The following is a 56,799-nucleotide window of genomic DNA, read 5'->3' as shown; positions in this document are numbered from 1 at the left end:
ACCCATTCGTCGTGATTCTCTCTTGCTCCGGGATTCCAATTTCCGGACCGTGCAGCGGCTTCCCGTCTGCAATGTACAGCTGGGTTTGAACAATATCCACCCCGGTAACCATTTCTGTAATGGTGTGCTCCACTTGGATACGCGGGTTCACTTCAATAAAATAAAATTCCCCATCTGGATTCACAAGAAATTCAACCGTACCGGCATTTACATAATCGATGTTTTTAGCTAATTTAATCGCCGCCGCGCAGATTTCCTCCCGAAGCTCAAGGCTGAGAGCAACACTCGGTGCAATTTCCACTACCTTTTGATGACGGCGCTGAACAGAACAGTCCCTGTCATACAAGTGGACAATGTTTCCATCCTTATCACCAAGAATTTGAACTTCAATATGCTTAGGGTTTTCGATAAACTTTTCGACATACACTTCATCATTGCCAAATGACGATTTTGCTTCTGAGCGTGCACGATCGTAAGCATCTTCCAATGCTTCCGGGCTGCGGACAATTCTCATACCGCGTCCCCCTCCACCAAGAGACGCTTTTATAATGAAGGGAAAGCCATTCTCATCAGCAAATTGCTTGATTTCATCCAGATTCGTGACAGGTCCATCGCTTCCCGGAATAACAGGAATACCTGCGTTAATTGCAGTTTCGCGTGCACGTACTTTATCCCCGAACATTTCTAAATGCTTCGTTTCCGGACCGATAAAAATGATTCCTTCTTCTTGACAGCGCTTCGCAAATTCAAGGTTTTCTGATAAAAATCCATATCCGGGGTGAATAGCGTCAACCTCATTGCTTTTCGCTGTCTCAATAATACTTTCAATATCTAAATACGCATCTATCGGCTTTTTACCTTCTCCGATCAAATAAGCTTCGTCTGCCTTGTAACGGTGGTAAGCACCGGAATCTTCTTTTGAGTAAACTGCCACCGTCCGGATATGTAGCTCGGTACACGCACGAAAAATACGTATAGCGATTTCTCCTCGGTTTGCTACTAGAACTTTTTTTATGTTTCTTACTCCACTCATAGAGTCCCTCCTCGGTATCGTTTCTCTCCACTGATTTGCACTCAATCCTTAGAATGTTTCGTGTTGATTGATAATTTTAAATATAAGTTATCATAACACGTATTCAAAATCTGTCAAAATATTTGATAAATCACTGCCGAGAATTAGGCTCCGTAAATTACTTTTTTTGAGTAAAAAAAGAAAACCAGGCTCAATCTTTCTGCCTGGTTTTCCTTTATTTACCGACAACCGCTTCATGAAACGCCGCCAGTTTTCGCTCTAGCTCACTTAGAATATGTTTCCCCGTCTCTTCGTCAATTAACTCCAGCCGTACCGCAAAATCAATCTCACGGGAAAGGCCAAACATTTGTGTATCTAAGACCTCTTCATAAAGAGGGCACTGGGGCATTGTCAGGTTCTCCATTTGCACTTCAATTAATTTCCGGATCTTTTCCGCATCGGCTTGAAGCAGGGCGTATGCTTTTTCACTATGCTCGGTCATCGCCTTCACGCTCAAGGTGATCCCTCCTACTCATTAACTCCCTTATTCTATCTTATCCGTTACCTGCCTAAATTGCAAGACGACTTTTGTGCGTCGTTTACATCATTATAACGCTTTAACTTGAGTTATCCTTATAATTTGGGGAGAAAATAACCCACTGATTGACATTTCACTTTATGTTAGGATAGAGAAGAACTAATTATGAAGGAGGTTCCCTCTTGGAATTTATCGTATTGATTCATGGTAAGACAAAGCATCAAATTACAATTGACCCTACTGTATGGATTTTTGATGATCGTAAAATCGACCTAAAAACTTGGGAAGGCGAAGAAAAAAGGAAACAAGACGACTTAGAAGCGTATACTAAATCAATCTCCAAGCAATGGGATAAAGAAATGATTGAAGGAGCACAAATTCCGCGGTCGCAAACAAATAAAGTGCGTAATAAAAAAGAGGCACTGATCAATGGTACATTTGGTATCCCCTTTGGCTCGTTTATAGAAAATGCCGATCCCAATGAAGATGCTTCTAAAGTAGCGATAGAGACAATAAACGGAGACGAATACATAGTAGCATTAGAAGAAGCGAAAAACTTTGTAATCGGCTTCTCAAAAGATGGTGCTCCTTTGCGGGAAACAGGTCCTGTCCATGTCTATTACGGTGACGCTCGTAATAAAGAAAATCCGATAACCGGCGTAAAAGGGTTTCGCCTCCTTTAACCAACAGCAAAGCAAGGATGGATATTCCCTGCTTTGCTTCTTCTATCCCGAACAAAGCGACATTCTCTCGCAGCGCCGAAGTGTTTACGTCGTTTCCTCGTTATAACAAATCAGCAGCTAATTGCGCAAGTCCGGAACGCTCTCCTTTTTCTAATTTTACATGCCCACTGATAGCCTCTTGTTTGAACATTTCCACCACATAAGCAAGGCCGTTGTTTAACTCATCGAGGTACGGATGGTCGATTTGACCGGGATCCCCCATCAATACAATTTTACTTCCTTCCCCAACTCTTGTTAAAATAGTCTTTACTTCATGTTTCGTTAGGTTTTGGGCTTCGTCAATGATAATAAACTGATCCGGGATGCTGCGCCCACGAATGTATGTCAACGCCTCGACCTGTATCGATCCCATCCCGGCTAATATTTTGTCAATTTCTCCTGGCTTTTTCGCGTTAAACAAATACTCCAAATTATCAAATACCGGTTGCATCCACGGCCGTAATTTTTCTTCTTTTTCCCCGGGCAAAAACCCTATATCTTTTCCCATAGGTACGACGGGGCGCGCTACCAGTAATTTATTATACTTCCCCATGTCCTCCGTCTGTAATAAACCTGCCGCCAGTGATAAAAGTGTTTTTCCTGTACCTGCTTTACCTGTTAAAGTGACGACCTGTATTTCATCGCGCAAAAGCAGCTCCAGTGCCATTTTCTGTTCTACATTCCTTGGCTTGATCCCCCATACATGTTCGAGATCAACGGCAAAAGGCTTGACCATTTTCCCGGTTTCATCTACTTTTCCTACCGCAGAAGCCGGAGTCCCGAGAGCGTCCTTCAATATGACAAATTGATGGGGATTCAAACTTTCTTTCTCAAGTGCCGAAACAGGTAGGGTTTGCTTTTCGTAAAAAACATCAAGCAGGCCAACCGGTACGTCTGCATAAATTTTACCTTTGTAAACATTATCATATTCTGTCACCCGGTCACTTAAGAAATCTTCAGCTTTTATACCAAGAGCATCAGCTTTAACTCGGACAAGAGCGTCTTTACTGACAATGCAAACCTTCTTAGGGTTATCACCCGCTTCTTGTTCAGTCTGTAAATTCATCGCTACGGCTAAAATTCGGTTATCATTCGTCATATCCATAAACGTTTCTTTTAAATAATGAAACGATCGATGATTTAACTCTACCCGTACTGTCCCTCCATTTTCCAGAGGTACGCCTTCATGAAGCTTTCCTTCACAACGGAAGCTGTCTAAAATTTTGGATACGTGCCGGGCGTTACGGCCAATCTCATCCATATATCTTTTCTTCGCGTCTATTTCCTCAAGAACAACAGCTGGTATGACGACTTCATTGTCTTCAAACTGAAATAAAGCTCGTGGGTCTTGCAATAACACATTCGTATCCAATACATAAATTTTTTTCAATGGACTTCCTCCCCACTGAATAATGACTTTCTGTAATTCCTTTTCAGGAGGTAAGAAATAACTCTCGGAGGACGTTCAAAAGGCGTCATAGGTCTAATGTACTACAGGTGTCTCCCGAATGATTCTTTTTTTCTACTACTGATTCTATTTTATGCGAGAACATGGACGAAATTGACGGTAAAATTCAGACAGCGTCGTGGACAAATAAAGAGGCCAGTCCGAAAAATAGCCGAACTAAGCCTCTTTTAATGCTTTCATTACTTGATTATCTAGTTTTGCAGCCGCTTCCTTATCATATATTTTCTCGAAGCCGGGCTCATTTATCATTTTTCCCCCGTAAAACATAATATCTCGCACTTCATCAATAGCACATTCTATAAGAGCAAGATCTATAGGAATACCTTCAATTTTCTCCTTAAGAATAACACCTTGGCCGGAAATGGCAAAGGTAGTGCCACTTTCAATAACTGTGATGGCAAGTGCTTTGTTTCTTCTAAGGTTAGCGACCGTCTTTGAACTGTTGTCGACCGAGAAACAAACCGTATCTTTGTCAGTGGCATAAACCCATGAAATAGCGCTCACGTACGGAGCATTTGTCTCTTGATCAACAGTTGCAACAGCTACGTAGGTTTCTTTCCGTAAGGCTTGCAGTAAATCGTCGGTTAAGGATGGCTGTGTCTTGTTCATCATAATCCCCCTGTCTTGTTTCTTTCTGCTCACAATAAATTTTCCTTACGTAATAGTATATTACTACATTCTTTTGTTTAATCCTCTTTCCCTAGATGATTTTTCTGAAATAGATCGTTGTTGAGTATATTTCCCCCGGTGGCTCATGATACAATGAGAAAAGCTTCCTGAGATTTCGTTATTTTTCGAGCAGTTTGTGTGGAGTGTGAAAAAACAATGAAAGTCAAATGTGCAATTTGTGAAACGATTGATGATTTGAAAAGCAGTGATCCGCTTGCCAAAAAACTTCGTAACCGGCCAATTCATACGTACTTATGCGACGAATGCTATGAGCGGGTCAAGATACGAACCGAAAAAAGACGGGCAACCGGACATTTTCGGCTGTACCGTGATCCAAAGAATAACCATGAGCTGTGAAAAAGAAGAATGTAAAAAGCTAGGCACCCCAATTCTTGGGACGCCTAGCTTTTTTCAATTAAACTGTGCTTTCTTGATTGTGCTGTTCTTTTTTATGCCGGTGAAGCCGAATACGATAAATACCTAGCACGAGTGCCGCTGCAATAAGAGACTCTACTACTGGCATCCCAATTGCAAAAATCGTTAAAATAAGCGCTCCAATCAAGAGTCCGCTGTACACAATTACATTTTTAAGAATCGGAAGCTTGCGGGCAAAACCGAGATTGAAAACGATAATACTCATGATAACGATAGCTACGTATAACAGCCAAAAACCAGTGATCGGATTTTCATGAACCTGCAAAGCACCAGCTATCCAGCTCAACTGTTCTTTCGTAATCTCAACATCGCCCGGATTTACAGCAGCGACTGTCATTGTTTTTCACCTCTGTGCCTCGTCCCTTTCTTAAGAAAGAGAGGTTTCCGCATTTTTGTTCGCTAACTTTTTACGTTTTTCTTCCCGTTCACGGGTACTTTTGTCTAAAATCTTTTTCCGCAGTCGGATGGATTCCGGCGTTACTTCGCAATACTCATCTTCATTCAAATATTCTAATGCTTCTTCCAAAGTAAGAATGCGCGGACGTTTCATTGTAACCGTCTGGTCTTTCGTAGCGGACCGGACGTTAGTTTGTTGCTTCGCTTTCGTGATGTTAACCGTTAAATCATTGTCACGGTTATGCTCCCCAACAATCATCCCGCCATATATCTCTGTCCCCGGTTCTACAAACATTGTACCACGATCTTCAAGCTGCATCATTCCGTACGGAGTCGCTTTTCCTGATTCCATAGAAACGAGCACACCCTGTCTACGCCCACCTACTTGCCCTGCATAGGCAGGTCTGTAGCCTTCAAAGGAATGGTTTAAAATACCGTAGCCTTTTGTCTGTGCCATGAACTCTGTCGTATATCCGATTAAACCGCGAGAAGGGATGAGGAAGTCCATACGCACTTGGCCGTCGCCTTTATTCACCATATCTAATAGTTCACCTTTGCGCTCCCCAAGTGATTCCATGATACTCCCAGTATAATCCTCAGGCACATCGATTTGTGCTCGCTCTACCGGTTCAGACTTCACACCTTCAACTTCTTTAATAATAACTTCCGGCTTTGACACTTGAAGCTCATAGCCTTCGCGGCGCATATTCTCTATCAAAATAGACAGGTGCAACTCTCCGCGGCCGGAAACTGTCCAAATGTCAGGAGAGTCCGTACGATCCACTCGCAAACTGACATCTGTTTCTAACTGAGTAAACAGTCGTTCTTCCAGCTTTCTGCTCGTGACATATTTCCCTTCACGGCCGGCAAATGGACTATTATTAACAAGGAATGTCATCTGCAGAGTTGGCTCATCAATACGAAGAGCCGGAAGCGGATCCTGATGATCGGAAGGACATACGGTATCGCCTACCATAATATCCTCGATTCCTGCCAGTGCAATTAAATCACCTGCTTCAGCACGATCAATTTCCATCCTTTTCAGCCCCATAAACCCGAATAGCTTTGTCACACGGAAGTTTTTTGTAGAGCCATCATTCTTAATAATCGTTGCCTGATCACCTGTTTGAACCGTGCCGCGAAAAACTCGTCCGATTCCGATTCTTCCTAAATACTCATTATAATCAAGCATCGTCACCTGAAATTGGAAAGGCTCTTCCCGATTATCGACTGGCGCTGGGACATTCTTGATAATCATATTAAATAATACGTCCATATTATCATCTTGTTGGTCCGGATTGGTGCTTGCGGTTCCATTAATTGCGGAAGCGTAAGCAACCGGGAAATCAAGCTGGTCATCATCCGCACCCAGCTCGATGAACAGATCCAGCACTTCATCAACCACTTCTTCCGGCCGTGCCATATCACGATCAATTTTATTTAACACGACGAGCGGTGTTAATTTTTGTTCAAGTGCTTTTTTCAGGACGAACCGTGTTTGTGGCATACAGCCTTCGTAAGCATCTACGACGAGCAGCACACCATCCACCATTTTCATAATTCGTTCCACTTCTCCGCCAAAGTCGGCGTGGCCTGGTGTGTCCATGATATTTATACGGGTGTCTCTGTACTGCACTGCAGTGTTTTTCGCAAGAATCGTGATTCCGCGCTCTCTCTCGATGTCATTGTTGTCCATTGCCCGCTCATCTACTTTTTCGTGCTCTTTAAATGTACCTGATTGTTTTAAGAGCTCATCTACGAGGGTTGTTTTACCATGGTCAACGTGGGCAATTATCGCAATGTTGCGTAAATCATTCCGTACTTTCATTAAATTATATCGCTCCTATTCTTCGTGCAGTTCATTAACTAGTCAATTATACCACATCTATATCTAGAAAAAAACACGCCTTTTTCATCTGTGTACCTTCCTCTTTTCATTATCTCTCATTAGGTGTAGACTTAGAGTGGAATTAATGTTGGAAGGTGAAGGTATGGATCGTTATAAAGTTTATTTTTTATTATTAGCCACATTAGCTGTTTTTAGCATTGCCGGTATTGGAGTCGCTGTGGCAGAGCGTTCTTTTCTTATAGCCGTCGTTTGTCTGGTCGGATTGTACGCAGCCTTTGCTGTCGCTCGTAAATTGCGGGGAAGAATAGAATCTTAACGACAAAAAGTATGCCCAACAAAAATGGGCATACTTTTTTTTAAAATCCCCGATGGTCATGGACATACAAAGAGAGTTGATCGTGCAGATGAGGGCGTGCGGCTAAAAGAGGGCTCCACGTTAACAGCGGGAGCGGCTTCCCCTTGAAATCGGTTACGATAATGCCTACTTCTTTCAACATGACAAGTCCTGCCGCATAATCCCAAGGGGATAAATGGAAGCTAATGTAGCTGTCCAGCCGTCCGCAGGCAACATACGCTAATTCTATTGCAGCTGATCCGTATGAGCGTACACTCCTTGATTTACGCACCATCGTATGTAAAGACTGCTCATCCCTACGCGTTTCACGAGCGAGCCATCGACCGTTAAGACCAATAATAGCTTCTGGAAGATCTACTTCTGTAGCAGCTGGCAGCCTTCGTTCGTTTAAAAATGCTCCTTCTCCTTCTACTGCTGTAAACCATTCGTCTTGCATAACGTTATAAATAATGCCAACTTTGCCAACACCATTCTCGACTACGGCAACAGATATCGCAAAATTAAACTTTTGGTGGACAAAGTTGGTCGTCCCGTCTATCGGATCAATAATCCATAACACACCGTCCGTGGTCTTAATATTCGCACCTGTTTCCTCTTCACCCAGAATTCGATGGGAAGGAAATGTATTTTCTATTCGCTCTTTTAAAAAACGTTCTATTTTAATATCCATTTCCGTGACCAGGTCATTTGGGTTCGATTTCTGTTCGACGTGCAGCGACCTTGACAGCGATTCCTTTAACATCTTTCCAGCCTCATCCATCCACAATACGGCGGTGCTTTTTACATCATTCCAGTTGCCTGTCATGTAACCACTCCATTATGTTCACTCTATATTTCTCTACCTAGCACTTTTTCTTTACTTATTATGGCATAGGTGAAGGAAAATTAACATACATACCTTTCTAATAGATCAAGGTAAACACGAGTAAAAACAAAAAAAGCCGGCTGGTATCCTGTGCCCAGCCAGACTTGTAAGATAATTAAGTATAATGTCTTTCCTTTGTTTTGAACGCCTTACGATCATTGACCGTTAAACGATTCCATTCGTTACGCAACTTTTTCAGCCGGCGTTTGCAGCGATTCTTCTCCGTGAGGTCTTCGGCCAGCATCGCATCGTGCAAACTGACAAGCTCGTAATCAATCTCCATACGCACTACCGACAGTCTTTTCTCGATACCTTTTTGATTCAACGTCTGCATTACCTGCTGTTCCATGGCCAACTCCACCCCTTTTTATAAATGGTAAAAATAGATGTGAGTGTGTCTTATTTTATGCCAACTAAACAAAATATTCAGATATCTATTTTAGCTAATTATAGCACAAAATCTTTCTGAAGCAAAACAAATTTTTACCGGCATTTTTTTCAAGGTGCTCTCCAGACTCAACGAAACGGCTCAAACTCCGCTAACATTTTTAATTTGCTTCTCTCTTTTTAAACCGATATTATTACCTTAGAAAGCTGGCATGCTTTTTAACAGCCATTTATGCTACTGAAAGGAGGGGAATAGCAAATGACTTTTCAAGGATTCGAAGCAAAGGATTTTGACTCCTTCGATATTGACGGTCTGGAAAATCGAATGGAAGCGATCCAATCACGTATTCAGCCAAAATTCCAAGAAGTCGGCAGCTATTTGACCGAAGAATTATCGATGTTACTCGGAAAAGAAATGCACCTTCATATTGCTAAACACGCACGACGGACTAAAAATCCCCCGCAGGATACGTGGCTAGGCATTGCCGACAACAAACGGGGCTATAAGAAACATCCCCATTTTCAAGTGGGGTTGTTTGATGATCATTTATTTTTATGGCTTGCCTATATTTATGAGATGCCTAACAAAGAACAAGCTGCTAATTCTTTTTTAAAACAACAACCTGTATTTAAAGAATTACCCGGGGATTTCAGAATCTCTCTCGACCATACGAAAAAGGACTCTTCTCTTCTTCAAAATATGAATGACGAGGATTTGACAAAGTCTTTAGAGCGTTTTCGCGACGTGAAAAAAGGGGAATTTTTAATCGGTAGGCATTTAGATCGGAACGATCCCATACTACGCGATGGTGAGCGCTTTTTGGAGGTAGCAAAGGAAACTTTCACTACGTTGGTCCCTTTTTACAACATGTCTTACGAACAAATTGGATGATGAAAGAGAAGGCAGACAGCTCCCTTTTAGCTGCCTTCCTTTCAACCTCATTCACGCTTCCATATCGTCCTTGAATGCTTCTAAAGCTGCCTCTGCTATCTGTATGTCTTCTTCAATAGCACCACCGCTCACTCCAATACCACCCAAGACGGTATCACCAGCTTTGACGGGATAACCTCCGCCAAGCGGGACCACTTTATGATTATTAGTCCATTGAAGGCCATACAAATGAAAACCGGGCTGAACATTTTCGGTTAAATCGTGTGTTGGTTTGCGAAAAGCAGCCGCGGTATACGCTTTTTTGTAAGACACGTCCAAACTGCCGAGCAATGCACGATCCATCCGGTGTACCAATACCGTATTCCCGCTTGCATCCAACACTGTGAACACGATCGGCACCCCGATTTGACCTGCTTTCTTCTCACCCGCCTCTGCCATCCGGGCAGCTGTTGATAATGAAATATTGCTCGTCTTATAGATTGGTTCATTGCTGTATTCCATACGTTATGTCTCCTCTTCTATTTCTGACGTGAGGAATTAATTTTCTCACCTGGTTCCGCCTGGCGAGCCGTTTGAATCGTTTTCCAGCAGGAGACGCCGGCACTGTTATCGAATTGGCGAAATAATTGTTTTTCTTCACTTTTGGAAGGAACGATTTCTTTAAAGCGGCTGTAAAGAGCTAGTATATCATCGCGCAATACCGCTTTATACTGCGCTCTTTCGATGGTTTGAAAGAAATTGACTACGTCGACTACTTCTTCCTTATTCCAATCCATGGAAATCGGCATCGGCAGTTCTTCTTCCATTTTAATGCCTCCTTTCCTTCATATCCCTAGTCAGTAGCGTAACACACTCCTGCTATCATGTTTCCCTTCCTCCAGAAAAAAGATCCCCCGCATTCCTTTGAGGGATCTTGCCATGTTATTGGCTGGGTTCGGCTTTTTCATTCGTTATGATCTGTGACGGATCAATAAATCCGTATCCTTTCGACTGGAAACCTTCGATAATGTCCGGAAGCGCGTTTTTCGTCCATTCACGGTCATGCATTAACAGGTTTGCACCGTCTGATAACAGTTCTGTATTTAACATAATATCGGTAAGTGCTTCCGCATTCATATAATCCGCTTCCCAGTCATACCCGTATGTCCAATTCATCCACGTCATTCCTTCTTCTTTGAGAACCTCTTTAGAAGCATCGGTATTTACCCCAAAAGGGGCACGAAAGAAAGTTGGACGCTCCCCGGTTATCTTTTCAATCATGTCGTTTACTTCCACAATTTCTTTTTCTGTTTCCTCCGCGGAAATATCGCTTAAATTAACGTGCGTCATCGTGTGATTTCCAATCTCAAAACCGAGATCGTGGATTTTTTTTAATTGCTCTTTACTCTCCTCATTATGTAAAAAATGACCATTGATAAAAAAGATAGCCGGGATCTCTTGTTCCGCAAGATACTCTGCCATGTCTAAGCTGTACGTATCCGGGGCATCATCAATCGTAACGAGAACTTTCTGTGCGTCTACATCTTCCTGAACAGGCTGTATCGACCAGTTACTTTCCTGGATTTCATATTGTGGCATCGATTTTTCCTCTGTAGCGTCTTTTTCTGTTTCTCTTTCATCTGTAGATGCTGTTTCTTCGTCATTCTCGACTGTTTCTCCTATGTCCTTTGATTCTGAGTTTTGCTGATTGTCTGTCTGGTCTGCTGTTTCTTGTGCAGTTGTACTGCAAGCACTTAAAAATAAAATACACACACTGGCGTATAGAAAGTGTTTCACTTTATCCCTCCACTCCTATTTCTTTTTCCATCATAGCAAAAAAAGGTAAAATACGGCGAAAAAAAATAAAAAAACGTAAAAAGTCAGTGTTTTCTACATACTATTGGTTAGGGCATGCTTTGATAGGGTATATATATACGTACTGATTGCGAAACGGTTGCAACTATATACGGTAATGTTATAATATCCGCGGTGCTTTTAGTATCAGGGTGTCTGTCATGACAAATAATAAAAAGAATACCGTGCAGTACGTGTCGAACCAATTTACTAACCAGACATCAACTCACACAATAGCTAATATGTAAGGAAAGGTGGTTCTTTTTAGTATGAGGAAATTGACACCAGTGTTCTACATCTCTTTCTCCATCGCACTGTTATTTATTATCTGGGGTGCGGTTGCCCCAAAGAACACGGAAAAGGTGCTTGGAAGTATTCAATCATTTATTTCCGAAAATCTTGGTTGGTTCTACTTGTTGTCCGCTACTGCATTTGTGATTTTTGCGATTTATTTGGTTTTCAGTCCGTATGGCAAAATAAAATTAGGAAAGCCGGATGAAAAACCAGAATACAGCTATTTCACCTGGTTTGCTTTCTTATTTACAGCCGGCATGGGTATCGGGCTTGTTTTCTGGGGAGTAGCAGAACCACTTTACCATTATTACGGCCCACCCGTACAAGAGCCCGAATCAAGTGCCGCAGCGGCTGCGGCCTTGCAGTATTCTTTTTTTCACTGGGGTATTCATCCGTGGGCCATTTATTCTGTCGTCGCACTTTCCCTGGCGTACTTTAAATTTCGTCACGATTCTCCAGGGGTGCTTAGTGCTGTACTGCGACCGATTTTGGGAGATCGTGTCGACGGTCCACTCGGAACACTTGTCAATGTGATAGTCGTCTTTGCTACAATTTTTGGTGTAGCCACTTCGTTAGGTTTCGGTGCTGCTCAAGTAACGGGCGGACTCAGCTTCACCTTTGATTTCATCCCTAATAATATCGGTACACAACTGATCGTGATTGCCTTTATTACCGTTCTATATCTTATTTCGGCAGGTACCGGACTTAATAAAGGAATTCGCATTCTAAGCATGACCAACGTTTATTTGGCGATTGGCTTAATGTTATTCCTGCTCATTGTAGGTCCTACCGTTTATATTTTAGACGTCTTTACAACGACGATCGGTCATTATTTGCAAAACCTGCCGAGCATGAGCTTTAGCACCGCTACTTTCTCCGGAGATAGAGGTTGGCTCGAGAGCTGGACGATCTTTTACTGGTCTTGGTGGATTGCATGGTCTCCATTTGTCGGTACGTTTATTGCACGCGTTTCCAGAGGGCGTACGATCCGCGAGTTTGTAGTAGGGGTGTTGGCTGTTCCGACTCTTTTCGGTGCCCTGTGGTTCTCTGTTTTTGGGGGTACAGGAATTTCCATAGACAATGCCCTCGGCGGAAAACTTTATGAAGTGATGACAACACTAGGGGACGAGATCGCCTTGTTCACCCTTTTGGACCAATTTCCATTAGCACCTGCGATGATTACACTCGCTATTCTTTTAATTGTATCTTTTTTTGTTACATCGGCAGATTCAGCAACTTTCGTACTTGGTATGCAAACGACAAACGGCAGCTTAAATCCTCCCATCTCTGTCAAAATGATTTGGGGGCTCATCCAATCATCAGCCGCAGCCGTTCTTTTATATTTCGGCGGCCTTGCAGGACTTGAAACTGCTATGATTATCGCGGCGCTTCCTTTTACAGTCATTATGTACTTAATGGTGTTCTCTATTTTAAAGGCATTAAGAAGCGAAAAAGCAATTCTTCAAACCGACAAAGCAGTCATCCAAGCAGAACGTAACCGCTTAAAACAAGAGAGAGAACAGTTGAAAAAGGAAAAAGAGAGATTAAAAAAACAAGTAAAAGATCTTCGTGATCATTAGAAGCATTGACATCCTCCCCCACCTAAAATCTTATTGGATTTTTGAGGAAGGGGATTCCAACGGTGAGGGGCTGTATCAAAAGGTCTTAAGAATGACCTTTTGTCAGCCCTTTTTTCAATTCTATAAGATTTGTCGTGAAGATTAGCTTATATCTTTTCGTATAAATGGCTCTTCAGGTTCGCCTGCCGCGGGCAAAGCTTCAGCTAACCGACGGAAGATCACCGTCGGTTAGCTAAAGCTCATACTTCGACGCACAGGACGTGTTAGTGTCGGCGTTGGCCACAGGACGTGGCCGTGTTTAGCCGACGTCCCGCAGGCGTCTCACCTGATCGCCATTCAAATTATTGGACGAAAAAACAATCCACCATTCCTATGCCCATCACACAAATAAACCGCCTCTTAAGTCCGGCTTGGAGTTGTCCGTTCATACGCCGTCAAAAGAAGCATACAGAATAAAAAAGTCATGGACACCATCTTTTTTGAGGTGTCCATGACTTTTCAGTTTAGAGACCTTTGGTACAGCCCCTTTTATTTGGTTTATTATTTGGCAATATGCACTGGTGTTCCAAGTGCAACTTCGGCTGTTTCCATCGTGATCTCTCCGAGGGTTGGATGGGCGTGGATGGTGAGTGCAATATCTTCTGCAGTCATCCCTGCTTCAATCGCAAGTCCTGCTTCTGCAATCATGTCTGAAGCACTTGGACCGGCAATTTGTGCACCGATTACGAGCCCGTCTTCTTTACGAGTTACCAACTTCATGAAGCCGTCTGCATTGTTCAAAGACAGCGCACGGCCATTTGCCTGGAACGGAAATTTAGCTCCAACAACATCATAGCCTGCTTCTTTTGCCTCACTCTCTGTATAACCTACGCTCGCAAGCTCAGGCTCAGAGAAAACGACCATTGGAATGCCTAAATAATCTACTTCTGCTGCATTACCACTGATCGCTTCTGCAGCTACTTTCCCTTCATAAGAGGCTTTATGCGCAAGTTGCGGACCATCAACAATGTCTCCGATTGCATAAATGTTCTTCTTACTTGTACGACATTGTTTGTCAACTTTGATTAAGCCCTTGTCATCCAACTCGACACCGAGCTGCTCGAGACCAAGTTCTTCTGTGTTTGGCTTCCGGCCGCAGGAGACGAGGACATAATCGGCCTCAAATGTTTTTTCTTTGTCTTTTACTTCTGCCGTTATAGTAACGCCTTTATCCGTTTCTTCGGCATTTTTCGCCTTGGCTTGGGTATGGAACTTAACACCTTTTTTCTTTAGACTGCGCTGAACGAGCTGAGCCATTTGTTTTTCAAACCCGGTGAGAATTCGTTTTTCCCCTTCAAGTACGACTACTTCGGAACCTAAATTTGCATATACACCCGCTAATTCAATCCCAATATAGCCGCCGCCAACTACGACCAGCTTTTCTGGTATTTCTGTCAGTTCCAATGCTCCTGTTGAATCAATGATCTTATCGCTAAATTTGAAATTAGGCAGCTCCACTGGGTGTGTACCAGTAGCAAGGATACAATTTTTAAATTTGTACGTTTGTGATTTATACTCATCTGTCGACACTTTCACCGAATTTTCGTCAGAAAAATAAGCTTCTCCTTTTACGATTTCGATGTTGTTTCCTTTTAACAGGGATTCGACGCCACCAGTCAATTTTTTAACAATGCCATTTTTCCATTCCTGTACTTTTGTAAAATTTACTTTTACATTTTCGGTGGTAATTCCCATGTCCTCTCCGCCTGATTTAGCCTCATCGTAGCGATGACCAGCTTGAATTAATGCTTTAGAAGGGATGCACCCGACATTCAGGCAAACACCACCAATGCTTCCTTTTTCGACAATTGTTACCTTTTGGCCGAGTTGGGCCGCACGTATCGCAGCAACGTAACCCCCGGGGCCGGAACCAATGACGAGCGTGTCTACTTCTTCTGGAAAATCTCCTACAACCATTATTAACCCTCCATCACTATTAATTCTGGATCGTTCAACAAGCGCTTCACATGGTTTAGTGCAAGTTGGGCTGTCATGCCGTCGACAAGCCGATGATCATAACTTAAGGATAAGGCAAGCATTGGGGCTATGACAACTTCTCCGTCACGAACAACCGCTTTTTCTTCGATGCGACCAATTCCCAGGATCGCAACTTCCGGGTGGTTGATTACCGGAGTAAACCACTGCCCTTGCGCCGAACCTAAGTTTGAAATTGTGCACGATCCGCCTTTCATTTCTTCGGACGTCAATTTGCCGTCTCGTGCTTTAACAGCGAGCTGATTAATTTCGTCAGCCAGCATGAAAATCGACTTACGATCCGCTTCTTTTACAACCGGGACTACCAAACCTTGGTCAGTATCCGCGGCAATACCAATATTATAATACTTTTTGTAGATAATTTCTTCGTTATCATCATCAATTGAAGCATTTAACGCCGGGAACTCTCGCAATGCTGACGTTAAGGCCTTCACAACATAAGGCAAGTACGTTAATTTAATATCTTTCTCTGCAGCCACAGGTTTGAATTTCTTGCGGCTTGCGACTAAATTGGTCACGTCAACTTCATCCATATGGGTGACGTGCGGTGCCGTATGCTTAGAATTAACCATCGCTTTCGCAATTGACTTGCGGATTCCTTTAAGCGGCACTCGCTCCTCCAAAGTACCTGTATCTTGCGTAGAAGTTGAAGTTGCAGCTGAAGGGGATGCTTGGTCCTCCGCCCCTGTATCTTCTTGCTTTTCTTGACCACCTGATAAAAATGCCTCTACATCTTCTTTAAGGATGCGTCCATTTTTACCGCTTCCCTGCACATCTTGGATAGAAACATCTTTTTCGCGGGCAAATTTACGGACAGAAGGCATTGCGATAACACGCTTGTCTTCATCAGTTTTTTCACTTTTAGCAGTTGTTTCATTAGTCTTTTCTGCTTCTTTTTCTTCTTGTTTTGGAGCTTCTTCTTGCTTCTCTTCTTTCTTTGTGTCCGGTTTTTCTTCCTCATCGCTCGCAGGTGTATCTTCACTACCGTCATCAATAACAAGGATGACGTCACCGACGACAGCGGTAGTTCCCTCATCTACTTTTACATCTTTCACCGTACCGTCAACTGGGGAAGGTATTTCCACGACGGCTTTGTCGTTTTGAACTTCTACGAGCGTGTCATCTTCTTTAATTTCATCGCCTGGTTTCACAAACCATTTGACGATTTCCCCTTCGTGAATCCCTTCGCCAATATCTGGGAGTTTAAATTCGAACGCCACTAGTTTTGCCTCCTTTAGTTATCTGATTGCTGTATCTGTCGTAAAATCAGAAGGATAGAACACCGCAGGTTCTTCTCGGCGTTCTATCTTTCGCTGCGAATTTCTATCACTAAAAGTGCATAACAGCTTTTGTTTTTCCGATGATATCTTTAGTACCCGGCAGCCAGACGTCCTCTGCTGCTGCGAACGGATAAACTGTATCCGGCGCTGTTACACGAAGAACTGGAGCCTCTAAGTGTAAAATGGCCTGCTCACTAATGTCGGCTGCTACATTTGCCGCAATTCCCGCTTGTCGTTGAGCTTCTTGGACAACAATGGCACGGTTCGTTTTCTTAACTGATTCCACCACTGTCTTCATATCGACCGGGCTAACAGTACGCAAATCAATGACTTCTGCTTCGATTCCTTCTTCCGCTAATTCATCAGCTGCCTTTAATGAAGTATGAACCATTGCCCCGTACGTAACAATCGTGATATCTTTTCCTTCCCTTTTCACATCTGCTTTCCCTATTTCAACCGTGTATTCTTCTTCCGGTACCTCTTCACGAAATGAACGATAAAGCTTCATGTGTTCTAAGAATACGACAGGATCATTATCACGGATCGCTGCAATTAAAAGCCCTTTTGCATCGTAAGGAGTGGATGGAATGACAACCTTAAGGCCAGGTGACTGTGCCATTAAACCTTCCAAATTATCAGCGTGCAACTCCGGTGTTTTCACCCCGCCGCCGAACGGCGAGCGTATCGTAATCGGTGAGTGGTAATGACCGCCGGAACGATAACGCATCCGTGCCATCTGTCCGGCAACACCGTCCATTGTTTCGAATAAAAACCCAAAAAACTGAATTTCCATTACTGGGCGGAATCCTGTTAAACCAAGGCCGATTGCAAGCCCGCTAATCCCAGATTCAGCAAGCGGAGTATCAAACACTCGCTCCTCACCAAATTCATCCTGCAAGCCTTCTGTTGCACGGAATACACCGCCGTTTTGCCCCACGTCTTCCCCGAAAACAAGTACGTTTTCGTCGTTTTTCAGCTCCGTACGCATTGCATCCGTTATCGCTTGAATCATTGTCATTTGCGCCATAGCTTACTCCGACTCCTTCTCTCTATATTCTTCGAGTTGCTCCTTTAAGGTAACTGGGAGCGTTTCATACATGATTCCAATTAGATCAGAAACTTTTTGTTTAGGTGTGTCATCTGCTTTTTTAATTGCTGCTTTTACATCTTCTTTTGCTTTTTCAACGACTTCATTTTCCTTGTCTTCTGACCAAAGGTTTTTATTCTCCAAATATTTCCGGAAACGAACGAGTGGATCTTTCTTTTCCCACTCATCATCAAGATCAGAGGTGCGATACCTTGTTGGATCATCACCAGCCATCGTATGCGGTCCGTAACGGTAGCAATCGTTTTCGAGCAATGTTGGCCCGTGGCCGTTCACGGCGTTTTCGCGTGCTTCTTTTGTTGCCGCGTATACCGCCAATACATCCATTCCGTCAACACGTACTCCCCGTATTCCTGCTGCTACCGCTTTCTGGGCGATTGTTTTGGCAGCTGACTGCTGTTCAACCGGGACCGAAATCGCAAACTGGTTATTTTGAACAACGAAAATAGCTGGGGCATTATACGCTCCCGCAAAGTTCATTCCTTCATAAAAATCTCCCTGCGACGCTCCGCCGTCACCTGTATACGTAATCGCAACGTTTTCTTTCCCTTTTCGTTTCAGGCCGAGTGCCACACCGGCTGTCTGAACGATCTGTGCGCCGATAATAATCTGCGGCATAAGTACTTTGACGTCCTCTGGTATTTGACCCCCGTGAAAATGACCACGAGAGTATAAAAACGCTTGATACAGTGGGAGCCCGTGCCAAACAATTTGCGGTACATCGCGGTAACCCGGCAAAATCCAATCTTCTTTATCCAATGCAAATTGTGAACCGAGCATGGAAGCTTCCTGGCCGGCAACCGGTGCATAAAAGCCGAGCCGTCCCTGCCTGTTTAACGAAATAGCACGCTGGTCCCAAATGCGCGTATAAACCATACGCTCCATCAACTCTTTCAATTCATCATCTGTCAAGTCCGGAAGCGCGTCTTCATTAACTACTTCACCCTTTTCATTTAAAACCTGAAACATTTCAAAGTGACTTTCTATTTCTTCCAATGTTTTAGCAGCCACAAATGTTCACCTCTTCCTTTCATTCACGGTTATCATCCTGGTGGACGATGCAGCAGAGGTTAAGCAAGTAATGCTTAGCTCGCTACAATCGTATTATCGTGTGCTATTTTATATATTTTAGGGTAACCATCTCTCTTTAAAACATCACTCTTTTACCTCTCTTGCGATAGGATACCCTTCCCCAGGCGCCTGTAATCTTACATATACCTTTCTAAATCGAGTGCTCTGTTTCAAATTATTCGTTTTCGAAATGAAACAACCCGACCCAATGTTTAGAATATACCAGAACCAAAATGTTCGTCAACCTTTTTAGTTGTAACACTCTTTACGGTTTTTATATTAGGAAACAAACTCTCATTTCTCCAAACTGTTATATATCATTAAGAAAACTTTTAAATACAGTTATTCTGATTGTAAACGGATTCATATGCAAACATGAAAAAAGGCTGCCTCAAAAGACAAGTAATCTGTTCGTCTCTTCAAACAACCTTTTTCTGTCGTTATTCTTTCTTTTCTTCTGTTTCTGTAGATTTATTCTTGTCATCTGTTTTTTCCGTCCCAGAGCTTTTGAGTTCAAAGCCGGCCTTTTCATAAAGAGCTGTTTTAGCTTCATTATACTGATCCGTAAAACGGTTGAATTTCTCGCTCTGTTTTGCAACATCTGCGTATGTATCATTGACAGCATCGATCTTTTTCTTAAGTGTCTCCAATGTTAAGTTTTCTTTTGTGAGGCTCTTATAAAGTTGCACATCTTTTTTTATTGCGGTCAGATACGTTTCGTGAAGTGACTGATAAGCACCGTAGCGGTCATCCATAGCTTGCTGCACTGCCTTCACTTCTTTTGCTGCTCCTTCGACGTCTTTCATGTCTTCTACTGCTTTTTTATATTCTTCATACGCCGCTTCGATACTTTCTTTCTCCTTATTTAGCAAGTCTTCACGTTCGTTAGCTAACTCAACTGCTTGTTTGGAATGTTTCTGGATTTTATCTGTCTCCTCTGAATCAAGAGTTAGCATTTTTTCATAGAGACTTTCTTCCTTTTCCTCCAGTTTTCGCAATGGATCCTGTTGCTCTTGAAAAGAGCTCTCAATCGACACTGCCTCCTCTAAATGAGCATAAGTTTTTTCTTCTGCTGATTTTCCGCATGCACCAAGAAGTAAAATCATCCCTGCCAGTCCGCATGCCAGCATACTTTTTTTATATCCTAATCGCACCACGTTTCTCCTCCCTGCAACATCTATTTACCATAAATCGCTAAATTTTGCTATTGTGCATTTTTTATTCTAAATCAATGTACCTGCTAATTCAATAACCAAAATATTTTTGCTACCGCCCACTCACATACAAAGAACGTTGCATACTGTTATAGGGAAACCCCCAAAAAGTGGGTTGATTTTTTCTACAAGGAGGCAGATCATATGTGGGGCAACCAAGGTTATGATCCATGCGGTTTCGGCGGACCAGTAGGAGGCTACGGCGGTGCAGTCGGCAACTGCGGCGGCGCAGTCGGTGGTTACGGGTACGGCGGTGGACACTGCGGGGGAGGATACGGACGCGGCGGCGGTTTTGCTTTAATTGTCGTCTTGTTCATTCTCCTCATTATCGTTGGCGCATCTAATTTCGGTTGTAGAGACTAACAAAAACAAGGTTTCCGGCAGCAGGCAATATAGCCCTGCTGCCGGCCTTCCTACTTTTTCTTTGTTGCAAAAAGCATTTCTGCTATACTTAATGAATACTAATATTTCTCAATGTATGTAGGAGTGATCGAGGGACATGCTTACGATGACAGATATCGTTCGGGAAGGCCACCCCGCTTTACGCAAAGTAGCCGCTGAAGTGGAACTGCCGCCGACAGCAGAAGATAGAGAAACGCTAACAAAAATGCTGGAATTCATAAAAAACAGCCAGAACCCGGAAATAGCTGAGAAACACCAATTGCGTTCAGGAGTAGGACTAGCTGCTCCTCAACTAGGTGTTACGAAAAGAATGTTTGCCATGCATGTAACAGATGAACACGACGACCTGTATAGCTATGGCTTTTTTAACCCTAAAATGGTTAGTCATTCTATTGAAGAGACTCACTTAGAGGGGGGCGAAGGCTGTTTATCAGTAGACCGAGACGTTCCTGGCATCGTGCCGCGCTATAAGCGGATCACCATTACGGCAACTACCTTGGAAAATGAAACAATTAAGCTCCGGCTTCGCGGGTTGCCGGCAATTGTTTTTCAACATGAACTTGATCATTTGAATGGAATTATGTTTTATGATCGGATAGCCGATTACAACGGAAAGTTCAAAAGAGATCTCCCAAAACTATAAAAAACGAGCATGGAAATCTTTTCCACGCTCGTTTTTTATAATAACCCGATCCTCTCGAGCCCCGTACGTACCCCGTTTTCATGAACAGATGAGGTCACTAAATCGGCCGCTTGTTTCACTTCTTGAAACGCATTTCCCATGGCTATCCCTATTCCGGCCTCTTCTAACATCTCAATATCGTTAAGTGCATCTCCAAAAGCTGCTGTTTCGTTCATCGAATAACCTAAATAATCAGTAACAGCCCGGAGCCCTTCTGCTTTCGAACCTCCAGCCGGCAGGATATCGAGAGAACGTGGGTGCCACCGAATAAAATGCAAGGTGTCAAATTGATCTACGTAGTTATTTTCCTCCTCTGCCTCACAGAATAGCAAAGCTTGATAAATATCATGTTCTTTATAGAAATCTTTACTGACCGGTGGATATGGAACTTTCAAAAACCCCAAACTTTCGGCAATGTGACCGTGATCTCCTATGTCTGCAGCTGCTTTTTCATGGTCTAGAAAAACCATCGGATGTTTCCTTGCTTCAGCCGTCTTTTGCAGGGAGACAATCGTATTTGTGTCTAGCGGCTTTTTGCGGATCACCTTTCCATCCACCACGACGTAAGAACCGTTAAAGCTGACGAAAGTATCGATGTTCAGCTCCTTACGCAACGTTTCGAACATAAATGGTGCTCTTCCCGTGGCGATTGCGGTGTGTATTCCTTTTTCTTGCAACTCCCTGATTGCTTCCTTCGCTGATGTGGGCAATGTCATTTCTTCCGTATATAACGTTCCGTCAATATCAAAAAATACAATCCTTGGCTCTGTCATGAACCCACCTCTTCTCATTCGCTGCTTTTTTTGGGTGATTGAAAGTAATCTTACCACATTTTTAATTAACGGGTATAAAACCTGACTTGCCATTTATTTCAGTGAAAAAAAATACTTAAATAAGCCACACTAACGAATGAGTTGAATGTTCACAAAGAAAGGAGATCGATTATGTTAAAAAAATGGCGTAAAAAACTGCTAAGACGCTGCCGCGATCTGCTTCCTGGAAACCGGTATATTCCTGCATAGGTATCGCTTCCTCTTTCTGTTTAGTTGAAAAAAAAAGCCAAATCGATTACAATTTGTTAATTGAATACTTGCGGTCCCAATATTTTCATCTGAATTCCGTTGTATTATAATACAACGAATGTAGAGTCGGCTGTTATTATCCACCATTATAATAATACTGTCAAAATCCTTATTAACACGTTTATATTAGGAGATATCGCCTGCTTAACAGCAGGCGGTGTTTCTTCATTAATTATAGAAGAGAAGAACAGAAAGAGGAGAGATTTGAATTATGATTTTTAAAGTTTTTTATCAAAAGAATTTCACGGAAGTACCTGTCAGGGAGAATACATCCGCTATGTTCGTCGAAGCGGAATCAGAACGTGAAGTTCGTAAAAAATTAGCGGACAAAGGTATTAACATTGAATTTATCCAGCTTGTTTCGGAAGACCTCCTTGCATTCGAAAAAAGCAAAGAAGATTTTAAAGTGGAGAGTTTATAAAAATGAAGCAAATTAAAAAGAACCAAGTCGCTGTTTTTGCCCTTGGAGGTTTGGGTGAAATTGGCAAAAATACGTACGCGATACAATACCAAGATGAAATTATTCTGATCGATGCAGGGATTATGTTCCCGGAGGATGAATTGCTGGGGATTGATTATGTTATACCGGATTATACGTACCTTGCAAAAAATAAAAATAAAATAAAAGGACTCTTTATTACACACGGACATGAGGACCACATCGGTGGCGTTCCTTATTTGCTTCGGGAAGTGAATGTGCCGATCTACGGCGGACCACTTGCGATTGGGCTAATTAAAGGAAAGCTAGAAGAGCATGGCCTTTTACGACGGGCCAAACTGAATGTCATAGCTGAAGACCAAGTGATCAAATTTAAAAAAACATCTGTCTCGTTCTTCCGGACAACCCATAGTATTCCTGATTCTCTTGGAATGGTCGTTCATACTCCAGAAGGCAACGTTGTCCATACGGGTGACTTTAAGTTTGATTTTACTCCAGTAGGGGAACCGGCCAACTTAGCGAAAATGGCCAAGATTGGTGAAGAAGGCGTTCTTTGTTTGTTATCCGACAGCACGAACAGTGAAGTGCCGGGGTTCACCATGTCCGAAAGAACAGTAGGTAAGAGCATAGATAACATTTTCCAGCAAGCCGAAGGACGAATTATATTTGCGACTTTCGCTTCCAATATTTATCGCTTGCAACAAGCCGTGGAGGCAGCCGTTCAAGTAGGTAGAAAGATCGCTGTTTTCGGCAGAAGTATGGAATCAGCTATCACCATCGGACAAGAGCTTGGCTATATCCGCGCTCCTAAAGGAACCTTCGTAGAGACGTCGCAACTGAATCGTTTACCAGATAATCAAGTTGCGATTTTATGCACAGGAAGCCAAGGAGAGCCGATGGCAGCCCTTTCACGGATCGCTCACGGGACCCACCGGCAGATTCAGATAATCCCCGGGGATACGGTTGTTTTTTCCAGCTCTCCTATTCCTGGTAACACGCTTTCTGTCAACAAAATTATTAACCAGCTGTTCCGTGCGGGAGCCAACGTTATTCATGGTACCCTTAGTAATATTCATACGTCCGGACACGGTGGCCAAGAGGAGCAAAAATTAATGCTCCGTCTTATTAATCCCAAATATTTCATGCCGATTCACGGTGAATTCCGAATGCTGCGAATGCATACTCTGCTGGCAAAAGACTGTGGCATTCCTGAAGAGAATTCTTTCATATTAGATAATGGTGAAGTTCTCGCCTTAACGAGAAACAGTGCAGCAGTTGCAGGGAAGGTCCCTTCCGGTGCTGTTTACGTTGACGGTCATGGGATTGGGGATATCGGTAATATCGTGCTGCGTGACCGCCGTATTTTATCAGAAGAAGGCCTTGTTGTGGTGGTCGTCAGTATTGATATGAAAAATTTCAAAATTGCAGCCGGTCCAGACATTATTTCTCGAGGTTTTGTATATATGAGGGAGTCAAGTGATTTAATTAACGATGCCCAGGCTATGCTTGAGAAGCATCTACAGAATATTATGGAACGAAAGACGACTCAGTGGTCTGAGATAAAAAATGAAGTCATTGAACAGCTCGCGCCTTATTTATACGATAAAACAAAGCGCCGTCCAATGATACTACCAATTATTATGGAAGTTTAAACGAGAAAAAGGTTGTCCGCTGTAAGTGCGAGGACAACCTTTTTGTTTTACATTTCCGGTGGAGCATCCTATCTACGGTCGTAATCGTGGGTTGCAGTATCAAAATGTTCCTTGTCTTCTATATCATTTTGACTGCCGTTCCCTGTAACTAGCTCTTCTTTTGCTTCTTTTACCTTCTCACTGACTTGTTGTAAATCTTCCTTCGCTTCTTTAGAGGAACTCAGTACCTCTTTCGAATCTTCACGAATCTCTTTTAACTTATCTGATAAATCACCGCTCGATCTATTGTAGAGCGCCTGGAGATCGTTCGCGGCCTCACGTAATATCGATGAAGCCTCCTGAACTCTTTCCATCAGCTGATCCTTCGTTTCTTTTGGGTTTTCCCTGACATCAGCCGCCAGACGGGTCACTGAATGCTTCGTTGTTCTTGTTTTATCCATCATCATTTGCCGTGTGTTCTTATCAATCAGAGCAATGCCAAAACCAATAGCCAATCCGGCTAATAATCCCGATCCTAACTTACTTTTTTGCTGCGTCATTTTCATTCACCCCATTTATTAATTGTAAACTACCGGTACAATTGCATTGAACAACTGCCTGTTCCTCATCTACCACACTACACGCCACTTCAAACCAAGAAATGCGGAGAGAGAATAGTTTTATCGCATATTAGCACGGTTAAGCCTCGTCGATCCAGTAGTTTTCGACTCGATTAATGTCTTCATCTGCACCGATAACGATGAGGACATCTCCATTTTGGAGCGACTCCTCCGGCTCAGGAGAGACGTGAATATCATCTCCTCTTTTAATTGCCAATATATTACAGCCGTACTTCGAACGCAGATCTAAATCAATAATTTTTTTGCCGTCTAATTTGTTACCGGCAGCTAACTCAACAATACTGTATTCATCCGATAGTTCTAAGTAGTCAAGGACATTTCGCGACACAACATTATGAGCGATCCGTACACCGATATCACGCTCTGGATGAACAACTTCATCCGCTCCAATGCGTCTTAACACTTTTTCATGATAGTCATTTTGCGCTTTGACTGTAATATGCCGGACATCCATTTCATCGAGAATAAGCGTGGTTAAGATACTTGCTTGGATATTATCCCCGATCGCCACAATCACGTGGTCGAAATTACGAATGCCAAGCCCTTTTAATGCTTTTTCATCCGTTGTGTCAGCAATAGCTGCCTGAGTCACAATCGAAGCATATTCTTTCACTTTCTCTTCATCTAGATCTATCGCGAGCACATCCATCCCCTCCGATGCCAGCGCTCTGCAAATACTGCCTCCAAATCGTCCAAGCCCGATTACAGCGAATTGTTTTTTCATCGTCTGCCTCCACTGTCATTTCGCTTACTATGTGTATCATTTTAACTGAAAAGAGGTGGCTGCGCAAAATCACAAGCTCGGTGGCCGTGGGATATATCATGCATAATAAAAAAGGACTGGAATAGTCCAAGTCCTTTTTCTTGTGTTCTCAATTTGTAGATGCTTTTTCGTTTTGTTTAGTGACCAAAGGAAGATGTCTTCCGTTAGGTTACTTTTTCTCGTTTTTACCAAGAACACGGTTCACTCGCTTCGTCAACATTTTCATGCCTCCACCGCCAGCTTGAAAATGACGAAGCTGACCTTCTTCATCAAATACATAATATGCCGGAACGTATTCATTTTCAAATGCATCTGTTAGTTTATGCTCGTTATCAACGAATATCGGCTGTGTAATCTCATGCTCGTCAGCCACTTTCTTTATTTCGTCAAGGTCAAGATCTTTTTCTGATCGCGGCATATGCACCGCAACGACGTTTAATTCGTCTTTGTAGTCATCACGAAACTGATTCACATTCGGCATTGCTTCTTTACAAAGACCACAGCTAACAGACCAAAAATGAATCAACGTCGGCTTATCACCAAGTAAATCTTCTTTAGAAACTTCGCCGTTATACCAAGTTGTTGCACCGGTAAGTTCAGGCATCTCTGATCGTAATTTAAGAGCCATAAAAATGGTCCCCCTCTGTTATAATGTTTGTATATCGTATGGTAGTGAACACCAGCCGTGAAAGAAAGAGGTCTAACATTTTAGCTAGACCTCTTTCTATGCTTCCCACTTATTGCAATAACTACCTTATTAAACGTTTAAAGTGTCTTGGCCTGGCTTCCAGTTTGCTGGGCATAGTCCGCCAGTTTGAAGAGCTTGAAGGACACGCAATGTTTCATCTACATCACGACCGATGTTGTTGTGGTTGACAACAGAGTACATGAGCTCGCCTTCAGGACTGATGATGAAAAGCCCACGAAGCGCTACACCTTCATCCTCAATTAACACACCAAATTCTTCGGAAACTTTGTGGTTCGTGTCAGCAGCAAGAGGGTACTTGAGTTCGCCAAGCCCGTTATCATCACGGGAGGTGTTTATCCACGCTTTATGGGTATGAATGGTATCCGTTGATACACCGATTACCTCCGCATCCAGATCTTCAAATTCATCATAACGATCACTTAAGGCTGTGATTTCAGTCGGGCAGACGAATGTAAAGTCCATTGGGTAAAAGAAGAGAACTGTCCACTTATCTTCCTTCATCATTTCTTCCAAGCTAACTTTACCGAATTCCTTATTAGGCATTACTGCATCCATTTCAAAACGTGGAGCTTGTTTTGCAACCATACGCTTTTCACTCATTTTCGACACTCCTTTAAGTATTTTTCAAGGTTATTTAACAATTATTATTATAATACGACTCCTAGATTAAAGTCAATATTAAATTATAATAAATTTAAATAAACAACTACTTACTGTTACCTAGATTATTGTGCCCTTTACAGTGCAATATAAAACCAACCTTATAAAAAATCTTTTTGAGAAGAAACATCAATTATTCTCATTTCTAAGTTTCACATTACCGAATACTACCTCAAATGTAAAACATTCTGCTTGTCCACTTTTCGTTATGTTATACTCTAGTGTGGCTTACTCATGTTTCGAAACTTGTCATACGGGTAAGAGATACTAGAAAAAATCAGAGGAGTGTACATAATGACAGAGTGGTTAGCCAATGGGTTATGGGAAACTTTGTTAGGCGGGGCTCTTCTTATTGCCCTGCAAGTCATCCTTGCTTTTATCGGCTTTTTAATAGCGAGAGCGATTGGGAAAAAAATTATTACGCGATCGTTTTCTCGGATGGAAAACTCACGCAATATGCATCCAAGCCGTCTGCAAACTCTACTAAAGTTAAGCATCAATGTGTTTTCTTATGTTTTACTTTTTGTATTCGTGACTGTTATTGTCGGTATTTTTGAGCTTGAGATTGCACCGCTAATCGCAAGCGCCGGTGTTGTCGGACTAGCAATCGGTTTTGGAGCACAAGGACTGGTAAGTGATATTGTTACTGGCTTTTTTATCTTACTGGAAAAGCAGATTGATGTGGAGGATTACGTCACAGTCGCTGGTATTGATGGTGTTGTAGAAGAGGTAGGACTGCGCACCACACAGATTCGCGGCTTCGACGGGACACTTCATTTCATTCCCAACCGTGAAATCTCTACCGTTAACAATCATTCTCGTGGAAATATGCGAGCGATGATTGATATCGGTATCTCGTATGAGGACAATGCAGAAGAAGCCATCCGCATTCTCCAAGCAGTCTGCGATAAATTTGCTGCTGAAGAGCCGCTGATCAAAGAAGGACCTGACGTTTTAGGTGTGCAGGCACTCGGAGATTCCGAAGTAACCATTCGCATCCTTGGTAAGACAGAAAATATGGAACAATGGGGAATTGAGCGTAAACTGCGTCTACTTTGTAAACAAGCACTTGATGAAAATGGGATTGAGATTCCATACCCTCATCAAGTTAATGTAGAAAAACAGTAATAAAAAAAGACCTGCCTTCTCTTAGTAAAATGCACCCTTTATAAAAGGACATTTCCCATGAGAAGGCGGTCTTTTTTAGCAATCTGGTATATTAACTAATTTGCGGCAGTGTTTTTACCTCTCTAACCATCTCTGAATTACAAAAAGGACAACGGGGTTCTTTCTCAAAAGTGAAATTCTCTCTCATCCAACCTGTACAATCATTCGTCGTGCAAGCCCAGACGGTCGTTTCAACTTCCGGTGGTTTTTCTTTTTTGTTATTATAAAAAGCCATACACCCATCCCTTTCTTGATCCTAAGATTAGTATACCACATTTTGCTCCCAAATACTTGGGCATGGGGAAAGGGGTTTTCGTCAAGTTTTCCGCAAAGAGATAGTACATTTGTGTAGAAAGAACGACGCCACAGCAGTCTATGTCGTCGTTCAAAAAGAAATATCGCATTTCCTTACTGCTTAGAAACAACAAACGAGGGGGTATGACGTGTTTACAACAATTCTTTACGTAGCTGATCAGCCGGTTTTGGGGAAAGAAACCCCGGGGCTACATCAAAGATTGTTTTCGCCCCTGTCTGGCCAGCTTTGTTCATCCGATAGCAAGCTCTCGCATAAGTCACAAGAACGCTTGACGTGAATTCCGGATTGCTGTCGAGTTTCAAGGAGTATTCAATGATTTGCCTTGTGTCCTCTCCTGTTTTCCCGCTGCGAATGACAAAGCCTCCATGGGGCATGGATGAATGATTTTTCTTCAGTTCATCTTCACTGATAAAATTTACTCGTGTTTCGTAATCCGCAAAATAGTGCGGCATTGTCTTGATTTCGTTTTCTATGGCATCCGTGTCGGCGCCTTTTTCTGGAACAACGTAACAATCGCGGAAGTGTTTTTCTTTCGTTTCCAATGTTGGATTTTCCCCGTTTCTTACCTTGTTAACGGCTTCCTCAAGCGGGATCGTATACTGCACACCTGCTTTTACCCCGTTCACGCGCCGAACAGCATCTGAATGTCCTTGGCTTAATCCTTTCCCCCAAAATGTATACGTTTCCCCTTCCGGTAAGGTTGCTTCTCCGAAAAGACGGTTTAAAGAGAAGTATCCAGGATCCCAGCCAATCGAAATAATACTCGTGTTTCCCGCTTCCAAAGCCGGATCATCAACTGCAGCAAAATGCTCGTTCACTTTCGCGTGGGTGTCGAAACTATCCACAGTGTTGAACATCTTCGCCAGTTGCGGGCCTTGTTCCGGCAGATCGGACGCTGATCCGCCGCACAAAATCATTACGTCAATCTCATCTTTATATTGCTCAGCATCTTCCATTGAAACTACTTTTACGGACGAGTCCCCAACATCCAGGCTCCCCGGGTCTCTTCGTGTGAACACAGCTGCCAAAGTCATATCATCATTTTGTTTTACGGCTGACTGGACCCCTTTTCCAAGGTTTCCATAACCTGCAATCCCTATTCTAATCGTTGATCCCACATTATTCCCTCCAACTATGTGATTTACTGTCATATAAACAGCTAAAAATAGAGTATCTTAATTTTTTTCTTTGTACAACTATTTGTTATTTCCTGATATGATGGAGGAATTTTTGAGTACTTGTCGAATCTTTTCTTATGAGAAGGGCAAGGGCTAAACGAATAATAGGAATCACTACAAAATGGAAGGACAAAACTTTTACATACAGGAGGAAAGTAAATGGGGCTAACTGCAGATTTAACTGATCAATACCGCGATGAACTGAAACTTGCGAACCCTATGTTCCAATCATTCGGCCAAAAAGCTAGTTTTTCTGGGCCGATACATACGGTGAAAGTGTTTGAGGACAATGTTTTAGTAAAAAAAGCGTTAGAAACGATACCTTCCGGTAGTGTTCTTGTCGTTGATGGTGGTGGTTCAATGCGCTGCGCCCTTATGGGAGACAACTTAGCTGCGATTGCTGAAAAGCGTGAGCTTGCCGGGGTGATTATTTTCGGATGTATCCGAGATTCGGAAGAGATCAACGGCATGAATGTCGGAGTGCGGGCGATTTCTACCAATCCATTTAAGTCGATCAAAAAAGGCGAAGGCGAAACGAATATCGCCCTCCGTTTTGCCAATGTCGATTGGAAGCCCGACGCCTGGGCATACGCTGACAATGACGGTATCGTTTTATCTGATAAAGAATTAATATTGGACTGATCGAACTCTTTCAACTAGCTGGGGGCTGTATCAAAAGGTCAAAAAAAATGACCTTTTGACAGCCCTTTTTTAATTCTATAAAATTTATCGTTAAGATTAATTAATACCCTTTCAGATAGATGGCTCTTCAGGTTCGCTTGCCGCGGGCAAGGCTTCAGCTAACCGACGGAAGATCACCGTCGGTGGATCTTCCGCTCTTGCTTTTCCCGCAGGCGTCTCACCTAATCGCCATTCAAAGTAGTGGAACGAAAAAACAATCTAACATTTTTATGCCAAACACACAAAAAAATCGCCTCTTTCAGTATAATGAAGTCACCACAACCCATTAATGTAAGAAGGCGATTTTTTATGAGATAACCAAATGGTCACTTGCCATGGTTCCCATCTTACTAGATGGCCTCATGGCTTTTTTGTTAAAGGCTTTTGATACAGCCTCTTTATTTTTCACTCCAAACTGTTTTATCACACAAGAAAACTGCCTCCGTTCATATGGAGACAGTTTCTAATATTCTTGTAACTATGATTTCGTTGCTTCCTGGTTAAATTGTGCGGCTTCTGTGGAACCAGCCATTGCAGTTGTTGAAGAAGTGCCTCCGCTGATAACTTGTGAAATCTCGTCAAAATACCCAGTTCCTACTTCGCGCTGGTGGCGAGTTGCTGTATAGCCTTCTGCTTCGCTTGCAAATTCAGCTTGCTGTAACTCTGAATATGCTCCCATTCCACGCTCTTTGTAGCCGCGGGCAAGCTCAAACATGCTGTGGTTCAGAGAATGGAAGCCTGCGAGTGTGACAAATTGGAACTTGTATCCCATTTTTCCGATCTCTGCTTGAAAATCTTCAATCGTCTGTTTATCCAGATTAGCCTCCCAGTTAAAGGATGGCGAACAATTGTAAGCGAGCATTTGATTAGGGTATTTTGCATGAATGGCATCCGCGAACCTTTTTGCTTCATCAAGATCCGGCTTCGCTGTCTCACACCAAATGAGATCCGCGTAAGGAGCATATGCGAGTCCACGGGCAATCGCTTGGTCTAAGCCGGCGCGAGTCCGGTAAAATCCTTCTGACGTACGCTCACCTGTAATAAACTCATGATCAACAGGGTCGACGTCACTCGTAATAAGATCCGCTGCATTTGCGTCCGTACGTGCCATAATAATCGTGTCTGTTCCGCAGACGTCAGCAGCAAGGCGTGCCGCCACAAGATTTCGAACCGCTGTCTGTGTTGGGATTAATACTTTCCCCCCTAAATGCCCGCATTTCTTTTCGGAAGCGAGCTGGTCTTCAAAGTGAACACCCGATGCGCCTGCTTCTATCATTCCTTTCATTAATTCAAATACGTTCAATTGGCCGCCAAACCCAGCTTCTGCATCGGCTACAATTGGGGCAAAGTAGTCAATGTCCCCTTCCCCTTCCATGTGTTGGATCTGGTCCGCACGCTGCAACGCTTGGTTAATACGTTTGACAACGCTTGGTACACTGTTAGCCGGGTAAAGACTTTGGTCTGGATACATGTGTCCGGATAAGTTCGCATCGGCTGCTACTTGCCAGCCGCTTAAGTAGATTGCTTTCAGGCCGGCTTTGACTTGTTGCATTGCTTGATTACCGGTAAGCGCTCCTAAAGAATTCACATAAGGTTCAGTGTGAAGGTGCTCCCACAATTTAGCTGCTCCCCGTTTAGCTAGTGTATGTTCAATCTGCAGGGAACCACGCAGTTTCACTACTTCTTCGGCACCGTACGGCCGTTCGACACCAATCCAGCGCTCTTCGTTCTCCCACTTTGCCTGCAATTCTTTAGCCTGTTCTTGAATGTTCCCCATATCTTTCATCTCCCTTAAAGTAATAGTGTGAGCCAACTCCTATCCTGGGCTCTCTTTCCTTTCATCTGTTTTACTACAGTATTTCTAACTGGTTATTATCATATAACAGCAGCTCTTATTATGCAACACCTTTTTTAGAAAATTCTTCTTAATCTATTTTTTAATTACTGGTAAACCCTGTTAATTCAACATTTATACGAAAAAATATGTATTATAAGGTTCATATAAACCGTTTTATTTATATAAACTGTTGTGAAACACAAAAAAGATGAGCTGCCTTCTTAGCAAACAACTCATCCTTTTCATTTATTTTAGTTCCTCTGTTTTAAGAAGTCGGTAGTGCTTTCCAATGCTTGCTCCAATTCACTGGTCGTTCCTGTAAATGGATGAACCGCATTAAACGTGTGGCTCGCTCCAGGTATGTTCATCAGTTGAGAGAACTGGGCGGCAGACGCCATTTTCCTTGCTCCTTCTGTGAGCCACTCCCGGTCTTCTTCGCCTTGTACGGTGAGGACAGGAATATTCATCCCATTAAGCTGATTTAAAATAGCAAACCGGTCTTTATTTTCTTCTATATCTTGAAAAAAATTGTCCCTCAGTGGCATCTGTTGTTTCGTGCGCGCGTTTGGAATATAAGTAATACCTTTCTCATAGACTTCTTTTTTGACCTCTTCCCCGAGAAAATCAACATCCCAGATTCCATTCCACGTAACCGCTGCCTTAATCTCTCGATGTTCGGCGGCAAATAGAAGCGCACTCCCCCCACCGCGGCTGTGGCCGATAATTGCGATGTTTTCCAGGTCAAACGTATCCGCATATGGAAGATTGCGGCCCTCGATATGTTCAAGCAGCGCTTTCAAGTCCAACAGTTCCCGTGAAAATGTGTTTACCGCAAATTTCTCTAATTCATCGAAATCTGTTTCTTTTACCCCGTTACAGGAAAAGTTAAAACGAATCGCATGGAACCCCTGTGCCGCTAAATAATCAGCCGCATAAGGGAAAAAACCCCAATCTTTGTGCCCTTTAAAACCGTGACAAATGATGACGACAGGACGTGTTGACCTTGAGCCGTCAAGCGGCGTATGAACATTGCCGCGTACATACAAGTTATCACCGAGTGCGATTTCAAATGATCGCTGTTCTACTAGATTTGCCACCAAAAACCCCTCCTTTTCTGTCATCTTAACATAGAGGAGAACTCTTCCTTATTTATGCGCTTCAACAGGTTTTTGAGAGGGAGAAATGTTTCTTTCTCTATCGGCGACTTCAATGGAAAACAATTCTTTTGTGCATGTAGCTGTCACACCAAGGATAATGAGTGAACCTAACACGACACCAATCCAGCCATACATGGACCAGAGCCAACCGTAATATACACTGCCTAAACTTCCTCCTAGATAATAAGAAGTCAAATAGAGGCCGGATGCACTCGCTTTCGCTGTCTCCGCATGTTTGGTCACCCAAGCACTAGAGCAGGAATGGGCAAAAAAGAAGCCAAAACTAAGCAGCAAAAGTGCTGTTATGATAACCACGAAGGAAGGAAGTAACATCAGCAGAAGGCTTATAGTCATTAATAAGATACCTATAAACATACACGTTGTCTGCTTCCATTTTTGTGTCAATTTACCGGCAAGCGTAGAGCTGACGGTTCCTGCGGCATACGTCAAAAACAATAAGCCAAGAATGGCAGTTGATACATGAAACGGTTCTCCGTGTAAATAGTACGTAATAAAGTTAAAAATCCCAATAAATACAAAAAAGTGTAAACCACCAATCAAGTATGCATAGCGAAGCGTTGGATTTTTTAGGTGGGCGATGTTATCTTTCCATACTTCTGTAAAATGAAAAGAACGCGATGTAAACTGTCGGGATGGTGGGAGCAGTACATACACAAGTAAAAAGAGAAGAACGCTGACAGCAGTGACAGCGAGAAAGGCTGTACGCCAATCCCATACCTCCGTGAAAACGCCGCTTAATACACGACCGCTCATACCTCCAACACTATTACAACTAATATATATCCCGACTGCTGCAGTCATGGCGCGCACTTTATATTCCTCGCTCATGTACGCCATGGCCGCAACCGGAATTCCGGCAAGAGCCGCCGCCTGAAAAACACGTGCTGCCAAGAGCCATGCAAACGTCGGCGCCTGGCTGATCGCAAAAGTTCCAATGATCCCAAGACCCATTGCAACAAAAATAATATTTCGCCGTCCGTACGCATCGGAAAGAGCAGTATAAAAGAAAAAGCTAATCCCGAGCACAAATAATGCTATTGATATCGTTAAACTGGATGTCGTCTCAGAAATGCCGAATTCGTTTGTAAACATCGGCAGCAGCGGCTGCGGAAAATAAATGTTAGCAAATATTACAAAAGAAGCTATTCCGAGAGCCCCTGTCGCCCGCCAAAATGCTTTCGTTTTCACATCAATCATTCGTGATTGCCTTCTTTCATGCTTAGTTTGTCCTTTCTTTTTACTGTATCATTGTTATTATGATAAAAAAAATATATAATTTTTATTGTATCTATTCATTTTCGTTATAAAAAGAAAGGAATGATGTCCCGCAATGGATGTGAAACAATTACGTTATTTTCAAATGGTAGCCGACCAAGAGAGTTTTACAAGAGCTGCCTCCTCTCTTCACGTTGCACAACCTGCGATCAGCCGCTCTATCAAATTATTGGAGGACGAACTTGGGATGCATCTGTTCATTCGTGAAAAACGCCGCGTCCATTTAACCGCCGCGGGCCATATATTAAAAAGACATGCTGATATTATTTTAGCTCAAGTACAGAAAGCAAAACGGGAATTAATTGAAGTAAGAGAGGGAATTCGTGGAACGGTACAGATCGGCATTCCATCGATGGCAGGATCTTATTACTTTCCTGAAAAGTTAGCACAATTTAAGCGGCGTCATCCAGCCTTTTCAATCGAGCTGGTCGAGGCAGGGACGACAGATATAGAAGAAGCGATCCTTGCAGGTGATTTGGAAATGGGAACCGTCGTCACCCGGGATCATGCTGAACTTGAAATTCATCCCTTTCTAAAAGAACCGTTAATGATGGTTGTCTCCCGCGACCACGCTTTTGCTTCCCGCTCCACAGTCACTTTACAAGACTTGGCTCAGGAACCACTTATTTTGTTTAAAGAAGGTTACTACCAGCGGAGAGTAATTGAAGACGCGGGGGAACTCACGGGAATTACTCCGGAAATTGCCTTTGAAACCAATCAGATATCGATGGCGAAATCCCTGACCGCCCGTGGATTCGGCATTACCGTGTTTCTAAACATGGTCGTCCGTCCTTATGAAGAGGAATTGACCGCTATTCCCTTTGAGCCGCCAATTGAATTAACCCTCGGGATTGCACACACAAAAAACACCCCTCTCTCTCATGCTAACGCCGCCTTCCTGCGCTTTTTAACAACATGAGAAAGAGAGATTGTTAGAAATAATAGTCGTACGCTTGATATGGATCAGGACAAGCCTTGAAATCAGCAAATCGCCCAATATATAACCGCGTCATTACCCTCGTATGAAGTTGTCAAAACAGAAAACAATGAAAGAACAGCCTCATCCTCATAGCTGACCTCGACCACAGCCCTCTGTCTCTTACTGATCACGAAGGGGTATTCTTTCCCTGGCTGTGCCTGGTTCTTGTTCTGCGGTTTCTTCTGGCTGTTCCAATCGCTGGTGTGCCTCTTCCAGTACCTTGTAAAATTGATCTGGTTGTTTTTCTACATAAAGTGCCTGAGAAGGGTATGCGATTTCCGCACTTTCCTCTTCTAGTATTCTCATAATCTCTAAGTTCATTTCCTGCTTGACCTCGGTCCATTCGACCCAAGCAGTCGTTTTCGTGAAGAAATACAAATAGAGCTCATACGAATAATTTTTCAACTCGTTAACGTTTACGATGATCAATTCATTATCGATTGCATCGTGTTCATGCAGCATTGTTTTTATACGAGCCACAATTTTTTCCAACTGCTCCCGTGTGACCGAGCGTTCCAAACCGATCGTAAACGTAATTAAACGCTTGTTCATCTGTGACCAGTTCGTTATCGGTTCATGAGCAATCGTTTTATTCGGTACGATTACAATTGAATCTTCAAATGCACGGATTTTCGTACTTCGAAATGAAATATCCTCCACAATTCCTTCCACGGTTGGAGTGGCGATCCAATCTCCTTTCTTAAACGGACGCTCCGTGACGATAATAATCCCGCCGAGAAAATTACTGAGCGTATCTTGTGCAGCCAGCGCGAATGCCAGACCGCCAAGCCCGAGTCCTGCAATAAAGCCATTCACGTCATAACCAAGCTCAAAAGCAACGATCGTAATCGTAAGCGCAACGATGACAAAGCGCAAAAGTCTGGATAGAAACGGAATGAGCATGCTGTCTTTGCCGTCTTCAATTTTGTGAGACACTTTGAAAAACAGATTGGAAGATGCCCCGGCAAAATTATAAAAACCCCAGCCAATCACCACAATAATGAGTGCACGGTAAAGCGTATTTATCGGTGCCATCTGTTCGCGCGGGATTGGCAAATACAGCAACGCTAAGTAGATTCCAAGTACACCGATAAAAAAGTGAACCGGACTCTCAAAAGAGGTAAGTAAGTTTTTAAAAATCGATGGGGCCTTATGTGTTATTTTGATAATGAGTTTGAAAATATATTTCGTAAATATTTTTCGAAATAAAAAAACGAGCAAAAAGATAACGAAGGCAATGCCAATATCTATCCAAGGCAGTTCAAAAAGCCACTCTTTTGCATTTAATAAAAAATCCATATCTTCCCCTCCCCTATGTACGGCTTGCTCCATCATTTATATTTTATCATGTGTACCTAGTCTTTCAATCAAGAAGAGGAAGCTGTTGCTTTAAACCAGCTTCCTTTTCTTCTCTATTTGTTATTGTGGACGTATCGACCGTGATCTGGTACAGCAACTTTCTCAAAGTTCTTTACTAGCCAATCGAGTCCATCTGTTAATTCTTCCCCTAACGTCGGCCAACCATGTCCCGTAATAGCTGCGGATGGGTGTAAGGCATTCAGTTTTTTCACGGATTCAAAAGAGGCTTCCCAATCCGTAGTGAAGTAACGCGGCGGGCCTTGGAACTCTTTTTCTTGAGTGAACACTTTATAAAGCTCGTCCTGCTTAACCGTTATGAAAGCGTCACCTGCAATCAACATGCGGTCTTTGTCCCGAAATAACGAGATGTGTCCGGGAGTATGACCGGGAGTATGATACCAACGCCACTCTGGCAACCCCGGTATCGTACCGTCCGCAGGGAGTTTTTTCACTCTGGCTCCTAGGTTAACCGGTTCGTCCGGAAACATAGCTGATATTTTTGCAATTGTTCCGCCTTCTACAGTCGGATCTGGTTCTGGATAACTAGATTGCCCTGTTAAATACGGAAGTTCTTTTTCATGAGCGTAAACGGGGACATCCCATTTTTTGACAAGCTCCATAATAGATCCCACGTGGTCGAAATGGCCGTGCGTGAGAATAATTGCCTTCGGGTGGCTATTTTCCCCGAAGCACGCGTTCGCTTCGTTTATAATGTTATCCGCTGATTTCGGCATCCCGGTGTCCACAAGTACCCAGTCATGTGGCTCTTTTGCCGTACCAATAAACGCGACATTGACAATCTGCGTTGTAAAACAATAAACATCTGGCATAACCGGCTGTCCCGCGCCGCTCGCGACTGATGTCATTGGAATATACGTGTTACTCATACGCTTTTCTGTCACTGTAAAACCTCCCCTCTTACTTCTTTTCGTATTTCCCATTGTTCCATGACTTAAACTGCTTCTCACATATGTAGGTACTGCCAACCTGCAATGCCCTCATCTGTAACAAATAACTCGTCCAAAACAAAAAAACTGTCCAAGAGTAATTTAACCCGTTGGACAGTCTTTATTGAAGCGTTACCAATAGTGACTAATTTGTAACCATGGACAAAACTGTTTGCAGTACGACGTTCACGCCTCTTTCACAATCTTCCCAGGACGTTAATTCGTCTTCATCATGACTTTTACCGTTTACACTTGGAACGAAGATCATCGCAGATGGGATGTAGGTTTGCAGGAACTGCGCATCATGGCCGGCACCGCTCACCATTTTCTTATACGGATAATCAAGGGATTTTACCGCTTTTTCAAATTCGTTTACAACGTTTTCATCAAACCATACCGTGTCACGGCTCCACAGTTTAGTAACATTGACATTGCACTCTTCTTTGCCTGCAGAAGTAGTCAATCCATGAATGATCTCTTCAACTTGTTTAATGGTCTCAGCATCCTGGTGTCTTGCTTCCAAAGAAAAGACAACTTTGTTCGGAATAACCGTATGAATATTCGGAGAAACGTTTACACGCCCCATCGTATAGACAAGATTGTCATCAAGCTTGCTTAATTTTTCACGTGCTTCAGCGATGAGATTATTAGCTGCGAACAACGCGTCTTTTCGCATGGGCATCGGTGTCGTACCAGCGTGGTCAGATTCCCCATTTACTTCGATATCATAACAAACCATACCGAGTACGCATTCCACCACACCAATCTTAAGATTTTCTCTTTCAAGTACTGGTCCTTGCTCAATATGAAGTTCCAAAAATGCTTGCGCTTCTTTGAGACGATTCGCTTCATCTCCAGCGTAACCGATTTCATTTAGAGCTTTTTCAAATGTAACGCCTTCTGTATCTGTAGAAGCCATCATTTTAGACTTATCAAATTTACCTGAGATAACACCAGAAGCCATCATTGATGGTTCAAAACGCGCGCCCTCTTCATTCGTAATGTTCGCCACAACAACAGGCACTTCAGGGGTGATATTGTTGTCAACAAGTGTACGTACAACTTCCAAACCAGTCAGTACTCCAAGCACTCCGTCAAAACGGCCGCCTTTTTTAACAGAATCTAAATGAGATCCTATAACAACCGGCGGTTTATCGTTATTCTTACCGGCAAGAGTCGCATACATATTCCCCATGTCGTCCACCTTGACTGTCATTCCTAACTCTTCACAGCAGGAGCGAAAATGATCTCTTGCTTTTTTGTCTTCTTCAGATAGAGCAAGACGTGTAACACCGTTGTTCTCCGTCCGTCCAAAATCAGCGAATTCTTCAATCGTGTTTTTTAAACGCTCGCCATTAATCAAGATTTGTTGTGTATTCACATTGCACACTCCCTTAAAATACTTTTTGGTTTTGATGATATCAATATGTATATCAAAACCTTAATAATTTAATTATCTCACAAAATATTTTTTGTGGCTACTCTTTTTTATTTATTTTCAAAAAACTACTTACATTAGTCAATTTCATAATTCAAGTACAGTTATTAAAATACGAACAATTTGAAAATGCTATCGAACAGTTGATTTCCACGGCAGGCGGACGCTTTCCACGGGCATGGCTTGAGCCTTCTCATTCGCTTCGCCCATTGCGAAGTGTCAAAACTCATGCTATTCCGTTGGAGTCGCCGCCTTTCGTTGCAATCAACAGGTAGTATTCGCTGTTTTAGGAGAATGTTTAAACAGCTATTTTATATGATTGTTCGTCTCTCTGGCGTTATTAAGCACTTATGAAATTGATTCACATATCGATCAAAAAAGCCCTCGATTCCGGTGTTTCTCCGTTTACATCGAGAGCTTTGTTCAGTAACCGTCTATATATTTACTTCTGTGCCGCTATTTCAATCTCCTTTGTTGGCCATGTATCACAATTTTCGGCCATATCCCAGAACATATACTCAAAGCGGCTTGTATTTAACACGATTTCCTCGAGGGCTGCTAATTCATGTTCCGGCTTTCCAGAAGCGGCTCGGTTCAAGAGCGTCTTGCAGTCCTCTGCAATCTTTGTGAACTCATCTGAAGAATAAGTGCGAACCCAATCCCCATAAAAATCATGGTTAAGGGCTCCGGGCCACCTCGCTAATTCTTTTCCAATATAATTATAACTCCACGCACAGGCAAGTACCGAGGCGATGACATTCTCAACTCCGCCACGCTGAGAGACATTCAACATGTAACTCGTGTATGCCGTCATAACCGCTGAAGCTTCCGTGTTTTCAAGTTCTTCGTTCGTAATCCCGAACTTAGCAGCGTAGTCACGATGCAGATCCATCTCAAAGTTCATTGTGCCATGCAACAAATTCGCAAACGTTGTCATTGTCTCTAAATTCTGAGCTTTGGCAGCACCAAATGCAAACAGGCGGGAATATTCTACTAAGTAGACGTAGTCTTGTTTCATATAATGCTTAAACTTTTCTTGATCAAGCGAGCCTTCACCGATTCCTTTCACAAATGGATGATCAAGATATGACTGCCAAATCGGCTTGACGCTCTCCCAAATGCGATCTGTAAATAATGTAGTCATTTATTGTTCCCCTTCCATCAGATATTTTCTTAGACCCTTCCATACAAAAACACCCATTCGCACTCACGGGAATGGGTGTTTGCTTAACGATGACAAGACTTGACTAAATCATTATGCAACATCTTTCACTTCCCTTCGCTAGTTCAAGCTAGTGCAGGTTCAAAGGGTCAGAGCAAACTCTTTCTCAGCACCTTCATGATGCTCCCCCAGTGGATCTACAATATTCAGTTGTATCTTGATTGAATCATACAAAGAAGAAAGTTGCAAATAATTCAGCTTGTTCTTATGCCTCATTGATGTCGTATGACGCACTATATGTCAAGCAGAGAAATGGCCTTCTCCGTACAACGCCGCACAACTGTTTTTATTTAAATATCTCTGGATATACTTTGGATGCTACTTCTTCCATTCCTTCGATGATTCTTGGTCCCGGCCGGGAGACGATGTCCTCTTCTGTTAAATAGACATTGTCTTTTTTAACAGCAGGGATCGAAGACCATCCGTCACGCTCTTTAATATTTTTGACAGGATCTTCTTCATAATGGACCGAGGTCAAAATAACCTCCGGGCTTCGGTCAATAACAGCTTCTTCATTAATAGATGACCAGCCTTCGATATCTGCGAATACATTCTCAGCACCAATTAAGTCAAAAAATTCGCCTTGAAATGTGTTTTTTCCTGCTGTCCAAATATCAGGTGCCGGTGAGATCTCAAAATACACTTTTTTCGGTTCTTCCACTGTCTTTGCCTTCGCTACAATGTCTGCTTGTTTTTCTTTCATTTCATTTATTAGTTCGGATGCTTTTTCTTCTGTACCGGTGATAGCGCCGATTTGTTCGATATCTCCGTATACGTCATCAATTTTTGTAGCGGACTCAATTCCGAATATCGGGATACCTGCTTCTTCAAGTGCGTCTAATTGTCCCTCTTCCCCGATCGTGTATGCCACGACAAGGTCTGGATCTTGCGCGATTATTTCTTCTACGTTTACTGTTACACTGTCGGACACTTTTGGTTTATTCTGTACGTCCTCTGGATAGTTACAAAATTCCGTTACACCGGTGATTTGATCCCCTAAGCCGAGTGCATAAAGAATTTCTGTATTGCTTGGCGCTAAGGACACAATGGAGTTGAGTGAACCATCGATTGTTACAGTATTACCAAAATCATCTTCGACCGTCCTCGTTGTCTCGTCAGCGTTTTGTTCTTCCATTAGAGTCCCATCTGATTGTGTTTCTGTGTTGTCCTTATCCTGACTGTTATTCCCGCAGCCTGTTAGAAGAAGAGCAAGCAAAAAGACAGACAGCCATTTCATCCATGTTTTCATTTTTGGCGAATTCCTTTCTTTACGTTGTAAGATTCTGATACAAATTCTTTGCCCTCATAACCTTTCAGCTGGTTCGTCCGCACTGCCATTAAAAATAAAACATTCGCGAGCAAATTCGTGTAATCAAATAATAGCTCAGGTACTTCTTTATCTAGGCTCGCCTTATAGAGTGCGCGGACTGATTTTTTTGCTTCACTTCTTGCGATATGCAAATACATCGCCGCAGTATGGCCGTGTGGAAGAAGAAAGGCCGGTAAATCGCCTGCTTCATCGCGATATTTTTCATATAAACGGTTCAGTTCTGCCAACCTTTCCTCGTGAATTGCCTGTTTGCCGCGGACCGATCCGTTTAAGTGATACGCCATTTCGGTTAAGTAAATAAGATCCGTATGCAGATCAATCTCATCTTCAAGAAAAGAAGCGGCTAACCCGATATGACTAGCGAGCGAATCTGTGCGAATTTCAAAATCAACAATGTTCTTTTTCTCTTTCATGAATGGATAGCATGAGTAACGCTTGTCCGTAACTTTCATAAAATCCCCTCCTATGCTTTCAACTCGATTAAAACGGCTTCACCAAACACTATATCTCAATAGTCAAGAACTGACAATTTCACTTTTTGTTTTTCGTTATTTTTTCCGGATTTCCATGCATGTTTCCTGTTCCGTAACCCATAATAAGAAGGAGTTTTTATTGTTATGGAGGGATACGAATGGATCAACAACAACAGATAAACAACCAAATGAACCAAGGAAAGCAACTTTCCGAGAATATGCCATCTACTGTGAATCACGGAGGCCATGAGCTGTTTGATGCTCATGAAGTAATTGGTGGCGTCATCAGTATGCTTGACCAATATACACTCTATGAACAGCATATCCAAGATCAGCAGCTCAAAAGTATGGCACAGCGCCACACAACTTTCATGATGAATTTGTACAATACAATGCTTGACACGTATCAAACAGGAAAAGACCCGTCGGAGCCTACAAAAACGTATCAGATGACTGAAAGTAATGATGTGTTGTACGGCATGAAGCCCAGCCAGCCGAAAAAACCTATTCAATCCGTTAACGAACTGAATGATGGAAACATTTCCGGCTTCATGATGGGACAGATGAAAGGACTGGCATCGAAAATGACGACGGCTGCTCTTGAAGCGACGAACCCTGTCATGAGAAGGATCTTTGCCGACAGCATCCCAAACATGATCGAAATGGCTTATGAAATTTTCCTCTATCAAAACAAACACGGCCACTATCAGGTGCCGCAGCTTGCCCAAAATGACATGACACAGATCATGCAAAGTTATACAAAAGCTCCTCAGCAGCCGATGCATTAAAGGAGAATCCCGGTATGAGTAAAAAAAAGCAGACAATGGATACCTCTGAAAAAGTTGCCCCTACCATGGATGAAGAAGATTCATACGGGAGAGACGCTACTCAAGAGGAGATCAAAAACGGCGAAAGCACAAAAGTAATACGTCTCTCACTCGACGAAAACGAACCAAGTTAAAGTTAAAAAAAGGTCTGGCTCTGTAAAAAAAGAGTCAGATTTTTTCTTTTCTTGTTTTTCTTTCCACTATTTTCATATAAGATAGTAAAGAAACGCAAAGAGGTGATGATATGCAAAAAACATCAAAAGCCGTGCTTCTTATTATTATCGGCTGCTTTATTTATGCTTTTGGAATTAACTATTTTGCCATCGCAAACCGACTCTCCGAAGGTGGCATGATCGGGATTACGATCGTTACGTTCTACTTGTTTGAGTGGTCGCCGGGACTTGTAAACTTCGTATTAAATTCCGTCTTGCTAGCGGTTGGCTACAAGTTTTTCACAAAGCGGATTACGTTATATACGATTGTAGCCATTATCTTTTCTTCTCTTTTCCTCCATCTGACCGTCAATTGGGCGAGTGATTTAAATGATGATACCTTGCTCGCTGCTTTATTTGCCGGACTTACTGTCGGCCTTGGCCTTGGAATGATTTTCCGGGCAGGGGGAACGTCAGGCGGCTCAGCCATTCTCGCCCGTATCATGCATCAATCATTAGGATGGAGCATCGGGAAAGCTATGCTTGTTATCGATATTACAGTGATCGCCGGTTCGGCTTTCATTATCGGCCAAGAACGCGCAATGTACACGTTAGTAGCTGTCTACATTGGTGCCAAAGTCATCGATATCGTCGTGGAAGGTGCCAATGAACGGACTGCTGTCTTAATTATTTCGAGTTCACCTGAAAAAGTGCTCGAAGCGATAACGGATACAATGGCTCGTGGAATCACGATACTCGAAGGAAGAGGCGGCTATTCGAACTCAACCCAGGAAGTCCTTTATGTCGTCATTAATAAACAGGAAATTGTACAGTTAAAGAGCCTTGTAAAAGAAATTGATCCAGAAGCTTACGTGACCGTACACAACGTTCAAGAAGTTTTCCGCAGCGGGTATAAGGGCAAATAATCCCTCCGTTACGACCGTTTGCTGTGTAAACGCCCAATTTGCTAAAAAATAGGATAGTGTCCCTGTCACTTACCCGATATTCGCATATAGTACTATTAAACCTTTCATAAGAAAAGGTAAACCATGCGAAGGGGGTTATCTCTATGGGTTACGGACACGGATATGGCGGCGGCTTCGCGCTGATTGTTGTGCTTTTCATTCTCTTAATTATTGTTGGCGCCGCTTGGTGCTAAAGAGAAAGATACGCACAGAATTCTTCCTGCCTAGATCAATTTCATCAACATCGCATATAGTGTTACAAACGATTATGGAGGTGTAGTAGAAATGGGTGAAGTTGCAGGAGTAGGATACGGCGGAGGATTCGCCATGATTGTTGTGTTGTTTATCTTGTTAATTATTGTGGGTGCAGCTTGGGTCTAAAGAACAATACAAGGAACGGGATAACCCGTTCCTTTTTCCGTTTTAAGACGGATCCGCAATCATTTCACTCATGTTCTCAGGAATTTCGCTGATCATCCCCGTGTCTTTCAACCACTCCGCTGTCTCTTCCCAAACTTCTAGAGATTGACTGCTAAAATCTTCCTCAGCTGTCATTTTTGGAAGTAAAATTTCCAAACTCTTCTGTTCAACAGCTTTTTCTAGCGGAAAATTGGCCTCATCTTGATTATCTAATAAAATCTGCAATGCTTCTTCAGGATTTTCTTCCATAAACGCAAAGCCTTTTTTAGCTGCACGCCAAAACGCCTTTATCTCTGTTTCTTGTGTTTTCCACGTCTCATCACTTGTAACCGCTGTTAATTCATAATACTCAGGCACTCCGTAATCAACCGGGTTAAAATAGTCAACTTCATGGCCCTGGTGCTCAAGCACGGGTACTTCGTGATTGACGTAAGCACCAATAACAGCATCTGTTTTGTCGGCAATAAGCGCTGATCCTAATTCAAAACCGACGTCGATCATTTCCACCTTGTCTGGATCGCCACCGTCTTCCTTTACTATCGTTCGCAAGAGTGCCTCATTAAGGGCGATGCCCGGATAGCCGACTTGCTTTCCTTCTAAATCCTTCGGTGACTCAAACGCTTTTTCATCTTTAAACACAATATGATTTAACGGAGATCGGACAATCGCACCAGTTGATTTCACTGCTATTCCTTCATTGGCACGTGCTGAAATCACATCTGGTTGGTAATAAAAACCGAGATCGACCTTACCGGCTGCCGCTAAGTTTAACGGATCGGTCGTATTAGCAGGAAATTGTATGTTGACATTTAGTCCCTCCTCGGTGAAATATCCCTTTTCCTTTGCTACATATAAAAAGCTATGTACCGCGTTCGGGTACCAATCCAGCATTACATCGAACTCTTCCAGGTTTTCTTCCGGGTTGCCGACAGCCTGCTCTCCGTTCTCGTTTCCTGTACTTTCCCCTCCGCAGGCACTTAACCATGTTATAAACATGACGGCGATAAACGCTGCACATCGTTTCCTCATATTTCTTTCCTCCATATTAAGATTCTTTTTTCCATCCATACTACTATTGAAAATATAACAATCCCGACTAATGATAAAATAACAATAGGTGCAAAAATCCCGGCACCGTCGAATTGGGTCATCATGCGGCGGCTGAAATATCCCAAGCCCGCCTGTGCCCCGAGCCATTCTCCAATCGCCGCACCGATTACACTTAGAGGGACTGCTACCTTCAATCCGGAGAAAAATTGCGGCAGTGCACTTGGAACATCAAGCTTAAAAAAGATATCCTTCTGTGTCGCTCCCATCGTTAACAACAATTCCCGACTCTCTTTACGACTTGTACGCAACCCATCAAATGTATTTACGGTAATCGGAAAAAAAGTAAATAAAACTGCTACCGCTGCTTTACTCCAGAGCGAATAACCAAACCAAAGAACAAAAATCGGTGCAAGCGCGATGATGGGAATCGTCTGGGATGTGATCATTAATGGATAAAGTGCTTTTTCTACCGTTTTATACAAATACATCATGATCGCTAAACCAACACCAAAGATAGTGGAAAGGAAAAGGCTGATAAGAATAACTGTAAGTGTCGGTGGTAAATGTTCAAGGATTAACAGTGACCTTAACTCCCAAACCTTCATTGCAATGCCTGAAGGTGATGGCAAAATAAATGGTTTGTTCACGATTTGGGCACTGATTTCCCACCCCACTCCTAAAAAAAGTACAACAACAAGCGCGTATCCGTAATCTTTGTATGTCATCATTTTGCATCCACATGAAAACGCTCAAGTAATTGTTCTTGTAAACAAACCATCTCCTTGGTCGCCAGGTCGCGGCGCTTGCGGGGACGGCCGATAGGAATCGGCACATCCTCTAACTGAGTAATCGGTTTTTCTCCTAATACCATAATGCGGTCCGATAAGAATAATGCTTCCGAAACATCATGGGTAATAAATAATACAGTTTGTCGTTCCTCTTCCCAGCGCTGTAATAACCATTCCTGCATGTGCAGCTTGGTCATCGCGTCCAGCGCACTGAATGGTTCATCTAACAGTAAGACATTTGATCCACTTAACGTGGCCCGTAAAAAGGAAACGCGCTGCCGCATGCCGCCTGAGAGCTCGCGTGGATACATACCACCGCAGCCCGCAAGGCCAAATGTTTTCAACAAGGAATCAACTTTCGCATCCGCTTCTTTTTTTGCTGTTCCTTGTATTTCAAGGGGGATTCGACCATTTTCTCGAATCGTCCGCCACGGCAGCAGTAAGTCTTGCTGAGGCATATACCCTACTTCGCCAAAACGGTTTGCGTGCATTTGCCCGTGTATAGCGATACCACCACGACCGGGCTCTTCCAGCCCGGTAATCAGTCGAAACAATGTTGTTTTCCCCGATCCGCTCGCACCAAGGATGCTTATAAACTCTCCTTTTTGGACACGGAATGAAAGATTATCCAGCAATTGCTCTTCTCCGTATCCAAAGCTAACCTTTTGAAATTCTAAGGCGGCTCCTCTCATCGATCATCAAGCCTCTTTCTCTTTATTGGAGTGTGACCAGTTGTAAATAAAGCGAATGAATACTTTTGTATATATAAGCAGTTGTTCTATCGCTACTCGCTCATTGACTGCATGAGCGTTTAAATAATCGCCGGGTCCGTAGATAGCTGCTGGAATACCAGCATCAGCAAACCAGCCTCCGTCTGTAACAGACTGTGAAACACCGGAGGTAACCTCTATACTTTGGATGTGTTTATGCGCAGCGGCAAGTGCTTGGACAGCGGGATGATACGGGTCCACCTCAAGAGATGGGAAGATTTCTCCACGATCCTCAATCATAGAAGCCCCTCCCCATTCAAAGGTCGGCGGATTTTCAGAAAGCCACGGATCTGCGGCTGCTACTTTCAATATGTACTGTTCGATATCGTTTGCAACCGACTCGTATGTTTCATCAGGGTAAAAATGCACAGTGATCCAAAGTCGGCATTCATCTGCGATAAAAGCAGCATGTCTCCCTCCTTCGATGACAGCAGGATTAATCGTATTAATACCTGGCGGATAGCCGGGATAACTTTTTGTCACCGCCCAGTGGTTCTCCAATTCTTTTAAACCGTTTATAATTTTAGTCATTTTTTCAATCGCACTGGCCGCGAATAAACCACCCCCGGCATGAATCATATTTCGGCGCATCGCATCATGGTAGGTTTTCGCGCTTTTCACTGTGATCCACCCCGTGATAACGCCTCCCTGTCCGTGGATCTCTAAATCGCTCGTATCTGTGACAAGCGCAAAGTCGGCTGTATACCCGCGCTCACAGCAGGCAAGCGTCCCCGCCTCCCCAACTTCCTCACCGATAACCGATTGAAAAATCACATCTCCTGGCAATTCGACTCCACTCTCATGCAGCATTCGCAGTGCAAATAATGCACCAGCCAGTCCTCCTTTCATGTCAGCTGCACCGCGTCCTGTGATGAATCCGTCTTTCACTAAAGGTGTAAACGGGTCAACTTCCCACTTTTCATCAGGTGCTATTTCGGCCACGTCTATATGCCCGTTTATAATAAGACTGTTATATGTTTCGCTATCCGTACCTTTCTGAACACCGACTACATTCGGGTCACCGGGATAGACATCCCACATATCGATAGAAAAACCGATCTCTTCCAAATACCTCGCAACAAAGGCTTGTGCTTCCTTCGTATTGCGAGCCGGCGGAGCCGGTGTTTTGTATGTAATTAATTTTTTCAATAAATCAATTAACTCCTCTTGACGCTCATCTACTGTAGCAAGCAGCTCGTTTATCACCTTATCTGACACAATATCCTCTCCTTTGTTTTATCTGACAATTATTCGAATCGCTCCATTGACGAGTTATCTCTTGTCCATCATATAAAAAAACCACCCCCGTTTACGGAAGTGGTTTATAGCCCATGACAAGCAATCCTCAATGATAATCTCGTCATCATTAAACCTCACTTGTTCAGTATGAACAGAACACCGCTTCCTTCCGCTAGTATTAACTAGGTCAAGTTCAAGGGTTAAACCAGGAATTTCACCCGATTCTCTCAGCAATACTGCACCCCTAGTGGTGATACATATTAATTATGGAATGTTTTCTCTAGTGTGACACACATATAAAAATAAAACAAGCACCAGTTCCTCTGTCGACTCATACCTACTCGCGAAAAAAATAGCAGCGCCTACAAATGACGCCGCTAAAACAAACCGACTATTCTGCTACATAGCCGAATATCCACCATCAATTGCAATTTCAGCGCCGGTTACGTAGGATGCTTCATCACTGGCAAGGAATAAAAGGACGTTGGCCACTTCTTCCGGCTTTCCGAGGCGTCCCAATGGAGTCATCCTATTAATTCGTTCAAGTGCTGACGCACTTGACTCCAGTCCCTTGGACATTGGCGTTTCAATGACCCCTGGAAATACGGCATTGACACGGACGCCGTTACGACCGAACTGAGCTGCTGCCGCTTTAGATATTGCTCGAACCGATCCCTTTGAAGCCGAATAAGAATTAAGGCCCATGCCGATCATCGAAGTTACAGACGATAAATTAACAATGGATCCCGACCCATTTTTTTCCATTGCCGGTCCCGTATGTTTCATCCCGAGCATCGTCCCAAATCCGTTTATTCGCGACAAAAGCTCCCAGTCTTTGTAATCCACTTCACTAATTGTTTTTTCTGAAGTTACACCGGCGTTGTTGATCAGGATATCAATTTTCCCGTGTTCCTTCTCAACATCGCGGATAACTTGCTGCCAATTCTCGTCTGACGTCACATCAAGTTTTACACCGTGTATGTTTTCCTCCTGGCTGACTGTTGAAAGCGCATCTTCATTAATATCAGCCGCAACCACAACAGCCCCTTCTGCTGCAAACAATCTGGCTACGCTAGCCCCAATTCCAGATGCCCCTCCTGTAATAATCGCTACTTTTTCTTTCAACCTGCTCATTATACAATCACTACCTTTTATTCAATTTGATTTTGTTCTGCCAATAGACGTTTACATATTTTGGGGGCTGTAATTATATTCGGCAATAGTAGCAATGAAACCGGAATAGCCGTCACTACAATAAACGATTGTATCGAGCCAATACTTCCCTCTCCAAACGAAAGCAAGATGATCGTGACTAGCCCCATAATTACTGCCCAAAAAACTCTCATAAATGAGGATGGGCTGTTGTCCCCGGTAATCGCCATTGCAATCGTTAAAGACATAGAATCGGTTGTCGTCGTAACGAAAATAATCGTAGCGATCAAAAATAGAAAAGCAAGAATCGTACCGAACGGAAGTTGTTGGATAATTGCAATCATCGCAGCCGGCATCCCACCGTCTGCAAGCGCATTTGAAATGGAACCAGGACTTTCCATTTCAAAAAAGATTCCTGATCCTCCAACAACGGTAAACCAAAAATTCATAATAACTGCTGCTAAAACTGAAACAGTTAACACGATTTGACGTATGGATCGCCCACGAGATATACGACTGACAAGAATTGCCATCATCGGTCCATATCCGATAAACCAGCCCCAGAAGAAAACCGTCCAGGATCCGAGCCATTCGGTATTCCCTCGGTACGTGCTCATCCCGACAAAGTTCTGGATATAGACACCCAAAGATGCGAAAAATTGATTAAAGATAAACATCCCAGGACCGAGTATAAGAACAGCGATACATAGCACTACAGTAAGCTGTACATTAAAACTGCTCAGCCATTGAATACCCTTGTCAACACCTGTCACTGCAGAGATGGCAGCAACCGTCACAAGGCCTAATATAATTAAAAACTGCGTCGTAAACGTATTCGGCAAACCAAATAACGAATGTAGCGCATAACCAGCCTGCAGACCGAGAAAGCCGATTGGTCCAATTGTTCCAGCAGCCACTGCAATTACTGATACTGCATCTGCGATAGTGCCAATTATACTTTTATTAAATACCTTTTCCCCAAGAAAGGGGTACAGAAACGCACGTGGCTTCAGTGGTAGCTCACGGTGGTAATGTACGTACATTAAAATGATTGTGCTAAGCGTACCGTTAATGGCCCACGCGAGAAACCCCCAATGCAGAAAGCTTTGGCCAAGTGCAGGGGCCACTGCTTCTTCTGTCATTGTTTCTACTCCTTTTTGTGCAAAATAAGGAGGGGGAGTAAGAAACTGATTCAACGGTTCTGCCGCTGCCCAGAAGACCCCGCCGCCAGCCATCAATGTGCACATGATTATCGATGTCCATTTAAACGTGCTCATTTCCGGTTTTTCTCTTTTCCCCAATTTAATACGCCCATATTTCGAAAAGGCTAAATAAAGAGCGACTAGAAAGAAACCTAAAACAAGAATTTGGTATAAGCTTCCGAAGTACTCTACAGAAAATGCAAAAGACTGATTAACTAATTCTGAAACATATTCTCCATTAATAAAAGATGCAACGACGAAAAGAGTGAGAAAGCCACCGCTAATCAAGAGAACAGGCCAATCAATGGATGTAGCCTTGTGTTTGTGTTTATTCTTCAATGTACCCCTCCTTTCTCCTTACTCGTTCCCTCGTTTTATTATGTACAAAACCCATAGCTTTTTTACATCCTTCCCATTCTTAGTATCTCCCTCTTCTTCCCTACCATACAGAAAGTCAAGGTCAAAAAAACAACAAGGTAAATAATGTAACAAAAAAATGAAAAGACGTAAAGAAAAACACCCTTGAATTTATCCAAGAGTGTTTAGGTATACTCCTAAATTATCGATTGTACAATAGTGTTTGTGCAATGCCGATAAAATATTCTGATTCTCGAATAATGTGATCAATAACTACTTTGGCAGTAGTGTTCCCGCTCACCGCTTGACTATGATATTTGATCTGCCGGCACAGTTCAATAAAACCCTCACTTTGCTCAAGACAAAAAGAAACCAACTCTAATACTTTTTCCATTAAAGTCGGGGGTAACGTCTCCATACGAATTGTAGATTCCATAAAACGGATAACATACTGGTGGGTATCCAAGAGTGAATGTCTCCATTTGTCCAATGCGTCAACAAACTCTTTTTCTAATCCGGACACCAATTCTTTTATAACAACTGTATGCTCTTCTTCCTGATGCTTCCAAAATTCAGCTTCATCGATAACTCGTAAAGGCATTTGCGGACCATAATAAAATTGCAAAAAGCTCGCCTCCTTCATTAACTCTTATCCAATATATGAAGAGGCTTTTTCATTTATTACGCTGCTACCCTCGTAAGTATGGGGTAACCTTTTCGATCGCGCTTTGAAGCAGTTTGCTATTTTTTTCATACATTTTTTTCGCATCATCTGCCTCAGTGGCCAGTGCAAAATTCTCCAAATCTGCCTGGCACTTTTTCATTACTGCCAAAAGTTGTGGTTTTTCCACGGGTCTTGCCTGCTCCAGCTTATCGTCAAAAAGATCAACTGTTAATTGGCCGTAAGAGTCAACCTGCCCGATAAAAACATTTTCAACAGTTACTCCTAATTTTTCCAGTTCCGTTTTTAACCAGCGACGATTGAGCCCAACTGTCGCGAGCGGTTCATCAAAAATTTCACCGTCCATAATGACCGTTTGTGGTTCCTTCGTACCAGGCACCGTTACACCCAAATCTTTTGCTGTTAAAGGCTGGTTCTCTTTTTTTAATAAAACACTAATCCCGCCGGAAGGTTCCAATGTCGCAAACTCAACATCCGCCACTTGAAACACATCCTTTTTACGGAGTGATTCTAGCAATTTATCTGTTGTCATATTTTCTGTTTTCAGGTTGTCTTCCAGAATCTTTCCATCTTTAATAAGTACGGCAGCTTCCCCTTCAATATTCTCACGTGCCGTTTTACTTTTTAATAATACCAAACTAATGAGAATGGGGATAAGGCCAAACACAGCTACTCCGATAATTCCTTCCAGCACACTAGTTTCAAGCCCAATAGTGGTTATCCCGGTTATAGTCCCAACGGCGATGGCAATGACAAAATCAAAAAACGAAAAATCAGTAATGTGCTTTTTCCCTGCTAGCTTGGCAATGACAAAAAGAAGAACGAGAAAGAGGAATGCTCGGGAAGCTACTTCTAACCATGCGGGCAATAGTATTACCTCCTTTCCTAAAACCCTTTATATTGATCTTCTTCCATCTCTAATACAGCTGTTCTCCTTTTTAAACCACGAATGATCTCTTCCAAAATGTTCTGAGCTTCTTGAAAGGTAATCTTTGCGTTTTCATCTTCTGTTCGTAAAGCTAAGCTTTCTAAACCACCTTCGACACTTTTCATATTTGCAAGGCATTGCTTAACATCTGAAGCTACCGTCATGAAATCCCTCCTAACCTTTTGGTTTAAACAAGAGCGCTCCAATCATCGCAAAAATAATCGCTGCAGAGATTCCCGAGCTTGTCACTTCAAACATCCCGGTAACAACTCCAATCAAACCATGTTGCTCCGCCTCGGCCATGGCACCATGAACAAGTGAATTTCCAAAACTTGTGATAGGAACGGAGGCTCCCGCTCCTGCAAAGGCAATTAATGGCTCGTATAACCCGAAACCATCTAAAATGGCTCCAATTACAACGAACGTACTTAACGTATGAGCAGGAGTCAGTTTAAATACATCAAACATAATTTGACCAATTACACAGATAAAACCACCGACAACGAATGCCCAGAAAAAAATCATGATTCTGCCTCCCCTTCGTCCCACTCAATGGAAACAGCTTGGGCAATGCAGGGGATCGTTTCATTTTGTTGAACCGTGAGCGGAGACAGAAGCGCCCCGGTGGCTGTAACTAACATCCTCTTGATTTCACCCTTTTTCATCCGGTTGAGCAGATGACCATATGTCACGACTGCCGAACATGCCGTCCCGCTTGCCCCAGCAAGGACAGGCTGCCCTTCTCGGTATATCATAAGCCCGCAGTCTTGGTACTGTTCCTCTGTTATTTCCACCCCGTGCTTATGAAATAAATCCAATGAAACTTCACGGCCGATATGACCGAGGTCACCAGTTGCGATAACATCATAATAGGAAGGCTTGATATTTCGTTCTTTTAAATGCGTTTCAATGGTATCTACAGCAGCCGGTGCCATCGCTCCCCCCATATTATTCGGATCCGTCATTCCCATATTAACTACACGACCAATAGTTGCTGAAGTAATGGCCGGACCCTTACCGTCATCACTAACAAGAGCTGCTCCCGCTCCGGTTACCGTCCATTGTGCAGTTGGAGGTTTTTGAGTACCGTATTCTGTCGGAAACCGAAATTGTTTCTCCACTGCCGTATTATGACTGGATGCCCCGGTCATAATATAGCGAGCTCCCTTTGTATTCACAATATAGGCAGCAAGTGCCAATCCTTCCATCGATGTTGAACAGGCACCAAATAGTCCGAAATAGGCAGAGCCAAGTGTCTCAGCTGCAAAACTGGTCGGAGTCATCTGATTAATTAAGTCCCCCGCCATAAAAAACTGTATATCTTCTTTCTTAAGGCCGACCTTATGGAGAGCCCGTTCACATGCTTCTTCCATTAAAACTTTGTGAGCTTTTTCATAAGTATCCTCATTCAACCACAAATCCCCGTGCAAAAGGTCAAAGTCATCAGGAATAGCTCCTTTTGCTTCAAACGGACCACCGACTGTTCCAGTAGAAATGATTATGGGTCTATTGGCAAATTCCCATGTTCGGTGCCCAACCAGCATTAGAATCCCCCCCATTGCGTGATAATTGTTTTTATAATCGCAACGACAAATGCAGAAAAGGTTCCGAATAAAAGAACCGAGCCGGCTAGTTTAAACATATTACCGCCTACTCCAAGCACCAAGCCTTCCGATCGATGTTCAATAGCAGAGGAAATAACTGCGTTACCAAAGCCGGTGACCGGGACTGCTGTACCAGCACCGCCAAATTGGGCAATCCGGTCATATATCCCAAAGCCAGTCAACAGAAGTACAAGGAATATGAGTGTCGCAATCGTTGGGTTTCCTGCTGTCTCTTCCGTAAAATTAAAATTATAAATATAAAAAGTTTGAATGCCTTGCCCGATAAGACAAATCGTCCCGCCTGTCAGAAAAGCTTTTACACAGTTTTTAAAAACGGGCCTATTCGTTTCACGTTGTTTTTCAAATGTCTGATATTCTTGCTGTACTGGTGTTAAATTCTTTTTTTTATTGTTGGCCATAGCATGACTGCCCCCTTTTTATGTTTTTTCTTCTGCTAGTTCTTTGATTTGTTGAATACGTTGCTGCCAATTTTTCCGCTCAAGGGGCTCCTGCTGATTTTTCTCCTCCAATTTACCAACTTCTAAATAAATCTTATAATCGGCTGACGCATTTACTTTTTTATCTGGGTGCATCTGTTTTAAATCGTTTTTTATTTTTTTCTCTAAGCTTTTTATTTTAAAGCGAGCGAATTGGTCGAGCTTGATTCCAACGAGAATCACTTCATCCGTATTCACTGCTTTTACATCTGTGATTTCTTTGCTGGCCATCAATGCTTTTTTTGTTTGTATAGAAGGCGATTGGTCAAAAGGTTCTTGCATATGTACCGTGGTTAGCCCACTACTGCTATCCCCTTGATCTCTCTGTTCATCCATACAAGCAGCAGTGACTACCATTATGAGTATTGTCGCCAATAAATGTGGTGCTTTTTTCATGCTGAACACTCTTTCTTTTTCTCATTTTGACAAAGAGAAGGAGGCTGGTTCGTCTCCCCTGTCCTCCTCCTCGTTCTTTATTACTGTTTATATTGTGGTTCTTCCTGTTCAATCTGCTGAACACGAGGTGCTACATTGTCCACTAACTGTTGTGTTTGTTGTGCCGCGTTTTGGTACATTTTTTTGGCTTGTTTATTTTCTGTCGCAAGCGCAAACGATTCAAAGCTTGCTTGTGCACTTTTTAAATTAGCCATTGTTGTTTTCAAGTCACTGGCTACTGTCATATCTTACACCTCTTCTTTCGTTTTTTAGGTTTGAGACGTACATAAATTAGAATGTTACGAACTCCTGCTTTTTATGCACCAATGACAACTGCTTTTTAACAAGATGACATAATAAAAAAAATTAGATTGAACATTCTATAATAGAACTAAGAAAAAGGAGGACGAAAAATGGGATTATTCAGCGGGAATCAAAAGCTAGAACCGATGCATTATGGAGAAGTTTTCGGGGTATGGACAGCACTATCTGTTGCAAAAGGACAACTGGCTGCTTATCAAGTGTATTACAATCACGCAGGAGATGAGGAATTAAAAAAATTCATCAGTGACATGGTGGACAACCTTATAAAACCCACGATAGAGGAGAATGAAATACTGTTAAAACAAAATAGTGTAGGCCTGCCTGTTGCTCCTCCAGAGAAGTCCGAGGCCAACCGTGAAGATATCCCGATAGGAGCACGGATCATGGACCCGGAAATTGCCACTGCTGTTTCAAAAGATATTGCCCAAGGGCTGATTGCGGACAGCCAGTTGATCGGCCAATGTATTCGTGAAGATATTGCCATGATGTACGGCCAGTTCCACATGAAGAAAGCGCAAATGGGAGCGAGGCTGTTAAAAATTATGAAAGAAAAGGGATGGCTGGTCCCACCCCCGCTTCATAAAAGCAGTAAATCAAATCAAACAGATTAACTACAAAAAGCTGTTCCATCTCAGCGCCAATACTGAGTTGGAACAGCTCTTCAATTATCGAATCATCCACTTCTCTTCCGAGAGTAAGTTCTATTTTCTCTGTATGGATAGTTAACTCCCAGGAGGTCTCAGTTCTTGAATGCCAGATAATTTCCCATGCTTGAACCCTGGCAATAAACCAGCATATTATGATAGTAATTTGAACGAAATTAACGATAGGTAGCGCCATCTTTGTTTTTTGGTCGTAGCAGCAGGGAAATAATCGCGCCAATGGATATAGAGGGCGAATTGGGGGATTCATATAAAAGAAACCCATACAAAAAAAGTTGCCAGCATAGTAAGGTGACAACTTTTTTATCATTTGCCTGGCAACGTCCTACTTTCACAAAGGGCTGCCCCTTCATTATC

Annotated in this window: 64 protein-coding genes, 1 pseudogene and 2 riboswitches (1 of these 67 only partly in view); of the genes and pseudogenes, 18 read left to right on the top strand and 47 right to left on the bottom strand. The window is 42.9% G+C overall.

Going from position 1 to position 56,799, the window contains the following annotated elements; all coding sequences use genetic code 11:
* Both pyc and LOR49_RS04975 read right to left on the bottom strand, forming a co-directional pair.
* On the bottom strand, positions 1-1,033 hold the start of the coding sequence (gene pyc / locus LOR49_RS04980) for a pyruvate carboxylase (protein WP_240375059.1). 2,417 nt of this gene lie to the left of the window's left edge; only the first 1,033 of its 3,450 coding nucleotides appear in the window; its start codon is at positions 1,031-1,033; its stop codon lies off the left edge, out of view.
* Positions 1,034-1,247: 214 nt separating this feature from the next.
* Positions 1,248-1,514, bottom strand: coding sequence for an Fpa/YlaN family protein (locus LOR49_RS04975; RefSeq protein ID WP_420830414.1), 267 nt, complete (start codon positions 1,512-1,514; stop codon positions 1,248-1,250).
* Positions 1,515-1,732: 218 nt separating this feature from the next.
* Here LOR49_RS04975 and LOR49_RS04970 point away from each other — a divergent pair, with 218 nt between their 5' ends.
* On the top strand, positions 1,733-2,233 hold the full coding sequence (locus LOR49_RS04970; RefSeq protein ID WP_240375057.1) for a peptidyl-prolyl cis-trans isomerase: 501 nt from the start codon (positions 1,733-1,735) through the stop codon (positions 2,231-2,233).
* 100 nt (positions 2,234-2,333) lie between these two features.
* Here LOR49_RS04970 and LOR49_RS04965 read toward each other — a convergent pair whose 3' ends face one another.
* Together LOR49_RS04965 and LOR49_RS04960 are read right to left on the bottom strand one after the other, a co-directional pair.
* Positions 2,334-3,662 (bottom strand): PhoH family protein, encoded by a 1,329-nt coding sequence (locus LOR49_RS04965; protein WP_240375056.1) that lies wholly within the window; start codon positions 3,660-3,662, stop codon positions 2,334-2,336.
* Positions 3,663-3,896: 234 nt separating this feature from the next.
* Positions 3,897-4,352, bottom strand: a complete 456-nt coding sequence (locus LOR49_RS04960) for a pyridoxamine 5'-phosphate oxidase family protein (protein WP_240375694.1) — start codon at positions 4,350-4,352, stop codon at positions 3,897-3,899.
* Between the two features lie 213 nt (positions 4,353-4,565).
* Here LOR49_RS04960 and LOR49_RS04955 point away from each other — a divergent pair, with 213 nt between their 5' ends.
* Positions 4,566-4,766 carry a YlaI family protein gene (locus LOR49_RS04955; RefSeq protein ID WP_240375055.1) on the top strand — a complete coding sequence of 67 codons (201 nt, stop codon included), beginning with the start codon at positions 4,566-4,568 and terminating at the stop codon, positions 4,764-4,766.
* 58 nt (positions 4,767-4,824) lie between these two features.
* On the opposite strand, the gene LOR49_RS04950 is transcribed toward LOR49_RS04955, so the two are convergent.
* Both LOR49_RS04950 and typA read right to left on the bottom strand, forming a co-directional pair.
* A complete protein-coding gene (locus LOR49_RS04950; RefSeq protein WP_240375054.1) occupies positions 4,825-5,181 on the bottom strand; it encodes a YlaH-like family protein in 357 nt (118 codons plus the stop codon).
* A gap of 30 nt (positions 5,182-5,211) precedes the next feature.
* The gene (gene typA, locus LOR49_RS04945; RefSeq protein WP_240375053.1) at positions 5,212-7,068 is read right to left on the bottom strand and encodes a translational GTPase TypA; all 1,857 of its coding nucleotides are present in this window, start codon (positions 7,066-7,068) and stop codon (positions 5,212-5,214) included.
* 163 nt (positions 7,069-7,231) lie between these two features.
* On the opposite strand from typA, the gene LOR49_RS04940 reads away from it, so the two are divergent.
* Positions 7,232-7,405, top strand: a complete 174-nt coding sequence (locus LOR49_RS04940; protein ID WP_240375051.1) for a DUF5325 family protein — start codon at positions 7,232-7,234, stop codon at positions 7,403-7,405.
* A gap of 40 nt (positions 7,406-7,445) precedes the next feature.
* On the opposite strand, the gene LOR49_RS04935 is transcribed toward LOR49_RS04940, so the two are convergent.
* Positions 7,446-8,249: an inositol monophosphatase family protein gene (locus LOR49_RS04935; protein WP_240375050.1), complete on the bottom strand. Its 804-nt coding sequence runs from the start codon at positions 8,247-8,249 to the stop codon at positions 7,446-7,448.
* Between the two features lie 175 nt (positions 8,250-8,424).
* Positions 8,425-8,658, bottom strand: coding sequence for a hypothetical protein (locus LOR49_RS04930; protein WP_240375049.1), 234 nt, complete (start codon positions 8,656-8,658; stop codon positions 8,425-8,427).
* Between the two features lie 297 nt (positions 8,659-8,955).
* Between LOR49_RS04930 and LOR49_RS04925 the strand changes: the two genes are divergently transcribed.
* Positions 8,956-9,588 carry a YktB family protein gene (locus LOR49_RS04925; RefSeq protein WP_240375048.1) on the top strand — a complete coding sequence of 211 codons (633 nt, stop codon included), beginning with the start codon at positions 8,956-8,958 and terminating at the stop codon, positions 9,586-9,588.
* Positions 9,589-9,639: 51 nt separating this feature from the next.
* Here the strand turns inward: LOR49_RS04925 and LOR49_RS04920 are convergent, their stop codons facing one another.
* The 3 genes from LOR49_RS04920 to LOR49_RS04910 all read right to left on the bottom strand — a co-directional run bounded on the left by LOR49_RS04920 (position 9,640) and on the right by LOR49_RS04910 (position 11,364).
* On the bottom strand, positions 9,640-10,089 hold the full coding sequence (locus tag LOR49_RS04920) for a GlcG/HbpS family heme-binding protein (RefSeq protein ID WP_240375047.1): 450 nt from the start codon (positions 10,087-10,089) through the stop codon (positions 9,640-9,642).
* 17 nt (positions 10,090-10,106) lie between these two features.
* Positions 10,107-10,394, bottom strand: coding sequence for a UPF0223 family protein (locus tag LOR49_RS04915; protein ID WP_240375046.1), 288 nt, complete (start codon positions 10,392-10,394; stop codon positions 10,107-10,109).
* Positions 10,395-10,509: 115 nt separating this feature from the next.
* The gene (locus tag LOR49_RS04910) at positions 10,510-11,364 is read right to left on the bottom strand and encodes a polysaccharide deacetylase family protein (protein WP_240375045.1); all 855 of its coding nucleotides are present in this window, start codon (positions 11,362-11,364) and stop codon (positions 10,510-10,512) included.
* Positions 11,365-11,690: 326 nt separating this feature from the next.
* Between LOR49_RS04910 and LOR49_RS04905 the strand changes: the two genes are divergently transcribed.
* Positions 11,691-13,295, top strand: coding sequence for a glycine betaine uptake BCCT transporter (locus tag LOR49_RS04905; RefSeq protein ID WP_240375044.1), 1,605 nt, complete (start codon positions 11,691-11,693; stop codon positions 13,293-13,295).
* A 540-nt stretch (positions 13,296-13,835) separates the two neighbouring features.
* Here LOR49_RS04905 and lpdA read toward each other — a convergent pair.
* From lpdA to LOR49_RS04880, 5 genes are all read right to left on the bottom strand, one after another.
* A complete protein-coding gene (gene lpdA / locus LOR49_RS04900) occupies positions 13,836-15,251 on the bottom strand; it encodes a dihydrolipoyl dehydrogenase (protein WP_240375042.1) in 1,416 nt (471 codons plus the stop codon).
* A gap of 2 nt (positions 15,252-15,253) precedes the next feature.
* The gene (locus LOR49_RS04895; protein ID WP_240375041.1) at positions 15,254-16,549 is read right to left on the bottom strand and encodes a dihydrolipoamide acetyltransferase family protein; all 1,296 of its coding nucleotides are present in this window, start codon (positions 16,547-16,549) and stop codon (positions 15,254-15,256) included.
* Positions 16,550-16,658: 109 nt separating this feature from the next.
* Positions 16,659-17,636: an alpha-ketoacid dehydrogenase subunit beta gene (locus LOR49_RS04890; protein WP_240375040.1), complete on the bottom strand. Its 978-nt coding sequence runs from the start codon at positions 17,634-17,636 to the stop codon at positions 16,659-16,661.
* A 3-nt stretch (positions 17,637-17,639) separates the two neighbouring features.
* Positions 17,640-18,683 (bottom strand): pyruvate dehydrogenase (acetyl-transferring) E1 component subunit alpha, encoded by a 1,044-nt coding sequence (pdhA, locus tag LOR49_RS04885; RefSeq protein ID WP_240375692.1) that lies wholly within the window; start codon positions 18,681-18,683, stop codon positions 17,640-17,642.
* Positions 18,684-19,225: 542 nt separating this feature from the next.
* Positions 19,226-19,942, bottom strand: coding sequence for a YkyA family protein (locus tag LOR49_RS04880; RefSeq protein WP_240375039.1), 717 nt, complete (start codon positions 19,940-19,942; stop codon positions 19,226-19,228).
* Positions 19,943-20,242: 300 nt separating this feature from the next.
* On the opposite strand from LOR49_RS04880, the pseudogene LOR49_RS17695 reads away from it, so the two are divergent.
* Positions 20,243-20,362, top strand: a pseudogene (locus LOR49_RS17695) (YjcZ family sporulation protein); the annotation flags it as partial.
* A 136-nt stretch (positions 20,363-20,498) separates the two neighbouring features.
* The gene (gene def, locus LOR49_RS04870; protein WP_240375037.1) at positions 20,499-21,044 is read left to right on the top strand and encodes a peptide deformylase; all 546 of its coding nucleotides are present in this window, start codon (positions 20,499-20,501) and stop codon (positions 21,042-21,044) included.
* A gap of 35 nt (positions 21,045-21,079) precedes the next feature.
* On the opposite strand, the gene LOR49_RS04865 is transcribed toward def, so the two are convergent.
* Entirely contained in the window at positions 21,080-21,856 is a 777-nt protein-coding gene (locus tag LOR49_RS04865; RefSeq protein WP_240375036.1) for a Cof-type HAD-IIB family hydrolase, read from the bottom strand.
* A gap of 520 nt (positions 21,857-22,376) precedes the next feature.
* Between LOR49_RS04865 and LOR49_RS04860 the strand changes: the two genes are divergently transcribed.
* Together LOR49_RS04860 and rnjA are read left to right on the top strand one after the other, a co-directional pair.
* Positions 22,377-22,586: a DNA-dependent RNA polymerase subunit epsilon gene (locus tag LOR49_RS04860; protein WP_240375035.1), complete on the top strand. Its 210-nt coding sequence runs from the start codon at positions 22,377-22,379 to the stop codon at positions 22,584-22,586.
* Positions 22,587-22,588: 2 nt separating this feature from the next.
* Entirely contained in the window at positions 22,589-24,256 is a 1,668-nt protein-coding gene (gene rnjA, locus LOR49_RS04855; RefSeq protein ID WP_240375033.1) for a ribonuclease J1, read from the top strand.
* A gap of 68 nt (positions 24,257-24,324) precedes the next feature.
* Here the strand turns inward: rnjA and LOR49_RS04850 are convergent, their stop codons facing one another.
* From LOR49_RS04850 to LOR49_RS04835, 4 genes are all read right to left on the bottom strand, one after another.
* Positions 24,325-24,795: a YtxH domain-containing protein gene (locus LOR49_RS04850; RefSeq protein WP_240375032.1), complete on the bottom strand. Its 471-nt coding sequence runs from the start codon at positions 24,793-24,795 to the stop codon at positions 24,325-24,327.
* 139 nt (positions 24,796-24,934) lie between these two features.
* Positions 24,935-25,600: a potassium channel family protein gene (locus LOR49_RS04845; protein WP_240375031.1), complete on the bottom strand. Its 666-nt coding sequence runs from the start codon at positions 25,598-25,600 to the stop codon at positions 24,935-24,937.
* 208 nt (positions 25,601-25,808) lie between these two features.
* Positions 25,809-26,267 carry a TlpA disulfide reductase family protein gene (locus LOR49_RS04840; protein ID WP_240375030.1) on the bottom strand — a complete coding sequence of 153 codons (459 nt, stop codon included), beginning with the start codon at positions 26,265-26,267 and terminating at the stop codon, positions 25,809-25,811.
* 129 nt (positions 26,268-26,396) lie between these two features.
* On the bottom strand, positions 26,397-26,948 hold the full coding sequence (locus LOR49_RS04835) for a peroxiredoxin (protein ID WP_240375029.1): 552 nt from the start codon (positions 26,946-26,948) through the stop codon (positions 26,397-26,399).
* Positions 26,949-27,302: 354 nt separating this feature from the next.
* Between LOR49_RS04835 and LOR49_RS04830 the strand changes: the two genes are divergently transcribed.
* On the top strand, positions 27,303-28,136 hold the full coding sequence (locus tag LOR49_RS04830; RefSeq protein WP_240375028.1) for a mechanosensitive ion channel family protein: 834 nt from the start codon (positions 27,303-27,305) through the stop codon (positions 28,134-28,136).
* Positions 28,137-28,227: 91 nt separating this feature from the next.
* Here the strand turns inward: LOR49_RS04830 and LOR49_RS04825 are convergent, their stop codons facing one another.
* Together LOR49_RS04825 and LOR49_RS04820 are read right to left on the bottom strand one after the other, a co-directional pair.
* Positions 28,228-28,410, bottom strand: a complete 183-nt coding sequence (locus LOR49_RS04825) for a cold-shock protein (protein WP_240375027.1) — start codon at positions 28,408-28,410, stop codon at positions 28,228-28,230.
* A gap of 212 nt (positions 28,411-28,622) precedes the next feature.
* Positions 28,623-29,609 (bottom strand): diaminopimelate dehydrogenase, encoded by a 987-nt coding sequence (locus LOR49_RS04820; RefSeq protein ID WP_240375026.1) that lies wholly within the window; start codon positions 29,607-29,609, stop codon positions 28,623-28,625.
* Positions 29,610-29,828: 219 nt separating this feature from the next.
* On the opposite strand from LOR49_RS04820, the gene rraA reads away from it, so the two are divergent.
* Positions 29,829-30,311: a ribonuclease E activity regulator RraA gene (gene rraA / locus LOR49_RS04815; protein WP_240375025.1), complete on the top strand. Its 483-nt coding sequence runs from the start codon at positions 29,829-29,831 to the stop codon at positions 30,309-30,311.
* A 517-nt stretch (positions 30,312-30,828) separates the two neighbouring features.
* Here rraA and aceA read toward each other — a convergent pair.
* The 3 genes from aceA to LOR49_RS04800 all read right to left on the bottom strand — a co-directional run bounded on the left by aceA (position 30,829) and on the right by LOR49_RS04800 (position 34,562).
* Complete coding sequence (gene aceA / locus LOR49_RS04810; protein WP_420830399.1) at positions 30,829-32,127, bottom strand: isocitrate lyase; 1,299 nt, start codon at positions 32,125-32,127, stop codon at positions 30,829-30,831.
* Between the two features lie 311 nt (positions 32,128-32,438).
* The gene (locus tag LOR49_RS04805) at positions 32,439-33,284 is read right to left on the bottom strand and encodes an alpha/beta hydrolase family protein (protein WP_240375024.1); all 846 of its coding nucleotides are present in this window, start codon (positions 33,282-33,284) and stop codon (positions 32,439-32,441) included.
* A 48-nt stretch (positions 33,285-33,332) separates the two neighbouring features.
* Entirely contained in the window at positions 33,333-34,562 is a 1,230-nt protein-coding gene (locus LOR49_RS04800; protein ID WP_240375023.1) for an MFS transporter, read from the bottom strand.
* A gap of 133 nt (positions 34,563-34,695) precedes the next feature.
* Here LOR49_RS04800 and LOR49_RS04795 point away from each other — a divergent pair, with 133 nt between their 5' ends.
* Complete coding sequence (locus LOR49_RS04795; RefSeq protein ID WP_240375022.1) at positions 34,696-35,559, top strand: LysR family transcriptional regulator; 864 nt, start codon at positions 34,696-34,698, stop codon at positions 35,557-35,559.
* Between the two features lie 180 nt (positions 35,560-35,739).
* Here LOR49_RS04795 and LOR49_RS04790 read toward each other — a convergent pair whose 3' ends face one another.
* The 6 genes from LOR49_RS04790 to LOR49_RS04765 form a co-directional block, all read right to left on the bottom strand.
* On the bottom strand, positions 35,740-36,918 hold the full coding sequence (locus LOR49_RS04790; protein ID WP_240375021.1) for a mechanosensitive ion channel family protein: 1,179 nt from the start codon (positions 36,916-36,918) through the stop codon (positions 35,740-35,742).
* Between the two features lie 113 nt (positions 36,919-37,031).
* Positions 37,032-37,865 (bottom strand): MBL fold metallo-hydrolase, encoded by an 834-nt coding sequence (locus LOR49_RS04785; protein ID WP_240375688.1) that lies wholly within the window; start codon positions 37,863-37,865, stop codon positions 37,032-37,034.
* Positions 37,866-38,070: 205 nt separating this feature from the next.
* Positions 38,071-39,306, bottom strand: a complete 1,236-nt coding sequence (locus tag LOR49_RS04780) for a Zn-dependent hydrolase (protein ID WP_240375020.1) — start codon at positions 39,304-39,306, stop codon at positions 38,071-38,073.
* 499 nt (positions 39,307-39,805) lie between these two features.
* Positions 39,806-40,507: a thiaminase II gene (tenA, locus tag LOR49_RS04775; protein ID WP_240375019.1), complete on the bottom strand. Its 702-nt coding sequence runs from the start codon at positions 40,505-40,507 to the stop codon at positions 39,806-39,808.
* Positions 40,508-40,620: 113 nt separating this feature from the next.
* A riboswitch (TPP riboswitch) is annotated at positions 40,621-40,725 on the bottom strand.
* 146 nt (positions 40,726-40,871) lie between these two features.
* Positions 40,872-41,834, bottom strand: coding sequence for an ABC transporter substrate-binding protein (locus LOR49_RS04770; RefSeq protein WP_240375018.1), 963 nt, complete (start codon positions 41,832-41,834; stop codon positions 40,872-40,874).
* Positions 41,831-42,367 carry an ATP:cob(I)alamin adenosyltransferase gene (locus LOR49_RS04765; RefSeq protein WP_240375017.1) on the bottom strand — a complete coding sequence of 179 codons (537 nt, stop codon included), beginning with the start codon at positions 42,365-42,367 and terminating at the stop codon, positions 41,831-41,833. The genes LOR49_RS04770 and LOR49_RS04765 overlap by 4 nt, the downstream gene beginning before the upstream one ends.
* Before the next feature lie 179 nt (positions 42,368-42,546).
* On the opposite strand from LOR49_RS04765, the gene LOR49_RS04760 reads away from it, so the two are divergent.
* From LOR49_RS04760 to LOR49_RS04740, 5 genes are all read left to right on the top strand, one after another.
* Positions 42,547-43,176 carry a spore coat protein gene (locus tag LOR49_RS04760; RefSeq protein WP_240375016.1) on the top strand — a complete coding sequence of 210 codons (630 nt, stop codon included), beginning with the start codon at positions 42,547-42,549 and terminating at the stop codon, positions 43,174-43,176.
* A 14-nt stretch (positions 43,177-43,190) separates the two neighbouring features.
* Positions 43,191-43,349, top strand: coding sequence for a hypothetical protein (locus LOR49_RS04755; RefSeq protein ID WP_240375015.1), 159 nt, complete (start codon positions 43,191-43,193; stop codon positions 43,347-43,349).
* A gap of 110 nt (positions 43,350-43,459) precedes the next feature.
* Positions 43,460-44,293 (top strand): YitT family protein, encoded by an 834-nt coding sequence (locus LOR49_RS04750; protein WP_240375014.1) that lies wholly within the window; start codon positions 43,460-43,462, stop codon positions 44,291-44,293.
* Between the two features lie 143 nt (positions 44,294-44,436).
* Entirely contained in the window at positions 44,437-44,526 is a 90-nt protein-coding gene (locus LOR49_RS04745) for a YjcZ family sporulation protein (protein ID WP_240375013.1), read from the top strand.
* Positions 44,527-44,617: 91 nt separating this feature from the next.
* Positions 44,618-44,713, top strand: a complete 96-nt coding sequence (locus LOR49_RS04740; RefSeq protein ID WP_240375012.1) for a YjcZ family sporulation protein — start codon at positions 44,618-44,620, stop codon at positions 44,711-44,713.
* Positions 44,714-44,755: 42 nt separating this feature from the next.
* On the opposite strand, the gene LOR49_RS04735 is transcribed toward LOR49_RS04740, so the two are convergent.
* The 14 genes from LOR49_RS04735 to LOR49_RS04670 all read right to left on the bottom strand — a co-directional run bounded on the left by LOR49_RS04735 (position 44,756) and on the right by LOR49_RS04670 (position 55,701).
* On the bottom strand, positions 44,756-45,781 hold the full coding sequence (locus LOR49_RS04735; RefSeq protein WP_240375011.1) for an ABC transporter substrate-binding protein: 1,026 nt from the start codon (positions 45,779-45,781) through the stop codon (positions 44,756-44,758).
* Positions 45,778-46,530 (bottom strand): ABC transporter permease, encoded by a 753-nt coding sequence (locus LOR49_RS04730; RefSeq protein WP_240375010.1) that lies wholly within the window; start codon positions 46,528-46,530, stop codon positions 45,778-45,780. The genes LOR49_RS04735 and LOR49_RS04730 overlap by 4 nt, the downstream gene beginning before the upstream one ends.
* Positions 46,527-47,282 carry an ABC transporter ATP-binding protein gene (locus LOR49_RS04725; protein WP_240375009.1) on the bottom strand — a complete coding sequence of 252 codons (756 nt, stop codon included), beginning with the start codon at positions 47,280-47,282 and terminating at the stop codon, positions 46,527-46,529. Before LOR49_RS04725 ends, LOR49_RS04730 begins: the two co-directional genes overlap by 4 nt.
* A gap of 6 nt (positions 47,283-47,288) precedes the next feature.
* Positions 47,289-48,578 carry an acetylornithine deacetylase gene (locus LOR49_RS04720; RefSeq protein ID WP_240375008.1) on the bottom strand — a complete coding sequence of 430 codons (1,290 nt, stop codon included), beginning with the start codon at positions 48,576-48,578 and terminating at the stop codon, positions 47,289-47,291.
* 168 nt (positions 48,579-48,746) lie between these two features.
* Positions 48,747-48,855: riboswitch (TPP riboswitch) on the bottom strand.
* A gap of 143 nt (positions 48,856-48,998) precedes the next feature.
* A complete protein-coding gene (locus tag LOR49_RS04715) occupies positions 48,999-49,733 on the bottom strand; it encodes an SDR family NAD(P)-dependent oxidoreductase (protein ID WP_240375007.1) in 735 nt (244 codons plus the stop codon).
* 17 nt (positions 49,734-49,750) lie between these two features.
* On the bottom strand, positions 49,751-51,292 hold the full coding sequence (locus tag LOR49_RS04710; RefSeq protein ID WP_240375006.1) for a BCCT family transporter: 1,542 nt from the start codon (positions 51,290-51,292) through the stop codon (positions 49,751-49,753).
* A 220-nt stretch (positions 51,293-51,512) separates the two neighbouring features.
* Positions 51,513-51,935 carry a DUF2935 domain-containing protein gene (locus LOR49_RS04705; RefSeq protein ID WP_240375005.1) on the bottom strand — a complete coding sequence of 141 codons (423 nt, stop codon included), beginning with the start codon at positions 51,933-51,935 and terminating at the stop codon, positions 51,513-51,515.
* Positions 51,936-51,999: 64 nt separating this feature from the next.
* Complete coding sequence (locus LOR49_RS04700) at positions 52,000-52,860, bottom strand: DUF421 domain-containing protein (protein WP_240375004.1); 861 nt, start codon at positions 52,858-52,860, stop codon at positions 52,000-52,002.
* A gap of 17 nt (positions 52,861-52,877) precedes the next feature.
* Positions 52,878-53,084, bottom strand: coding sequence for a DUF1657 domain-containing protein (locus LOR49_RS04695; protein ID WP_240375003.1), 207 nt, complete (start codon positions 53,082-53,084; stop codon positions 52,878-52,880).
* Between the two features lie 10 nt (positions 53,085-53,094).
* Positions 53,095-53,445, bottom strand: a complete 351-nt coding sequence (gene spoVAE, locus LOR49_RS04690; protein WP_240375002.1) for a stage V sporulation protein AE — start codon at positions 53,443-53,445, stop codon at positions 53,095-53,097.
* Positions 53,442-54,464 (bottom strand): stage V sporulation protein AD, encoded by a 1,023-nt coding sequence (gene spoVAD / locus LOR49_RS04685; protein WP_240375001.1) that lies wholly within the window; start codon positions 54,462-54,464, stop codon positions 53,442-53,444. Before spoVAD ends, spoVAE begins: the two co-directional genes overlap by 4 nt.
* Positions 54,464-54,943, bottom strand: coding sequence for a stage V sporulation protein AC (spoVAC, locus tag LOR49_RS04680; RefSeq protein WP_240375000.1), 480 nt, complete (start codon positions 54,941-54,943; stop codon positions 54,464-54,466). Before spoVAC ends, spoVAD begins: the two co-directional genes overlap by 1 nt.
* Before the next feature lie 18 nt (positions 54,944-54,961).
* Entirely contained in the window at positions 54,962-55,417 is a 456-nt protein-coding gene (locus LOR49_RS04675) for a YhcN/YlaJ family sporulation lipoprotein (protein WP_240374999.1), read from the bottom strand.
* An 80-nt stretch (positions 55,418-55,497) separates the two neighbouring features.
* The gene (locus LOR49_RS04670; protein ID WP_240374998.1) at positions 55,498-55,701 is read right to left on the bottom strand and encodes a DUF1657 domain-containing protein; all 204 of its coding nucleotides are present in this window, start codon (positions 55,699-55,701) and stop codon (positions 55,498-55,500) included.
* A 168-nt stretch (positions 55,702-55,869) separates the two neighbouring features.
* On the opposite strand from LOR49_RS04670, the gene LOR49_RS04665 reads away from it, so the two are divergent.
* Positions 55,870-56,391 (top strand): DUF3231 family protein, encoded by a 522-nt coding sequence (locus LOR49_RS04665; protein ID WP_240374997.1) that lies wholly within the window; start codon positions 55,870-55,872, stop codon positions 56,389-56,391.
* Between the two features lie 209 nt (positions 56,392-56,600).
* Here the strand turns inward: LOR49_RS04665 and LOR49_RS04660 are convergent.
* Positions 56,601-56,799 (bottom strand): hypothetical protein (locus LOR49_RS04660; protein WP_240374996.1); only part of this gene is annotated, 199 nt, incomplete at its 5' end.

This window comes from Bacillus piscicola (assembly GCF_022458745.1).
Classification (GTDB): Bacteria; Bacillota; Bacilli; order Bacillales; family Marinococcaceae; genus Alteribacillus_A; species Alteribacillus_A piscicola.
The sequence above is the reverse complement of the archived record's forward strand: the minus strand, read 5'-3'. Positions and strand labels throughout refer to the sequence as shown.

Coding starts and splice junctions, on each gene's coding strand:
- LOR49_RS04665 (WP_240374997.1), top strand. CDS start 55,870: ATGGGATTATTCAGCGGGAATCAAAAGCTAGAACCGATGCATTATGGA.
- LOR49_RS04725 (WP_240375009.1), bottom strand. CDS start 47,282: ATGAGAGGAGCCGCCTTAGAATTTCAAAAGGTTAGCTTTGGATACGGA.
- LOR49_RS04790 (WP_240375021.1), bottom strand. CDS start 36,918: ATGGATTTTTTATTAAATGCAAAAGAGTGGCTTTTTGAACTGCCTTGG.
- LOR49_RS04845 (WP_240375031.1), bottom strand. CDS start 25,600: ATGAAAAAACAATTCGCTGTAATCGGGCTTGGACGATTTGGAGGCAGT.
- typA (WP_240375053.1), bottom strand. CDS start 7,068: ATGAAAGTACGGAATGATTTACGCAACATTGCGATAATTGCCCACGTT.
- LOR49_RS04950 (WP_240375054.1), bottom strand. CDS start 5,181: ATGACAGTCGCTGCTGTAAATCCGGGCGATGTTGAGATTACGAAAGAA.
- LOR49_RS04905 (WP_240375044.1), top strand. CDS start 11,691: ATGAGGAAATTGACACCAGTGTTCTACATCTCTTTCTCCATCGCACTG.
- tenA (WP_240375019.1), bottom strand. CDS start 40,507: ATGACTACATTATTTACAGATCGCATTTGGGAGAGCGTCAAGCCGATT.
- LOR49_RS04960 (WP_240375694.1), bottom strand. CDS start 4,352: ATGATGAACAAGACACAGCCATCCTTAACCGACGATTTACTGCAAGCC.
- LOR49_RS04865 (WP_240375036.1), bottom strand. CDS start 21,856: ATGACAGAGCCAAGGATTGTATTTTTTGATATTGACGGAACGTTATAT.
- LOR49_RS04920 (WP_240375047.1), bottom strand. CDS start 10,089: ATGGAATACAGCAATGAACCAATCTATAAGACGAGCAATATTTCATTA.
- LOR49_RS04935 (WP_240375050.1), bottom strand. CDS start 8,249: ATGACAGGCAACTGGAATGATGTAAAAAGCACCGCCGTATTGTGGATG.
- spoVAE (WP_240375002.1), bottom strand. CDS start 53,445: ATGATTTTTTTCTGGGCATTCGTTGTCGGTGGTTTTATCTGTGTAATT.
- LOR49_RS04930 (WP_240375049.1), bottom strand. CDS start 8,658: ATGGAACAGCAGGTAATGCAGACGTTGAATCAAAAAGGTATCGAGAAA.
- LOR49_RS04770 (WP_240375018.1), bottom strand. CDS start 41,834: ATGAAAACATGGATGAAATGGCTGTCTGTCTTTTTGCTTGCTCTTCTT.
- rnjA (WP_240375033.1), top strand. CDS start 22,589: ATGAAGCAAATTAAAAAGAACCAAGTCGCTGTTTTTGCCCTTGGAGGT.
- LOR49_RS04795 (WP_240375022.1), top strand. CDS start 34,696: ATGGATGTGAAACAATTACGTTATTTTCAAATGGTAGCCGACCAAGAG.
- aceA (WP_420830399.1), bottom strand. CDS start 32,127: ATGGGGAACATTCAAGAACAGGCTAAAGAATTGCAGGCAAAGTGGGAG.
- LOR49_RS04695 (WP_240375003.1), bottom strand. CDS start 53,084: ATGACGGTAGCTTCAGATGTTAAGCAATGCCTTGCAAATATGAAAAGT.
- LOR49_RS04730 (WP_240375010.1), bottom strand. CDS start 46,530: ATGATGACATACAAAGATTACGGATACGCGCTTGTTGTTGTACTTTTT.
- LOR49_RS04835 (WP_240375029.1), bottom strand. CDS start 26,948: ATGAGTGAAAAGCGTATGGTTGCAAAACAAGCTCCACGTTTTGAAATG.
- LOR49_RS04890 (WP_240375040.1), bottom strand. CDS start 17,636: ATGGCGCAAATGACAATGATTCAAGCGATAACGGATGCAATGCGTACG.
- spoVAD (WP_240375001.1), bottom strand. CDS start 54,464: ATGCTGGTTGGGCACCGAACATGGGAATTTGCCAATAGACCCATAATC.
- LOR49_RS04975 (WP_420830414.1), bottom strand. CDS start 1,514: ATGACCGAGCATAGTGAAAAAGCATACGCCCTGCTTCAAGCCGATGCG.
- LOR49_RS04955 (WP_240375055.1), top strand. CDS start 4,566: ATGAAAGTCAAATGTGCAATTTGTGAAACGATTGATGATTTGAAAAGC.
- LOR49_RS04755 (WP_240375015.1), top strand. CDS start 43,191: ATGAGTAAAAAAAAGCAGACAATGGATACCTCTGAAAAAGTTGCCCCT.
- lpdA (WP_240375042.1), bottom strand. CDS start 15,251: ATGGTTGTAGGAGATTTTCCAGAAGAAGTAGACACGCTCGTCATTGGT.
- LOR49_RS04715 (WP_240375007.1), bottom strand. CDS start 49,733: ATGAGCAGGTTGAAAGAAAAAGTAGCGATTATTACAGGAGGGGCATCT.
- spoVAC (WP_240375000.1), bottom strand. CDS start 54,943: ATGGCCAACAATAAAAAAAAGAATTTAACACCAGTACAGCAAGAATAT.
- LOR49_RS04740 (WP_240375012.1), top strand. CDS start 44,618: ATGGGTGAAGTTGCAGGAGTAGGATACGGCGGAGGATTCGCCATGATT.
- LOR49_RS04830 (WP_240375028.1), top strand. CDS start 27,303: ATGACAGAGTGGTTAGCCAATGGGTTATGGGAAACTTTGTTAGGCGGG.
- rraA (WP_240375025.1), top strand. CDS start 29,829: ATGGGGCTAACTGCAGATTTAACTGATCAATACCGCGATGAACTGAAA.
- LOR49_RS04745 (WP_240375013.1), top strand. CDS start 44,437: ATGGGTTACGGACACGGATATGGCGGCGGCTTCGCGCTGATTGTTGTG.
- LOR49_RS04800 (WP_240375023.1), bottom strand. CDS start 34,562: ATGATTGATGTGAAAACGAAAGCATTTTGGCGGGCGACAGGGGCTCTC.
- LOR49_RS04750 (WP_240375014.1), top strand. CDS start 43,460: ATGCAAAAAACATCAAAAGCCGTGCTTCTTATTATTATCGGCTGCTTT.
- LOR49_RS04760 (WP_240375016.1), top strand. CDS start 42,547: ATGGATCAACAACAACAGATAAACAACCAAATGAACCAAGGAAAGCAA.
- LOR49_RS04860 (WP_240375035.1), top strand. CDS start 22,377: ATGATTTTTAAAGTTTTTTATCAAAAGAATTTCACGGAAGTACCTGTC.
- LOR49_RS04735 (WP_240375011.1), bottom strand. CDS start 45,781: ATGAGGAAACGATGTGCAGCGTTTATCGCCGTCATGTTTATAACATGG.
- LOR49_RS04825 (WP_240375027.1), bottom strand. CDS start 28,410: ATGGCTTTTTATAATAACAAAAAAGAAAAACCACCGGAAGTTGAAACG.
- pdhA (WP_240375692.1), bottom strand. CDS start 18,683: ATGTTTCAGGTTTTAAATGAAAAGGGTGAAGTAGTTAATGAAGACGCG.
- LOR49_RS04765 (WP_240375017.1), bottom strand. CDS start 42,367: ATGAAAGTTACGGACAAGCGTTACTCATGCTATCCATTCATGAAAGAG.
- LOR49_RS04840 (WP_240375030.1), bottom strand. CDS start 26,267: ATGGCTCTTAAATTACGATCAGAGATGCCTGAACTTACCGGTGCAACA.
- LOR49_RS04670 (WP_240374998.1), bottom strand. CDS start 55,701: ATGACAGTAGCCAGTGACTTGAAAACAACAATGGCTAATTTAAAAAGT.
- LOR49_RS04675 (WP_240374999.1), bottom strand. CDS start 55,417: ATGAAAAAAGCACCACATTTATTGGCGACAATACTCATAATGGTAGTC.
- LOR49_RS04785 (WP_240375688.1), bottom strand. CDS start 37,865: ATGAGTAACACGTATATTCCAATGACATCAGTCGCGAGCGGCGCGGGA.
- LOR49_RS04915 (WP_240375046.1), bottom strand. CDS start 10,394: ATGGAAGAAGAACTGCCGATGCCGATTTCCATGGATTGGAATAAGGAA.
- LOR49_RS04925 (WP_240375048.1), top strand. CDS start 8,956: ATGACTTTTCAAGGATTCGAAGCAAAGGATTTTGACTCCTTCGATATT.
- LOR49_RS04850 (WP_240375032.1), bottom strand. CDS start 24,795: ATGACGCAGCAAAAAAGTAAGTTAGGATCGGGATTATTAGCCGGATTG.
- LOR49_RS04940 (WP_240375051.1), top strand. CDS start 7,232: ATGGATCGTTATAAAGTTTATTTTTTATTATTAGCCACATTAGCTGTT.
- def (WP_240375037.1), top strand. CDS start 20,499: ATGCTTACGATGACAGATATCGTTCGGGAAGGCCACCCCGCTTTACGC.